The organism is Microcoleus sp. D2_18a_B4, assembly GCF_036702475.1.
GTDB lineage: Bacteria > Cyanobacteriota > Cyanobacteriia > Cyanobacteriales > Microcoleaceae > Microcoleus.
In genome coordinates this window covers 92727-143086 of record NZ_JAUBTL010000012.1, presented here as the reverse complement: position 1 = coordinate 143086, position 50360 = coordinate 92727, and the positions used below count along the sequence as shown (strand labels likewise).

The following is a 50360-nucleotide window of genomic DNA, read 5'->3' as shown; positions in this document are numbered from 1 at the left end:
TGACAACACGATAAAACTGTGGAACCTGCAAACCCAAAAACCGATTGCCACCCTCACCGGCCATAGCAGTTCGGTCATGAGTGTCGCCTTTAGCCCAGATGGCAAAACCTTGGCTTCTGCAAGCCTTGACAAGACGATCAAACTGTGGACTTGGGATGTCGATCGACTGATGGCATTCGGCTGCAACTGGATCAGCGATTATCTCAGAACAAACCCGAAAGTGACAGCCGAGGATAAACAGATGTGTTCTGATTACCTCAACCAAAAGTCAATCAAAAAGGAGTAGGCAAAAACAGCCCGCGAGCAAAATGCGCGCACTACATTTTTTCACCTCAGCACAAATTCCACCTTTTCCGTAGTCCATTCATTACTCGCTTTAGTTACAACCTCCGCCTTTCGCCCCTGTAAATCTTGGTCTAACGCTGGCAATTCCCACAAGTGATAATTTGACTGTGTTGTTGTTAGTCATGGGTTCGGGAATTGCTCTGGTTTTCTGGAGCTTTTACCTTATGTTTGCTTAAGGAGATTTCTTTTACTTAAACGGGTAAAGGTCTTTGTATTTCTATACGGTTCAGTCTTAGTATACCACCAAACTGGCAATAAAATCTTTGCTGCCCGTTAAGTAAGTTTACACGGTCACAGAATCTAAACCTATCATAACCAGTGGGATTGATTTGCTTGAGTTCTTCAACAAATTTAACTGTGTTTGGTTTATTTCCGGTTCGATAGTAACTTTCTGGCGATTTAAATGTTATAGCAATCCTTGCAGGAGTCGTAAATTTTTGACCCCACCCCAACCCTCCCCTTATCAAGGGGAGGGAGTAAGAAATTCACAATGATTTAGGATGGCTATAGGCCTGTTCCACAGTAATGTTCGCGATTTGCACAAACCTTTACAAAAATTAATTCACCTTGACAATCGGCTTTCCCAATCTCTCTGATTCACTACGCGCAGTTTTGGCACATATTCCGCAGATGTAACTCATCTTATTGCAATAGTCGGGACAGTTTTTAATTCGTAGTGTGAAACCCTGGATTTCCGGGAAAGTAAGTCGATATGTAAAGCTATCATCAAAAAAGCGATCGCTTCGTCAGGATTTACGCAAAAAGTGGTTTGACTCGCCGCGAATTATAGCGACTTCAGTCCTCGGATTTTATGAGGACTGAAGTCCGAACGATCGAACCAGTTCTCTGTTCTTAGCTAGACAATATAAGGAGAATCGATCGCCTTTGCCCGATTAGTGGCCACCAAAGTCTGATAAATTAAAGCTGAAATCTCAGCGCGGGTAATGTCCCGAAGTGGCGAAAGCCAATCGCGGGAAGGATAATTAACTACAATCTTCAAAGCAGTTGCTGTGCCGATCGCACTCAAAGCATAATTAGGAATTTGAGAGCGATCGCTGTAAACTTTCAAAGAATCAGGATTACCGCCCTTAAGTTCCAAACCGTTAACCAAAGACACGATCGCGTCAGCCTTAGTCAAGTTCTGATTCGGGCCGAACTTCAACCCCGGAAACCCCGCCAAAAACCCCCCCCGATTTGCTCGTTCGATCGCACTTCTCGCCCAAAAAGTAGCAGAAACATCAATAAAATTTGTAGCCGGCACCCTCGGAATCGGACTAAACGCACTCACCAACAGCGCCGCATATTGAGCACGGTTTAAACTGTCATCAGGCCTAAAAGAACCGTCAGGAAAACCGCTAATTATATTCGCCGCAGCCAAAGCTTCAATAAACTTCTGTGCCCAATGTCCAGAAATATCGCTGAACACTGCACCCCCGATATTCGGATTGCCGCCGCCCTTTCTCACCGCAGCTTGCACAGCTTTAAAAGCATTCACTTTCCCGTAACCAAACCAATCGCTGCGGCCGTTGTTAGGATCGTAATTTCCCATGCGATTGCCCAACTGGGGATCGGGATCGGGATCGACAATTTTCTCAGCAGTTTGTTCGAGAATTCCCCGCACTTCCCGCGCCGTCAAACGGGGGTTAGCCGAAAGTATCAACCCTGCAACCCCAGCGACTACTGGAGTGGCGCTGGAAGTGCCGCCAAAAGTATCAGTATAGTCCCCCATGTCGTAGCCCCGATCGCCCACTCGATCGGCAGTAAACACCCCCAAACCGGGCAAATACTGCGTCACCTCCGGCGGCGTGCTGATAAATCCGGTTTCTGGCAACCAAGTTCCCGGCGGCGCGTTGTTGCTGGGGGCGCAAACCGAGATGCTGGTACCCCAATTGCTGTAGGCTGCTTTTTTGTTGAGGGAAGTGGAAGCGCTGACGGCAATTACGTCTGGGTGGACGGCAAATCCGTTTAGCCATCTAGTTTGACCCTCCACGACGTTGTTGGGCCAGCCTTTCTCGTTAATTGTGCCGTTGACTGGACGGTTGGCATTCCCCGCTGCGAACAGAATAACGCAGCCTCTGCCGCCCCGCCCTTGGGTTGCTGCTTTGGTGATGACGGCACTCTGCCGCAGGGAAAGGGGATAGTAAACTGCAGCAGGCCCCCAACTGCAAGAAATGACGGCGGCACCTTTTTCGATCGCCCAATTAAATATTTTTTCGACAGAATTGTCATCGAGAAAACCACTGGTACGGATGGGCATCAGGGCGCATCCGGGGGCGACGCCGACAATGCCTTTGCCGTTTTCTTCAGCAACCGCGACGCCGGCACAACTTGTGCCGTGGTTGTCTGAGTCGGCGACTGGCATCGGGGAAGTGTCGCCCTCTTTGAAATCGATGGGTGAGACGATTTTGCCTTGGCCTTGAAAATCTGGGTGGGTGATGTCAACTGCATCGTCGGCGATCGCAATTACGATCGATCGAACTCCGCGAGTCATGTTCCAAGCTGGTTCTGCATAAATTTGAGCACCGCCGACAAGTTCGTTGCCGCCTTTATTGTTGAGATACCACTGTTTGGGATAAAGCGGATCGCGGGGCGTGTAATGCTGCTGCGTCTCTACTAAAATGTTGGGTTCTGCTACGAGAACTTCTGCATATCTTGTCAGGCGGTTGGCAATTTTGATCGGGTTTTCTGTTGCTTGTTTGGTGACGAAGCAGACGAAGGTGTTGGGAATTCCTTCTACTGGCCGGACTATTTGTAAAGCTGCTGCATTGGCGATCGCATTTCGCGATTGTTCGTCTACTTGTTCGCCAAATTGAATAGTAATTTCGTCTGTCAGGTAAAAGAATGTACTCGGATTGTTCGCGGGGCAATAGACGTGGCTGGCAAAAGCTACGGCATCGCTGGCGCGGGCTGCTTGCATTGCTGCTTCTAGGCGATCGGGTGAAACGAGATATTCTTCGAGATTGGTTTGGCCGACGCGACGGTTGAGTTTTGCCCCAGTTGTTGCAGCCCAATCGTTTGAGGCTGATGCTGTTGATGAGGGGCGAACTGTAAAGCGATCGTCCGCTTTTGACAGCAGCAATTCATCACCGCCACGCTGCAAAATCACTGGCAGACTTTCTTCTGGAACTCCAATTCCTTGATAATTTTGGAGAGTGTCGGAGGTCGGTTTGCTTGGTTGTACCATCAGAAATGTTCCTGTTTAATTTGGATGTAGATTTATCAAACATATTTATAAGCTGTCAGGGAGGTTTTTGCTATGAGGGGTTGGAAGCTGTAACTAACAGCGGTAGTTTTTCCATCAGTCCGCGTCGGACTTAGTTTGTGCGATCGCGTTGCTAGCGGTGTCAACCGCCGAGTCTTTTTCGATATCAGCGAGTTTTTCAGATAAACACGCTCAAATAAACACGCTAGGATTAATATTAAAAAATTCTCCCAGCGCCTTAGCTTGCGCCTTGCTAATCGCCCGTTTCCCATTAACCACCTCAGAGACTACTCCTTTGGAACCAATCACACCCACCAAATCGGCTTGTTTGAGTTCGCGAACTTCGATGAAATGCAATAGAACATCCCGGGGAGTCACTTCTGGATCTGGGTAATATTTTGATTCGTATTCTTCGATCAACAGCCCCCAGAGACTCAGTAAAGTTTCTTCTTCTACTGTTAATTCTTCTTTAGACATCAGAAAATCGACTTCTGCGAGGGCAAGATCATTATCTTCTTCGTTCAGGATTGGCTTAGGCTGAGATTTAGCCAGCAGTTGACCGTAAGCTGTTTTTTCAATTGTGATGTTCATTTCTCATTCCTTTGCTTGCTTACTTAGACATGGTTCTCAAGTAGAAGGTGGGTGTTTGTTTCTCGGTATCATGATTTTGAACTTTGGAGTAAATGTTTGTGATTGATTGAATACATCAGGGAATCAATCGGTAAGGATTCCCCGATATTTTTAGTCGGACTTAACCTATTTTATGTTTAACTTCATCTTCATCATTCCACTTGATTTTCTCATATTCGCTATGGGTTAAAAATTTTTTAAAATATATAATTTTGGCGGTATAGTTTATTTTTACAATTAATCTATACTGATTGCCTTTAATATTAAATATGGTATATCCACAGACTTGATCGACCGATTTGGAATATCCCTGTCGAATCTCTTCTAGTGATTCCCAATCGTTGTCTTTGATGGCCTTGCGCCAGACTGCGATCGCAGCCTTGGCATCGTCGGAGTAGGATTCGATCGCACTCTCCAGATTTTTCTTGGAAATTAGCCTCATTCCAGTACCGTTTTTTACACGACACCTCTATGTTCTCATACTGAGAACATTATGTCAAGTCTCTACTTGAATTTTTCCTCAAGAGCCTTTTGCCCGATCGCGCACCCTTTGACATTTCAACAAATTTGGTTTACACTTAGCCGGTTGCGATCGCCAATGGTAAGATCGGCTCAAGCTAAATATTTTTTTAAAGCGCACAGGCGCAAAGTAATTTCATGGTATACTCTGGAACTGTTTGTTGGCTTCGCTCCACTGCCCGGATTACGATCGGGGCGATCGCAGCTTTTACCCTGTTGCAACCGCTCCAAGTCCAAGCACAACAACCTTCTGGGCCAGAGAACCAACCGCAAGTCGAGCCCGCCGACGACCCCACAGACCCCAACAATCTTCGCCCTCTGACGCAAGACAGCAGTCTGCTGAGCGTCCCAGGAGGCCAGCGTTTGATGACAGAAGCCAGCAGTGCTATTTCCTCTCAGAATTACGCACTCGCTACTCAAAAGCTGCAAGAATCCCGCCAAATTTTCAATCAACTGTCCAACTTCTACCAACAACTGGGTAGCAGTTTTGCCGGAATTGACATCCGCTTGGCGGAAAGCCACCGCACCAAAGCTGTAGAAACGGCCCAAATGCGCGACGAAGCTACCTACCGGCTGGCGTTGGTACACCGGGCGCAAAATAAGCCCGAACTGGCTGTGCCCCTGCTGATTCAGATTATTCGATCGCAGCAGCCAACTCGCGACTTGGGCAAGAAAGCTTACCAGCAGTTACTGGAATTGGGTTTTGTGGATTCGCCCTTTCCCCGGCCTGCCAGCAGTCAACCGAGCTCATCGACAAAATAGTTCCACTAAAATCTAAATTACAGTCGTTTATCAGAGAAACCAATGGTTACACCGTCTCAAGTAGCAGAAATGATTAAGGCAGGGTTGCCCGACGCTAAAATACAAGTTGACGATTTGACCGGCGGCGGTGACCACTACCAGGCGAGAGTCGTCTCTGCAGCCTTTGAAGGAAAAAGCCGAGTACAGCAGCACCAAATGGTCTACGGCGCTCTCAAACAGGCAATGGCTAGTGAAGCTATCCACGCTTTGGGCTTGGAAACCTTAACTCCCGCAGAATGGGAAGCGAAAAGTCAAGTTGCTTAATTGTTGAGCGGCAATTGGGTATCACAAGTTTGTGCTTCTGTCAATAGTTGCTTGAAATACAACTGCTGCACTTACGCACAAAAACCAAAGAAACCGGGTTTTTTAACCGGAATCTATGGCTGTAACGAAAGATTTTCGTAAAAAACCCGATTTCTGCGTCAGTCAACGTTTAAAAATTTTCAAACAATATTAGGAGCTACCATGACTACAGCAGCACATGAAAGAATTGACGAGTTGGTTAAGCAAAACAAAATCATGGTGTTTATGAAGGGCAATAAGTTAATGCCCCAGTGTGGTTTTTCTAATACTGTGGTGCAAATTCTCAATACTTTGGGAGTGCCTTACGAAACTGTTGATGTTTTGGCAGACCAGGAAATTCGTCAAGGCGTTAAAGAGTATTCCAACTGGCCGACAATTCCTCAAGTTTATATCAACGGCGAATTTGTTGGTGGCTCGGATATTATGATCGAGATGTATCAAAAGGGCGAATTGCAAGAAGTTGTAGAAGTGGCTTTGGCTTCTTAAATTAGACAGAAAAAACATTTCCCCGACTTCTTAAAGAAGTCGGGGAAATAACAGCAATCGGGTTTTACGTTGAATTAAGTTAATTTACTTAATTACTTATGTCCAGGCAAAGCCTAGGAACGCAATGCAGTCGGCTAGGCATCGAATTTTTAGGCTCCCAAAGCGAGGCCGAGCCTGTGGACATCGGTTCCGAGGCATAGCCAGGGAACCCGTTAAAATTGCCAATTCCCAATTCCCAATTCCCAATTCCCAATTCCCAATTCCCAATTCCCACATCATCAAGGGTTTATCAAACCGAATTTGCTATTTAATAGTAGTCTGATTCAGCCTGTGTCTGTGTCTGTGGCATTGCAAAATTGGAGGGGTCGTGAATGTAACGCGCTGCTTCTTCCTCTAGTCTGTGAATCAGATAGGGTTCCAGACCGTTGGAATGCCGCAGGGCTGCTAAATAGCCGTCTAAGTAAAGCCGCAGGTCATCGAAGCGATAACCTCTATTCCACATTTCGACGAGGGCGTCGGTGAGTTTTTGGTAGTGCCGGATTGTTTGGGTGTCTTGTAGCATGGTATGAGCTTGAAATCCTTTGTGGTTTGTATAATGACGGCGGGATTTAGGAACGGCCTCGATTGATGCTGAGTGGCTCAGCTTGAGGCTATTTCTAAATAAAAGTTTTTACCCTGCTCAACAGGCTACCCTCCATAAAAAATTTCACTCGTTGCAATGCAGTTGCTCGACTTTTTGCGCGCACCTAGATAATTCGCTGTGCGTTTAATTAAGTCGGGATGTGGCTGAATTTGACGGTCAAAGTGGCTGAGTGTTCCGGCTACCGAGCGAACGGTTGGAGGAATTCTAGTTTCACTTGCGCGATTTGTCAACCTCCTGGGAGTCGGGGCTGGATCGGGGGGATCGCTTTTAGCAGGCGGTTGGGGCATGGGGTCGATCGGCTTTACACTGTCTTATTTTCATTGTAAGCTTACCGCCAGAATGATTTCACCTTTCTGCAGGCTGACCCTGCCAAATTAACCTAATCTTTAAAATTCGTACCCTAGATATGTCCGCTGCTTTAAACGCAGCTAATGCTTGAGTAGCGATGGTTACAAAAGCTTGACAAAAGCTCTGTTAACCTTGTAGCAATTAGTGATATGGGAAGCTCGCCTCTGTGGAATCTGCAAGTATTTCAATTGTTGAAGGGAATCCGCACCTGCGATCGCTCTTGGGCTGGCATCTACAGCAAGTCGGTCACTGGGTGCACCAGTCAGCGGATATCAGTCACGCTAGGGAAATATTTTTCAGCCGCCAGCCAACCCTAGTCATTCTGGATGCCCAATTGCCGGATGGGGACGGTTTGGAATTTTGCCACTGGCTGCAACAGCAGCAGCAGTCGCTGATTTTGATGCTGTCGGCGCGGAATTCGGAATCGGATATTGTTGAAGGTTTGAAGGCGGGGGCAGACGATTACCTGACTAAACCCTTTGGGATGCAAGAGTTTATGGCCAGGGTGGAAGCTCTGATGCGCCGCAACCGCACGATGCTACCGCCGGCGACGCTGGAGTGCGGGCTGCTGAAAATTGACTTGGTGCAACGCCGAGTGAGGTTGTACGACGAACATATTGAGCTGACTCCCCAGGAATTTAGCCTGCTGTACGTGCTAGCTCAAGCTGGAGGAGTGCCGCTGTCGCGCTCGGATTTGCTGCGTCGGGCCTGGCCTGATGCTATTGATAACCCCCGGACGATCGACACTCACGTACTCTCTCTGCGTAAAAAAATCGAAATCGACCCGCGACAGCCGAGCCTAATTCAAACTGTACGGAATGTCGGCTACCGACTGAATCTGGAGTTGTTGAATAGTGCCAATCAACATTCACCAGTGCCCAGGGCGGTGCTTTCTTAGACTACGATCGGTCTATAAGTCTGATTTTATTTTGGGAATTGATTGGCGATCGCATCGGTTTTCGCCGCCATAATAAAATCATTCCGGTGCAGTCCAGAAATCTCGTGAGTCCACCAAGTAACGGTAACTTTCCCCCACTCGGTTAACAGTGCGGGGTGATGTCCTTCAGTTTCTGCTGCTTCGCCGACGCTGTTTGTAAAGGCGATCGCACTTTTGAAATCCGGGAATTCGTAGGTGCGTTCTATTTTGGGAATGCCATTTTTTTCGATCAAATTCCAGTCGGGAATTTGAGGTTTTAGCTGGACAATTTCGTAAGCTGTGACGCGGGCAGAGTTTGGGCTGCAGGCGGCACAGCGTTCTGTTGCTAAAGGTTCCATAAATTGCTGTTTAGCGATCGGATTATCAAAGATATTATAGACATTTCTAATCTGAATTATTTTGAACGGCAACTGTCCTTTAGGATGGACATCTTGCACCATTTTCAATAAGCTTTTTATGGGCGGGTAGGATGCCCAACCCCTACTCCACACAAGAAATTCACTGGGAGCATCTCAATGAAAGCAGTCAAGCTAGAAATTGGAGTTAGGAGTCAGGAGTCAGGAGCCAGGAGAAAAGAGTCAGAAGGAAGAAGTCAGGAGCAAGAAGAAGTGTTTTTACAAATATGAAATGCTCCCAATTCACTCTTTGTGGAACAGGCATCTTGCCTGTTATTGAGAATGGTGCCAGGTAGACATTGCGATCGAAAGCGTTCATAAAACAGAGGAGCAATCATTTAAAATTTAGGGAAATAATCGTTCACCGTGGAATCGCTTAACCGATAATATCAGGAAGGGGCGGGTTGATTTGGCTATCTTGCTGATATTGTAAACGTTGGTGAACCCGCCCCTGCAAGTGCGATCGCTCAACCGATAATTTTCTTAATCAAATCCAACTTACCTAGATAGGGAGCGTACCGCCATTTTAAGTCAAGTAAAAATGACTTTTGCAGCACGCTTTTTTGATGAGAAAAAGTGTCAAAACTTGCTTTTCCGTGATAGGTGCCGATGCCGCTGTCGCCAACTCCGCCAAAAGGTAAACTTGTTACTCCGACTTGCATAACTGTGTCGTTTATGCAAACTCCGCCGGAAGAAGTTTCCCGCAAAACTCGCTCTTGTTTCTCTTTATCCTTCGAGAACAAATACAAAGCTAGGGGTTTGGGACGGGCGTTGATTTGGGCGATCGCCTCCCCGAAATCATCATACTCCAAAACTGGCAAAATCGGCCCGAAAATCTCATCCTTCATCACAGGCGCATCCCAGGAAACCTTGTCTAGAACCGTCGGTGCAATATATTTATCTTCGGGGTTTGTTTGACCGCCGACGACAACTTCTCCGTCTTTGATAAACTCTGCCAAACGTCCTAAATGATGCTGATTGATAATTCGGGAATAGTCGGGACTTTTCTGCGGATCGTCGCCGTAAAATCCGTGAATTGCTGTTTTAATTGCCTGCATCAAATCGGGTTTAACTTTTTTATCAACTAACAGGTAATCTGGAGCGATACAAGTTTGACCGGCATTGATGAATTTGCCCCACGCAATGCGTTTAGCAGTGTATTCAACTTGAATATCTGAGTCTACAATGCAAGGAGTTTTGCCGCCTAATTCTAATGTGACAGGTGTCAGGTGTTTGGCGGCGGCTTCCATGACTATTCTACCGATTTTTGTGCCACCTGTAAAGAAGATGTGATCGAATTTTTCTGCTAATAATTGTTGGCTGATTTCGACTCCTCCTTCGACGGCGGCTACGTAGGCGGGATCGAAGGTTTTGGTAATCATGTCGGCGACAACTGCCGACGTGTGCGAGGCGATTTCTGAAGGTTTGAGGATGGCGCAGTTGCCGGCGGCGATCGCCCCGACTAAGGGTGATATCATTAGCTGAAATGGGTAATTCCAAGGCCCGATGATTAAAACTACGCCCAAAGGTTCTGGGTAAATGCGGGCCGATGCTGGGAATTGATCGATCGAAGTAGGCACTTTTTTCGGCTTTGCCCACGATTTAACATTTTTGATGGCATAATTAACTTCTGCGATCGCAGCAATTTCAAAGTAAGCCTCGTACTCCGGCCTGTTCAAATCAGCCTTGACAGCATCCACAATCCGTGATTGATTGGAAACGATCGCACTTTTAAGTTTTTTCAGTTGTTCGATCCGAAAATCCACATCCTTAGTTTTCCCAGTCGCAAAAAATTGCCGCTGCTGCTGGATAATATCGCTGACGCTGATTACCATTTTTTGTCCTCCATGTCTATAAATAAATGTTACAACAGGAAAACGGAAGTTGGGTAAAGTGCGATCGGTGTTAGATCCTCGACTTATTGAACAAGTCGGGGGTATTGCCTTTACAAATCATTGAGAAATGCTATAAATTAGAAGCTAATAATTGTGGAAATGACAATGGAGTTCGCTTATGAAAATATCTAAGAACGATTTTTTTTTCTATTCCTGCTGGCTGCTTTGCTTGCTTGCAGTAGCAGGATGTACCTCTAAGCTCGAAAAGCAAGTTGTCATCTGCTCGAAAGACTTTACCGAACAAGCCATTCTCGCAGAAATTTTAGCACAGCACATCGAAGCTAAAACAGATATCAAAGTAGAACGAGAACTGAATCTCGGAGGTTCGCTTTGCCATCAATCCCTAACAGCAGGTAAAATCGATTTGTACGTCGAATACACGGGGACTGCTTACGCCAACCTGCTCAAACAGAAACCGATTTCTGACCCCAAAAAAGTCCTCGACTACCTCAAACAAGAATATCCCAAACAGTTTAAGGCAGAATGGACGGAACCGCTGGGATTTAATAACAGTTTTGCGATTATTGTGCGGGGAGACGATGCCAAAAAACTCAATTTACAAACTCTCTCGCAACTTGGGAAAGCTGCACCTAACCTCCGGGCTGGTTTCGGCCCAGAATTTAACGAGAGAGAAGATGGATTTCCCGGATTGGCTAAAACTTACGGGATTAAATTTCGAGAACAACCGAAGGAATTGCTGTTAGGATTGCTTTATCAAGCGTTGCAACAAAAAGAAGTAGATGTGATTGCTGGTAATACGACGGATGGTTTGATTCAAAGTTTAGGTTTAGTAGTTCTCAAAGATGACAAGAACTATTTCCCGCCCTACGAAGCAGTTCCGGTTGTGCGATCGCAAATTTTGGAAAAATACCCGGAATTGCGTCCAGTGCTCGCAGAATTGGGCGGGAAAATCTCCGAAGAAGATATGCGTAAACTAAACTATCAAGTTGACGGGAAACAGCAGGAAGCCGGACAAGTGGCGCGGGAGTTTTTGCAGCAAAAGTTGGGCGACTCAAAGCCAGTAACTCCGGCGAAATAAAGGGTTTCATTGTTCTGCCTGTTTGCGGAACCGTATTGTGGTTAGCTATACTATTAGTTAGACTCATATAAATAAATGAAGGTATAAAGCTATGACAACTGTCAAAACTGCTATCTCATTGCCAGCATCTTTATTTGAACAAGCCGAAACATTAGCTGGCGAAATGCAAATTTCGCATAGCTTTTTGATCGAAATAGCGCTTGAACAATTTATCCGCCGCCGCGAAAATCAACAACTGTTAGAAAAAATTAATGCTGCTTGCGAAGCACCTCTCTCTCAAGAAGAACAAGTTTTGCTTCGCAAGATGAGTCGCTCTCATCGCAGGCTGGTGGAAGGCGAATGGTAATCAATATTTTCCAAGCTGCAAAACAGGAGCTTTTATTGCTTCAATCTGGGACTCGGCCACTTCAACTGTAATTGCTTCGATATTGAAACCCTCTAAGCTATAACCATCTTCTTCACCTTCCGGCATCTGGTAGTGTTCAACGATAGTTGCTGTATCACCTTTTTTAAGGCCATACTTAGGAATATCTTCTCGCAATGCTACCTGTGAAAACAGTTCAAATTTCATGGGGTTTAACCTCTTGTCAATCAGGAACTAATGTAACAAATCTGGTTTCGGATGGAGTAACGATCCAAACGGTTTTAACTTGTAAAATCGTACCGTTTGGACCTGTTAAACTGCCTTTAATCATGTACTTTTGACCGTATCTGGTGTTTTCCATTTGCTCCGCTTCCAGAGGAAGTATCTGGCTTCTTAAATCTCGATCGAGCTGTTGCCAGTTTTCTATGCTGTAACCACCTCGATCGAGAAACTGAGATTTGTCGTCTTTAGGAAGCCGGATTAATAAATAGTTGGTCAGCTTTGCTGAAGGAATAACCGAGTTAAGGCTGAGTTTTGCCATAGGAAAAATTTCCTCTTAAGTCCCTTCACTCAGCCTCCGCAAATTCAAAATATCGCTCATCTTTTTAATTTGCATACAAGTGCGCTCGAACTGTTGTTTATCCTGGATATCCATGCACAAGTCAATTAATGCAGGCAATCCGGGATATGTTTTGACTTGAGCGCTGCGGACGTTTACTTGGTTGTCCTTCAAATGCGATAAAACATCGTTGAGAACTCCCACTCGATCGAGGGCTTCAATTTGAATGTTAACCGGATAAGTGTTGGGCCGAGATTCATTGCGGTTGCTGGAATTCCAACTCACAGGAACCAAGCGATCCCCAGGTACGTTCTCAACATTTGAACATCCTTGCCGGTGAATCGAAATTCCGCGGGTGCGAGTCACAACTCCAATAATTGATTCCCCAGGAATCGGACAACAACACCCGGATAAATGGTAGAGCAATCCCTCTACACCTGCGATCGGCGATTTGCTCGGAGACGAACTCGGTACTGGTTTCGGTGCCGTCGATGCAGGTATTAGCTGGGGCAATTCCTGCCCTCCTGTGGGAGCAGCTTCAATTTTTTGCTGCACTTTTACTAAATCTCGCAGTCGATTTACTACGAGATTTAGGGTAACTTCGCCGTACCCCAAACCGGCGATTAAATCTTCGACGCTGTGGTAGTTGCAGCGCTGAGCCACAGACTGCATGGGTTCAGATTTCAGCAAGGATTCTAAGCCGTTTTTACCTAATTCTTTTTCCAGCAATTCCCGCCCGCGAGCGAGATTTTCATCTCGGTGCGATCGCTTCAACCACTGGCGAATTCGGTTTTTTGCTCCGTTTGTCTTGACAAAATTCAGCCAGTCGGAACTCGGATGACCATTTTTTTGGGTCAAGATTTCTACAATATCGCCGTTCTTTAAAACCTTGTCTAGTGTTACCATTCGCCCGTTTACTCTGGCACCGGTGCAGTGATTGCCAATTTCTGTGTGAATGCGGTAAGCAAAATCTACGGGAGTTGATCCGCTATTGAGAGCAATCACGTCTCCGTTAGGAGTAAAAACGTAAATATCTTCGTCGAATAAGTTGTCCTTAATGCTTTGTAAATATTCGCGATCGTCTTTGAGGTCGCTTTGCCATTCTAGGAGTTGTCGCAGCCAAGTAAATTTTTCGTCGTCGCCGGTAACTGTTGTGTTAGAACCGCCAGTTTCTTTGTATTTCCAGTGCGCGGCAATGCCGTATTCTGCAATGTGGTGCATTGCTACGGTGCGAATTTGCACTTCGATGGGGCGGCCGCTGGTTCCGATTACTCCGGTGTGCAAAGATTGATAGCGGTTGGCTTTTGGTAAACCGATATAATCTTTAAAGCGTCCGGGAATCGGGCGGAAAGAATCGTGGACGATCGCCAAAGCCCGATAACAGTCATCATTGGTTTCTACTATGATCCGCACCGCCGCAATATCGTATACTTGCTTAAACCCTTTTTGGCGGCGCTGCATCTTCCCGTAAATTCCGTACAAATGTTTGGGACGGCCGCTAACTTCATAGCATTTAATGCCTAAATTGTCAAGCCTTTCTCGCAAACTATCTGTGACTTCTGCGAGTTGAGTTTCTCGATCGGCTCGCTTCTCGGCCACCAATTCCTGAATTTCGCGGTAAGCTTCGGGTTCCAGGTATTTAAACGCTAAATCTTCCAATTCCCACTTAAAGCGGCCAATACCCAAACGGTTTGCTAGGGGAGCAAAAATATCTCGGGTTTCTAGGGCAATACTGCGTTGCTTTTCTTCGGACAAATGCTCCAAAGTCCTCATGTTGTGCAGCCTGTCTGCCAGTTTGACGACAATGACGCGAATATCTTTAGCCATTGCTAGGAACATTCGGCGGAAATTTTCCGCAAGGCGCTCTGTTTTGCTGGAAAAATTAAACTTAGAAAGCTTGGTGACACCTTCAACCAACTGTCGCACTTCGGCGCCGAACCGCTGTTCTATTTCTTCGAGAGTAATATCTGTATCCTCAACAATGTCGTGGAGGAAGCCGGCGGCAATCATGACGTTGTTGCCGCCCATATACCGGAGTATTCCAGCGACAGCTACCGGATGGCAAATGTAAGGTTCTCCCGATTTGCGGTATTGTCCTTCGTGCAAGTCGCGGGCAAATTCAAAGGCCCGACAAATTAAGCTGTCGTCAGTCGAGCAATTCTGGTTAGGGCCCCCATCAGGCTCCGATCGAGCATTCAGGCATTCTTGCAGCCAATCGGGAACTACAGCAGGATCGATCGAAGGAGAGGGAGTCAGAGTGTTCGCGTTCATGGGGTACACCTTTAAAACTTAGAAATACAAATGGTTAAAAGCCAGTTTTTGGTTGAATTGCCGAAATTATGTGTTTAGCTATACTAAACTAATTGAATGCCACAATTTGCAATTCAAAAAAATAGTCGATTTTTCTGTTAACTCTACCTATCTAATTCCGAGTCGCCACCCCTCGGAGGTAGGAAAATATAGTGACACCACTGCCACCGCCGCAGTCTGTCGATCGGGGAAAATCGGGTAAAATAAGCATATTTTGGCGGTAGCCGTTGAGGTTGCGGGCGATCGGCATTTACCGGCAACGCTAAACTAAAAGCAGCAGCCAGAAGGGTAGAGTTAGGGCAGAAAATCAAAAAAAGTTCTCACAAAACAGGGAATAGCTCCAAAAACGCACAGCTTCCCTCCCTATGAGCAAACTTAAGTAAGTATCTACTTAGATTATAAATACAAATTTGTTTACAAAATCATGATATTGTCCGAAGACCGCCGCCAGTGCTACCAAGAATTACAGCAAGCGCTAGAACAACTACAAAGAACTGCTGCACAGGATAATCTGGATCGGGCCGCGCTGGCGATCGAATACAGAAAAGTGCAACAATTTTTCGGAAACCAAATTATGAGAGCCGAAAGCGATGACTTAGACGCCTCAGAAACACCCCCAGAGCAGTCCTACTTGACGGAAATTCACAAGCAACTGCGGTTATTGGGGACAGATGTCACGTTTTTGCAAGCGTCGCGCCAGCCAGCGACAGCAAAGGCGAGGCAAACTGGGGCGATCGCGCGGCTTAACACGCTAATTGGCTACTGTGGCGCGCTGCTGCAAAAAAATTCTGGTTCTTCAGGGCCCGCCCAGATACAGAATTAATAATTGAATTAACAGGGAATTAATAAGGCAAGGAGAAATAAAGCGGTGGAATGTCCAAAATGTAAACATCCCAATTTAGATGGCGGTACCTTAGCCGGTCGTATGTCCGTGCAGTGGTGTCCCAACTGTTACGGTATCTGGATTCCAGGCAGAGAATACGAAGCTTGGCAAAAAGAGCAAAGCCAGTGGTACAACAAATCCGAGAAGCCTGATGCGACAGGGACTCTGGGCATAGAATTCACCCCGTCTGTCTACGACAGCAAAGCAGCGCTGTGTCCCGAAGACGGTCACTATCTGTCGCGGGCGAAAGTTCCTTTCAGCAGAGTACCCTTTTACATAGAGCGCTGTATGTTGTGCGGGGGCATTTGGTGCGATAACGGCGAGTGGGACATTCTCGAAAGTCTGGGATTCCACACCGAGATTGACAAGATGTTTTCTGCGAATTGGCAAGCTAAGGCCCGCGTGCAAGAACTCGCATCTCGGGAACGTCAAGTGCTGACTGAGAAGCTGGGGCCGGATATCGCCGGATATGTGTTGGAACTCGCGGAAGTTTTAGCAGACCATCCTCACGCAGATTGTGCCGCTACTTACATACTGCGGAGAGCTGAGTTGAAGCGAAGGGAGATTTAGTCAGTTATTAGTTGTCAGTTGTCAGTTGTCAGTTGTTAGTTGTAAGTTGTCAGTTGTCAGTTATCAGTTGCTCGGTGAATGATGTACTAATAAAAGCTTTGTTTGTAGCTATTTTTATTTGTATTTACAAACAGCAGAGCAGTCTCTTGCCCATAACTAATAACTCTGAAACACTAAGAAGTAACAACTAACAGCCAGTATATTGACCATTAAATAACAAATAACAACTGACCACTGACCACTGACTACTGACAATCAAGCATCCAGGATACAAGCCCCCGAATTTATCTCGCGCAAGTTAATGCTTTAATTCTTTAATCTAAAATCCAAAATCTAAAATCTAAAATCGATTGACTAAGGACTAATGACTAATGACTAATGACTCTTCTCTATTTTCCGTTGACAATCTGCGAGTAGCTTATCCTCAGCGGCGGGGCCAATCCGGTTGGGCAGTAGACGGGGTTTCCCTGACGCTGAAACCGGGGGAAAAGCTCGGATTAGTTGGGGAGTCTGGGTGCGGTAAGTCAACTTTGGGAAGGGCGGCGATGCGGTTGCTGCCGGATTCAACGCTGATTGAGGGGCGAGTTAGTTTTGCTGGAGAGTCGGTGTTTGATATGAATGCTTCGCGGCTGAGACGGTTTCGGGGCGAAGCTGTAGCATTGATTTTTCAAGATCCGATGACTCGTCTCGATCCTTTGATGACTGTAGGAGAACATTGCATCGAGACTTTGCAAGCTCACAGACCCAATTTGGATCGCAAGCAAGCTAAGAAACGGGCGATCGAAACTCTGGAAGCTGTGAAAATTCCCGCGTCTCGTTGGTCGCAATTTCCCCACGAATTTAGCGGCGGAATGCGGCAAAGAGTAGCAATTGCTTTGGCTCTTTTGCTCGATCCCAAATTAATTGTGGCGGACGAACCGACTACAAGTTTGGACGTAACTGTAGCTGCTCAGATTTTGCAGGAATTAACCCGACTTTGTGAGGAACGGGGAACGGCTATTTTGTTGATTTCTCACGATTTGGCGATGGTGGCTGAGTATTGCGATCGCATTGCGGTGATGTACGGCGGTAAAGTCGTAGAAACAGGGCCGGTGCAAAACGTTTTTGAAAAGCCGCAGCACGAATATACTCGATCGCTCCTCAAAGCAGCTTTGCACATTCAAGCCGATTCTGGCAAAGGGTTAGCATTCGAGGAAATCAGGACTGAAGCCGTTACTGCAAACTCAACAAATGCGCCTCTTTTGACTGTAACGAATTTGCAGCAACACTACAGTTTAGAAAGCAATTTATTAGATCAGTTGTTTTCCAGGAATCGCCAGGTAATTAAAGCCGTAGACGGCGTTAGTTTAGAGCTACAACGGGGAGAAATCCTAGGGCTGGTGGGGGAGTCCGGCTGCGGCAAAAGTACCTTGTCACGCACGATTTTGCAGCTAATTACCGCGACAGGTGGCAAAGTGGAATTTCAAGGAATAGATATAACTGCCCTGAACCGCGATGCTGTGAGGAAGCACCGCCGCGAAATGCAAATGATCTTTCAAGACCCCCATGCTTGCCTGAATCCGATGATGACTGTCGGGCAAAGTATTGCTGACCCTTTGTTTATTCACAAATTAGCTAATGGCAGCGACGCTAAAAAACAAGTAATCCAAATGTTAGAGCGGGTGGGTTTAAGTCCAGGGGAGGATTTCTTTCGTCGCTATCCGGGGGAATTGTCAGGAGGACAACAGCAGCGAGTTTCGATCGCCCGCGCTTTGATTACTCGGCCGCAACTGATAATTTGCGACGAACCTGTGAGTATGCTGGATGCCAGCGTGCAGACTCAAGTTTTAGAGCTGATGTTGGAGTTGAAGCAGGAATTTAATTTGACTTATCTGTTTATTACGCACGATTTGTGGGTGGCGAGATTTTTTTGCGATCGTATTGCGGTAATGAATGCTGGCAAAATTGTTGAAATCGGTAAGACTAGGGATATTTTTACTAATCCGCAGCACCCTTATACTCAGCAATTATTGCAGGCAGCTCCTTTACTGGCTCGAACTAATTGATTTGGGATTTGGGATTTGGGATTTGGGATTTGGGATTTCGGAAATTTCCGGTTAAATTGGTTAAAGTTAAGGGATACTTTTCAAATCCTTCCACCGACACCAAGCACGATATGGCAGAATCTGACCTAGGCAGTTTTGCGGTGGCACCCGAAGCCTCATTCGCGATCGCAGAAGATGAAGACACCGAGATCGATCGTCCGACGGTAACTCGATCGTCAGCATACAACAACTGGTCGGCCGACGATCCAGTGGGAGCTTTGTTCAAGGAAATGGCTCGGTATCCTCTACTGACAGCAGCCGAAGAAGTAGAGTTGGCGCGCCGCGTTCAAGAATTGGTAGCCCTGGAGAAACTAGAACAGCGTTTGCAGCAGGAATTGGACAGAGTGCCGACAAAAGCTGAACTCGCAGCGGCTTTGGGGGTGAGCGAAACTCAACTGCAACAGCTTCGCCACAAGTGTCAGTCGGCGAAACGGAAAATGATCAGCTCGAATTTGCGCTTGGTGGTTTCGATTGCCAAACGCTATCTGAATCGGGGCGTGCCTTTTCTCGATTTAATTCAGGAAGGAGCTTTGGGTTTGAATCGGGCAGCCGAAAAGTTCGATCCGGAGAAGGGTTACAAGTTTTCTACTTATGCCTATTGGTGGATTCGCCAAGGAATTACCCGGACAATTGCCAATCAAGGGCGGACGATTCGCTTGCCTGTTCACATTGTCGAACAGTTAAATAAACTCAAAAAAGTTTATCGAGATTTGAAGCGTTCTCTTCAACGCAATCCAAGTGAAACTGAACTTGCTAAAGAAATGCAAGTTAGTTGCGAACAGCTTCGCTACCTCCAGCAAGTACGTCGGCAATCTTTGTCTCTCAACCATCGCATCGGCTCAGAAGAAAGTTCGGAACTTTTGGATGTTCTCGAAGATAACGCGACGCAATCTCCCGAAGCTCAGATGAATGAGATGATGATGCGCCAAGATATTTTGGAGGTGTTGGACAGTATTTTGACTGAGCGGGAAAAAGAGATTGTTGCTATGCGGTACGGTTTGCTGACCGGCGAACCTTACACTTTAGAAGAGGTCAGCAGTTTGTTCAATTTGTCCCGCGAACGAGTCCGTCAAATTCAAAATAAGGCAATGCGAAAGCTGCGCCGCCCTCAAGTGACGGAACGATTGAAGGGCTGGTTGAAATAAACTAAAAAACATTGAGTTGGCATTTTGAAAAATCTTAAAATTATTGTGGGGTGGCACTCCGAGGCCACCGTAAATATGCTTGTTCAAGGTGGAAAAAATTAATTAAAAATTACCAGTTAAAAATGTCTTGATGTGGTATTTTTAATTGTTGATTGTCGCGTACTACTTACTTATTTATGTCTTTTGAGGTAATTTTGCGCCCCGCTACCCGCGCCGACGTGCCGGTGCTGTTTGATTTGATTAAAGCTTTAGCTGAGTACGAAAAATTATCTCATGCCGTTACTGGCAATGCCGTTGATTTGGAGCATCATTTGTTTGGCGATCGACCTTTTGTTGAAGCGATTTTAGCCGAGTGCGAGGGTCGAGTTGTGGGCTGGGCGCTATTTTTTTACAATTATTCTACTTTTTTGACTCAGCCGGGAATTTATTTGGAAGATTTGTTTGTGGTGCCTGAGTTTCGAGGGCGGGGAATTGGCAAGTCTTTGATAGTTTATTTAGCGCAGTTGACAGTAGAAAGGGGCTGCGGGCGTTTGGAATGGAGCGTTTTGGATTGGAATGAATTGGCGATCGGATTTTACAAGGGTATCGGTGCTGATGTGATGCCCGACTGGCGGATTTGCCGGCTTGCGGGCGAGTCTTTGGCAAATTTGGCATCGAAGTAATTAAGGCGTGTGGAACAGGCATCTTGCCTGTGTGTGAAACAGGCATCTTGCCTGTGTGTGGAACAGGCATCTTGCCTGTGTGTGGAACAGGCATCTTGCCTGTGTGTGGAACAGGCATCTTGCCTGTATGTGGAACAGGCATCTTGCCTGTATGTGGAACAAGCATCTTGCCTGTATGTGGCACAGGCATCTTGCCTGTGTATGGAACAAGCATCTTGCCTGTATGTGGCACAGGCATCTTGCCTGTGTATGGAACAAGCATCTTGCCTGTGTGTGGAACAGGCATCTTGCCTGTTAAGCTAAAATGCCGCACTCAGGTTAATTAATACCTACCTACTTAATTGACAAAAATATAGGAAAATTTAGATAAGAGTTAAGTTAATTGGGAGAGTAGATCGTGATTATTTGGGTAAACGAGCAAATCGATCCGTCGGGCATTCTTTATTCTTGCATTGCTTGTTGCGATGAGACTCAAGCGAAGGATTGCCACGAATCTTTTGAGAAGAATTTGACGGCAGAGCAAAAACAGCAGGGCTGGGTTGCTACCTTGCGGACTGTTAGTTCTTGGGATGAGGTGCCTGTTAATGCTTTGAAATTGAATTAATGAGTGCAAGTCATCAGCAGCTTTAGTCTCACCCTGTTTCCGTTCGATCGAAACGGCAGGAAAACGTTGCACGTCTGTTCGTCCAAGGCAAAATAACTCGATCGCACATTGGTCAAATTAACAGAGGTTTTGTGAATCTGAAGGCAAAAAGCTGCAAGCATTTGGGGCAGCCAGTCTGATGATTGTGCCGTGGAAGGTGCGGGAATTTGGGCGGAAATTTTCGGGCGGGCACTGCTGCGAACACGCTAGGACGAAAAAGCGTGCAAGTGCGATCCCCTTCGAGGGCTCCGCTAACGACAATTCGCATTTCTTAAACGGATTTTAGCATTACTATTAATAGATAGAGGCATTTCCAATTGTCTAGTTAAATTTTTATGATTGAAACCTTATTTCACGCTTATACGCCCCTAGTTATCTGGACGGGCTTAGGACTGCTGCTGTTTCGGTACATCCCAGTTGATTTTCCCAAGCTGCTGAGCCACTTTCTTTTCTGGATTGGGATACCGCTGCAAATTCTAGTTTTAGCCCGTCAAAGCGATTTTTCGGGTGCTGTGGGATTCACGCCGGCGATCGCCATATTCGTGTTATTTCTGAGTACGAGTTGTGCTTGGCTGACTTGGGTATTATTGCGTAGGCTGAGTGCGGCCCACATCAAAAAGCCCTATTTTCAGGGCAAAAATTCTCTGGTTAATTTATTTTTATTAAATTTTAATTCCCTGAAGCGATCGAGCCAAGGGAGTTTTCTCCTAGCAGCGATGTTAGGGAATACGGGCTTTGTGGGATTAGCAATCACCCCGTCTATCATCAGCACCGATAACAACAACTGGGCTGTCTTGTACAGCGTCACTAACAATGTTATTGGAACTTATTGTTTCGGTGTATTTATTGCTAGCTATTTCGGGAACTCCGAGCAAAAAAAACACTGGTGGACTCAGCTCCGGGACGTGCTGACAGTTCCCGCCCTGTGGGCTTTTTTAATTGGTTTTTATACTAGAAACATCCCCCTGCCCGAAACAGTGGAATCGGGATTGCAGACTGCTGTTTGGGTGGTAATTGCCAGTGCTTTGCTGCTGGTTGGCATCCGGCTGAGGTCTATTAAGAAATGGGAAAGTTTTGAACTGGCGTTAATCCCGTCGCTGTTAAAAGTGGTAATTGTGCCGGTGCTAATCGGATTGGGTGCTAGTTATTTCGGATTGAGTGGCGATCCGAGGTTTGTGTTGGTGTTGATGTCGGGAACGCCCACAGCTCTTTCGGTGCTGATTTTAGCAGAAGTATACGAGCTCGATCGCGATTTGTTAGCTAGCAGCATCGCCATCACTTCTGTCGGTTTGTTGCTGATGCTTCCCTTGTGGTTAGCTGGGTTTAGTTGAAGTTGGAGGATAGCGTGGGAGTTAGAAACCGGGTTTCTTCACTAAATCGGGCGTGAGAATTCCAAGACGATCGCAGAAACCCGGTTTCTTGGATTTTGGGGCGCGTGGGAGTTAGAAACCGGGTTTCTTCTCAAAATCTCGGTAAGGATGCGTAAATTATCGCAGAAACCCGGTTTCTTGGAGTCTGTGGGGAGTCAGAAACCGGGTTTCTTTTCAAAATCTCGGTAAAGATGCGTAATTATCGCAGAAACCCGGTTTCTTGGATTTTGGATCGTGTTACTAAAACAGGAAACAAACCAAAAACTAATGATTGTTGCAAGGTTTTTGATAATTATTATAATATAGAAATAACTTCGAGGAGGTTATGGCATGACAAGCATATCCGACGAACAAACAGCTATCATCCGTACAGAAAGAGGACTGTCGATCGCAGGTACGCGCATCACCCTCTACGACATCATGGACTATGTAACGGCTCAATATCCGCCTAAGTTTATCAGGGGATTATTTGACCTTACAGAAGAACAAATTAACGCGGCTTTAGCTTATATTGAGGCAAATCGCGCCACCGTTGAATCTGAGTATCAAATGGTGCTTAAGGACGCTGAAGAATTGCGGCTTTACTACGAAGAAAAAAATCGCGATCTGATTGCCAGAATTGCCGCCCAGCCACCAAAACCTGGTGAAGAAGCTATTCGAGCAAAACTTCAAGCAGCCAAAGCCAAGTTTAAGTCTCAGCCATGAATTTTTTAGTCGATCATAATTTAAAAGGACACGCCATACTTCTTTCAGGTAGTATTTTAAATAGCGGCTGGCTAGATTGGGTGCCCATTCGATTTATCACCTTTGACGAAATGAGCCTGCCGATCGATAGTGACGATCGGGTAGTGTGGCGGTTGGCTCAATCAAACCAGATGATTTTATTGACGGCCAATCGGAGTATGAAGGGCGATAACTCTCTGGAACAAGTGATGCGCGAGGAAATTACTTCTACATCACTCCCCGTGATTACTATTGGCGATGCTGACCGCTTGTTGAATGACTCTGAATATCGGCAGCGTTGTGCAATTCGTCTGGTTGAAATTGTGCTTGATATTAATACTTATATGGGTGTAAGTCGGCTTTTCATCCCCTGATGTGCTGTCGAGATTGTTGAAGAAGTGCGATCGCACTTCTGGAAAGAAAGGGGGATCAATCTTAAAAATGAGCTGAATGTTGGGCGATCACTGCTTCGTAAAAATGTTGAGACAATCATTATTAAACTTCAATAGCAGTTGTATCAACAACTTTCTCATCATTATTTTTGCGACGCTTTTTGGCAAAGCGAGAGCCTTTCCCAGCTAACAACATAGTACCACCAAGTGCTAATCCAGCAATCGTACCTGGTTCTGGTACTGCGACAAACATTTCTGGAATTGGCACATCCTGTGGCGGTTTCAAAGAAGGGTCTTTTCCAGTCTGAGTGGGAATCATAGCGTTATACGAATTGCTAGAAGCAGCATAGCTGGAAAGGTCAGCTCCGCCACCCTCAGTGATCCAACCCATACTACCCATATCGGTGATGGTAGCTTTACTGGTAAAACTTATATAGGAATTGGCATTCATGTAACCTAGACCATCGGCCGAGCTATATCCAAAGATATAAGCTCCTAAATAAAGTGTTCCGTCGAAGAGGTTAGTTGTTGACCTAGATGTTTGCTCGTTCAACCACTTCGAGTCTGAATAGCCACCAAAGAAGTAGCTGACTGCTGAAGTTCCTTCCCATTTTGTACTGTATCCATCGTAAAGGTAGCTTATAGCCTTTGCTGTTCCCGAAGCAGCAGCATATGTACTTGCGGATACATAGCCTGACAGAGTTTGAGTAAGACTGTATCTTTTGCCTGGTTGTCCTCTCCAATCGTACATCTGATAAATACTTTGCCATTCCTGCTTTCCACTGTTAGTCCAATAAGCAAAAACAGTGGAATTGTAATTAATGGTACAATTTACCGTAATTGTAAGAGATGGTCTTCCGAAATTTGTTTCAGATTGGCTGTTATTGCAAGAAAGGTTATTTGTAATTGTTGTAATGTCATTAACAGCATTAAGTCCGTCACTCAGACCGAAAGCCAACGCTTTTGTAGACATAATGGGCATCAAAACGGCAGATGCAGTTAAACCCAAAATGGTCTTAGCTATGATTGTTGAAAGTTTAGCCATGCTTTTTATTACACCCCTATTGATTACTTTAGTTGTGTTTTATTAGAAATAGTTTTTCATAATGATTAAATTTTGTCAGTCGGAAAGTGTAGGATTTTGTAGGGAGTTTACAAAACCAATATCATAAAATGTGGGGCTAAGTCGGAAATTATAGGAAATTGTCGGATACAATAGCTAAAACCCCGACACTTACCAACTTGATGGACGTTGAAGAAATCTTAAAATTTGCCGACAACCTAGTTTTCACCAAGACTGGAAAACACCTCGACAACGTACAAGAGGCTATATTGCTGGGTGCTTGGCAAGCTCAAAAATACCCGAAAATCGCAGAGGAAGCTCATTGTAGTGAGGGTCATGCTAGGGATGTTGCCTCTGAATTATGGAAGATACTCTCAGATGTATTAGGTGAATCAGTTAATAAATCTAATTTTAAATCCACATTCAAAAGGTGGCACATCTCAATCGTTTCATCAACTGTTGAGAAAAACTCTGTACAAATTGGTAACGTCAATGTCTGTGGAAATACTTCACAATCTCCAGAAGTTCCAAAAGAGCGATCATCCTCCACCCCAGAAAACACGCAACCCCAAATACGCCAAGATTTAAGAGACGCACCAGATATCGCCTCATTATTTTACGATCGCACCTCTGAACTCTCCACCCTCAAACAATGGATTTTGCAAGCCCACACCCGCTTAATTACCGTCTACGGCTTAAGCGGAATTGGCAAAAGTGCGATCGCCCTCAAACTCATCGAACAAACTCAAACCGAATTTGATTATATTATTTGGTTAAGCCTCGCTGACACACCCACACTTTCAACCGTCCAAACCGAACTCAAGCAATTTTTTGGGCGATCGCCACAACCCCCATTACCCACAATCATCGATTATTTTCGATCTTCTCGCTGTTTAGTAATCCTTGATGACGTAGAAAATATTTTTAAAAGCAGTCAACTAGCAGGTCAATATTTAGCAGGCTATGAAGACTATGGCAAATTTTTTAAACAAATTGCCACATCCTCTCATCAGAGTTGTTTAATTATCCTCAGTTGGGAACAACCCAGAGAAATTACTGCTTTAGAAGCACTAAACCGACCTGCACGAACTTTACACCTCAAAGGTTTAGGGGAAGAATCGGCAGAAATACTCAGACAAAAAGGATTAGCAGATGAGCAAAAATGGTCAGATTTGATCGCCCTTTATCAAGGTCATCCTTCCTGGTTAAATATCATAGCTTCAACAATTTTAGAATTCTTTGACGGTAGCCCTTCCCGGTTTTTAACCAACAATAATGATATTTATTTAGGTGACTTAGAAACCATTTTAGAATCTCACTTAGAGCGTTTATCGGAGTCAGAAAAAAAGGTGAGCCATTGGTTAGCAAGTCAAGATGAAGCGGTAGATATTTCCCAAGCACCTGCGGATATTGAGTTATCTAAATCAGAATTTTGGCAAGCCATACAATCTTTAGCACGGCGCGGCTTACTGGAAAAAGTACAAATAGGAGCGGGAGCGCTATTTTTACTCAATCCTGTATTTCAACAATACATTCAATCCCAGTCAAATCCTAGCAGTATCAAACTGTAACATCGATCGATCTTCTCAACTTCTACATCGATCGCATAAAAGCATTCACCGCATCATATTGGTCGGCCATCCGCGAATAAAACTCGATCGATCGCAAATCCAACTCCGGCAAAAGTTCGCTCTTACTCACCAACTCATATCCCGTAGAACGCAAGCAATAAACCGAAATTACCCCATCCTCCCAAAACCAAACCTCCTGCACTCCCACACGACGATAGATTTCCAGCGTATCAATTCCACCACTCGTCACTCTCACCTCGATCGCCAAATCTGGAACCGACTTGCGCGTACCCAAACAATAAGACTCATCTGGTTCTTTCCGTGCACCCAACTCCTTCATCCCGATGGTTGTACTGCCGCGCCCGTAGAAACGAATGTCCTTCGTCCGCATATAAATCTCTAAAAGCTGATCTAAAGTGTTTCTAGATTCTTCATGTTCCTCAGAAAAAGGAGCCATAATTTCTAAACACCCATCCAAATAAGTTAAATGCGCCCCAGTTTATGCCAAATCTGCATCCAACTTTTCCCGAGTCTCCCATGTCACGTTTGACAGGAAAGCCGCACCTGTACCAAATCCTGCTTTAGAAATTGCGACAACCATCTGAGTTACCTTTTACGATCGCTTTTCCATATTAGCGAATATTAGCTAAAGTCTCAAATCAGAAGGATCTAAAATTTCGCAGTACAATGAACAATAACTGCACGGAAAAGGCTATGAATGAGACAATAACTGCTACAGGTTTGCCTCCTGCATTCCCCGACCACACGCAATTGCCAGACGAAGACGGTACATTTGTGAAAAATTTTCAGGAGCATCCCCAGAGCATCATTTTGACAGATTCTATCGGGCCGGTTGTAGAGCTGCTGCATCCAGACGGACAATATGCGATCGGGCAAGATTGCGGGATTTACTGGCGAGAAACTGACCCGCCAGAGCGAGGTGCAGAAGCACCGGATTGGTTTTACGTGCCGAATGTACCGGCAACACTTGACGGTTTTCGCCGTTCTTATGTACTTTGGCGGGAACACATGGCTCCGTTCATTGCTTTAGAATTTGCTAGCGGTAATGGAGAGGAAGAGCGCGATCGTACTCCCCTGACAGTCGCCCCTGACGGTACAACAACTAAACCCGGTAAGTTTTGGGTGTACGAGAGAATTATCCGCATTCCTTACTACGGCATTTATGAAATGAGAACTGGCAATTTAGAAGTCTATCACCTGATAGATTTTGTGTATCGAAGGATGGAGCCAAACGAACGCGGTCACTATCCCATTCCTGTACTAGATGTAGAATTGGGACTGTGGCAGGGAAGCTATCAAAATCAAGAACTGCTTTGGCTGCGGTGGTGGGATTCGCAGGGGAATTTGCTGTTAACTGGCTCCGAACAAGTTGAAATTGAGCGGGCTAGAACCGAACAAGAACGGGAAAGAGCCGAACAAGAACGGGAAAGAGCTGAGCAAGAACGGGAAAGAGCCGAACAAGCAGAGCGAAAAGCCGCCCAGTTAGCGGATAGACTGCGAGCAATGGGAATCGATCCCGATGCTGAGGATTGATATCAAAGTCCCAAAACTATCTCTGTAGCGCGAGCATCTCGCACCTAATCTTTTATAATCACAAAAAACCAAGCTGATGGAAACTAAACCACCTCTACCGCCCTTTACGTTGGAAACGGCTAAAGCCAAAGTTCAAGCTGCTGAAGATGCCTGGAATACCCGCGATCCTGAACGAGTAGCCTTAGCTTATACGGAAGATTCTCAGTGGCGAAACCGTGCCGAATTCTTCAGTGGCCGGGAAGAAATCAAGGCTTTTTTAAGACGAAAATGGGCAAAGGAACTAGATTACCGTTTAAAGAAAGAACTGTGGAGTTTTACAGACAATCGGATTTCTGTTCGATTTGAGTATGAGTGGCACGATGATTCTGGCTACTGGTATCGCGCCTATGGTAATGAACAGTGGGAATTTGCCGAAAATGGGTTAATGCGAAGACGTGAAGCTAGCATTAATGATGTTCCGATTCAAGAATCTGAACGGAAGTTTCGATAAGATTTATCGGTGAGTTGTTAGACGCATAAACCTGGTTTTTTAGGAAAATAGGCAAGTTTGTAGTCAGGACTTTAGTCATGATTGACTCAAGGCCAGAAAGAGGACTAAAGTCCTCACTACGAACGAAAGGTTTGTAGTAAGGACTTGAGTCATGATTAGAACTCTTGCAAAAATACAAAGCACCCCAACCCTCCCCTTGAATCAGGGGAGGAGGCAAGATTATTCTTGTTTCCACCCTTAATAAGGGGGACTTGCGGCGGGTGAATTTGACTTGTGCAAGAACTCTAGAGAAGTTTATAGAGCCTCTGCGATCGTGTAGAATCTGAAAAAACAGTTTTAATGGAGTTTTGTTGCAAATGAAAATTTTGGCGATCGCAACACTAATTGTTAGTTCTCTCCTTCTGTCAAACTCATCATTGTCATCTGCTCAAAGTAATCCACAAGGCTCTACAATTCTACCCACAGGAGCTTACTACGCTCAAGGAACAATGTTCAATAACTCCCGTAGAGAGATTGCACATCAAAACAATAGAATCTGCATCAAGATCGTTGATGGCCCTGCAAATCCCTACAAAGGAGTCGAATCAATCACAATTAGCAGCGTGTCTGTGGAAAAGGGGAAATACTATATTGATGCCACTGGCACAGAGCTAGTATTAAAAAACAATGGAAAAGCATTCTCTGGCGACATTCGCGGTACATGGGAGTATAGAGGTACCTCGCCCGATCGAAGGAGTCAACCCATACAAGCTAAAAAAATGGCAGAGTGTGTAGCGGCTCAAGGACGATATGTGGAGAAGATGGAAGGAATATCAATTTCAGGAATCGATTTTCCCAAGCATTAACCACGATCGAGATGGGTGGGGGCGCAACCAAAAGGCGATATGTTGGATGCAGTAATGGGTAATCGGAGTAAGGTGCGCGGCGCGCACCTTATACCAATTTTTTATGAGGTTGCATAGAATCCGATCCCCCCTAGCCAAGAGGGCGGGCACGGGGGCACCGCCCCTACTAAGGGGGGGACAAGATTCTTCTCAAAGTCAACCCCTACTCCCCAACAATCAGGGGGAGTAGGGGGTATGCGAGGGGGATCGAGATATGTGCAACTTCACATTAAATTGGTATTACATCATTAGGTTATTCGTCCCAGACTGTATCCTCAATCGGTAAGCAAACTCGGAGAAGTCAGCACAAAGACATCCCTGGTTCCCACCCCTTCAGATTCCGGTTTAATCGGCGTAGTAAAGTGGAAAAACTCATGGTCGTTAACTAACAGCAATTCTCCCGGATGCAGAATTTTATTAAAAACAGGCTTCTCTCTTTTAGCCAAGTACAAATGCGTTTCCCCGCCTACAATATTAGTTCTGTCCACCGAGAAAATCCCGATAAAGTCAGTACCGTCTTGGTGGATGCCTTCCGGTGCGGGGTTGCCAAAATTGTGCGGCGAACAAGTCGTCCTGATTTGATGGATGCCGATTTCAGCTTCCGGGTGAATTTTGCAGGAATCGAAAAAAGCAAAAATCATCTGTTTGAAATTATCGAGGGCAATTAGTCGATCGTCCAATTCGGCAAATTCCCGCCTGATATCACCCACTCGCGGATTGTATGTTTTGCTTTGATACAAATAGCCGTGAGGTAACTTAACTAACTCATTTCCGTTGACTGCAAACCGCGATAATCTTCTCGAACGATACTTACCTTTCACATACGGATCGACAGGCATATCGTCAAAAAATTCCTTGAAACCTTCTAGCTTAATCGAGTTTACTTTTTTGAAAGTAAACATGAAAGCATAATCCAAATGAATGGATTCTAATACGGTTTTCATAGATTTTACTCCCTGAAGCCTTGCTCCCCTCCCTAATTTAGCCTGGAGGAGGTGTATGCTTCTACTCTAGCGCAGGTTTTTTGTATGTGTCGTAAAAGACACTACAAAAATTGCAAAGATATCGTAAAGCTTGCAAGATGAATCCGGGGCTGGTTCTTCTTTTAATCCAAAATCCCAAATCTAAAATCTAAAATCTAAAATCTAAAATCGATTGACTGCTTTCACCAGCGACTGACAGGCCCGCAGGAAAACGGCAACATCGACCCCAAGTGCGACGTACTGAACGCCAGCATCAATCCACTGCTGGGCGATTTCGGGGTTTTCGGCAAAAGTACCTGCGGCTTTGCCTGCTTTGCGGATGGTTTGCACTGCCTCCTGCATCATGTCGATGACGCGGGGATCGCGGACTTGGCCGGGAATGCCGATCGACTGTGACAAATCGTAAGGCCCTAGAAAAATCACGTCCACCTGCGGCACAGTAACAATTTCCGCAAGGTTGTCGATGCCGCCTTTGCCTTCGACATGAATCACAACTAAGGATTCTTCGTTGAGTTTGTCGGTGATATTTGTACCTGCAGCGGTGTAAAGTCCGGCCCGCGTAGCAAAGGAAAGGCCTCGCGTGCCCAGAGGACTGTATTTAGCGCTTTTGACAGCGGTTTCGGCATCGATTTTGCTTTCAATTTGAGGTATTTGAACGCCTGCACTGCCGATGTCGAGAGCTCGTTGAATTTGTGGCCCATCGTTTTTGCGGACGCGAATAATCGGTGCAATTCCGGTGCAGTCGGCGGCGCGACACAAATCTTCAGCAGCAAGCGAGTGTAGGGGCCCGTGTTCCATGTCGATAACGGCGAAATCAAATCCAGCGTGACCGCATATTTCTATGAATGCGGGATAAGCGCAGTTCATAAATAAACCTAGGACTGTTTCGCCTTGTTTAATTTTTTGTTTGAGTTGGTTTGGACGCATGGGTAATCCCGGAAAATTGAGTTTTTTTAGCGCAGATGAAGCCAGATTCTTTTTAAGAATACAGCTAAAATATTGTCGTGATGAATTACTTTAGGTTAACAGAATAGACAAAAATTTGGTAGCTGCTTTTGCTTCTCTCTTAAAGGGAATCAAGCACAAAAGCCAGCCAACAATAAACATTCCTAAGATTGGTAAAAATATGGCTCCCACGGATGGTTCTACTAACCAAGCAAATAAAGCAAACATTCCAATACTGCCAGTTGTCCACAGCCAAAGAATCAGAAGTCCTATAACTGTTTTATGTAAACTCATCCTAATTTTGATGGAACAACCGAATTGTTGAGTATGTATATCTCCTTGTATAATTGGGAACAATAAATGTCTCCCGATGATGATGCGATTGATTTTGAAGGTTTTGCCAGAAATCGTTCCTTCATAGGGTTTCGCAGGTGGCGGGCCAAAGGGTATAATTATTCTAAAAACTTTGGGAGGAGTAACAACTTCGTCCAACCTGCGTAAAACTTCCGAATAAGTCAAACTGGTGGTAATTGTTAAACTCTCAAAAGGAATCAATGACCTAAAAATTTTGACGATTTTGAGCATAAGGTTCATCCGGCTGTTCAATAGTTGTTGCTGGTATTAATGCCTCTTTTCTAAAAAAGTTTTCCCTGACAACACCGCGAAATACCAGTATACTGCAAAATAAACATTTAGATGGGATGAGTGTTTTTCGCGCTATGTCACAATTAATTCCCCAATCTCCGATGAAACTTCGACAGTATCTATTTTTGGTCAAAGGTCGATCGATCCTTAGCCTCACCCTCGGCATAATTTCCGCGATTGGGAACATTTCGCCAGTATTTGCCGCACCTCCCCGTAATCCAGACAATGCAGAAACTTGCGACATTCTAGTAGCAGGCGGCGGGCTTGCAGGCGCTGCTACCGCTTACGAAGGTTTGCTGGCTGGGCGCACAGTTTGCCTCACTGAAATTACTGACTGGGTAGGCGGTCAAATTTCCTCCCAGGGAACTTCCGCACTCGATGAAAGAGATACTCAGCGATCGCTCTTATTTTACCCCCGTGGCTACCTAGAATTGCGGGAGCGGATCAAGGAACATTACGGCCGGCTAAATCCCGGAGGCTGTTGGGTTAGCTATTCGTGTTTCATGCCCTACGACGGTCACAAAATTCTATTTAACATCTTGCAGGATGCCGCTAGAAAAGGCAAAGGCACGCTGAAATGGTTTCCCAATACAGTTATTAAAGAACTAGCAATTACTCCTGCTGTGGCGGGGAATACGGTTGGGGGTCAACAAATTAAAAGTGCGATCGCCATTCAACACAAACCAGCCCCCAACACCCCACCAATCAACACCGAAACTCTTTCTCAGACTATCGAAGATGCCTATCGCTACGAAAATTCTCCGCGATTTAACAAAACTATTATTCAGTTTATTCCTAAAGCATCTGGAACCCCCTCTAACCCCAGAAGCGGAGGGAATTCCACAAGTTCCTCCCCTTCTGGCAGTAGGGGGGGTGCTGATTGGTACGTTGTAGATGCCACCGAAACAGGTGAATTGATCGGACTTGCCGATGTTCCCTACCGCCTCGGAATTGACCCGCGTTCCCCTCTCGAACCTTCCTCAGCCAGCCCCACCGGCGACGCTTACTGCACTCAAGGTTTTACCTACACCTTTGCAATGGAGGCAACGAAGGAACCGCAGCAGCATCAAGTCCCGTCTTTTTATCAACAATACGCTCCTTACTACAGTTACGAATTGCAGAGACTGGCGAGCTTTCCCTTAGTTTTTAGCTACCGCCAAATTAGGAGCATGAGACCGGATCAAAAGCGACCTTCAGACCCGAAGCAATACCCGATTTATCCGGGGGATATTTCGATGCAAAACTGGACTTGGGGCAATGACTATCGTCCCGGCAATTCTCAAGATAATTTAATTTACACTCGCGAGCAGTTGCAAGAGTCCGGTCAACTGCAACCGGGGGGATGGATGGGCGGTTTGCGAACGGAAACTTTGCGAAGAGGAGAGGAAAATGCCAAAGGATTTTTCTACTGGCTGGTAACAGGAACTACTGACTCGCAGCTAGGAGATGGAGTCAAAAAGCCTAATCCAAACAATCGTTTTTTGAGCGGTTTGGATTCGCCGATGGGGACGGTGCACGGACTTTCTAAATATCCTTATATGCGGGAGGGCCGGCGCATTATTGGGCGGCCGAGTTTCAATCAGGCTCAAGGTTTTACGGTGTGGGAAGTTGATATGTCTCGCACTGACTTTACGGCTGATTTTTACCGCCAGAATTTGTCGGAGGAAGAGTATCGGAAGTTGTGGTTAGCTGTGGGTGGTTTGAATGCGCCGGCTTTGGCTGTGGGAAGTCAATCTGTTGAGGATACAAAATCGCGATCGCGCGCTACGATTTATCCTGATTCTGTGGGTATCGGTCATTATGCGATCGACTTTCACCCCTGCATGACTAACAGTCCGCCGGAAGCACCGGGAAATACCGAACGGGAAGGCACTCGCAAAGGTCAAGGGCAAGCTTATCCCTTCCAAATTCCGCTGCGGGCAATGATTCCCCAGAAAATTGACAATATGTTAGTGGCAGGTAAAAGTATTGCTGTTAGCCACACAGCGGCCGCTGCTTATCGAGTGCATTCTTTTGAATGGTCTGCAGGTGTGGCGGCGGGAGTTACGGCTGCTTTTTCCCTAGAAAAGGGGATTCTCCCTTATGAATTAGTGGACGAATTGCCGTCCCGCGAGCCAAACTTGGAAGTGTTGCAGTTGCGGTTGCAACAAAATGCTAATCCGATCGCCTTTCCGGGTACTTCTATTTTCAATAGTTCGTGGCAAAATTGGAAATAATCGCAGTTGGTAATCTGTAGGGCGGACATCCTGCCCCCCCTACAATAAAATTCACTCTTTGTGGAACAGGGTGGAACAGGCTTTCGGGCCTGTTCCTGACACCCCACAATTAATTGCTTACCAAGAAGAGCCTGCTAACCAGTAGAAAATAACCAGTCACAAAATAGCTGATAAACCGCAATTTGTCATCTATCTTTCAATAGAAGCAATCAGACACTGCTTTAGTTGGATAATATCAATAATCTCAAAAATCTTCCCCCCTTCCCCTTCAAACTCGTCAAAGGTAACGGTCATGTCAACTGCACAGATAACAAGCCCCAATTCCAATAATGGTTATGCCAAACAGTTACTTAGAACCTTAGTGGCAGTCAAAAAAGGGGACTTTTCAGTTCGGATGCCCATAGACCAGACCGGTCTAGCGGGGAAAATTGCTGACGAACTTAACGAAATTATCGAACTCAATGAGAGAATGGCGGCCGAACTCGATCGCATCGGCACAGTTGTCGGTAAAGAAGGCAAAATCGCCCAGCGGGCCACCATCGGCAGCGCCGAGGGGTCATGGGCAGCTAGCGTCAACTCTGTCAATACCCTAATTACAGATTTAGTGCAACCAACCTCTGAAACCGCCAGAGTAATTCGCGCCGTAGCAAAAGGAGATTTATCGCAAACCATCGCCCTAGAAATAGAAGACAGACCCCTCAAAGGAGAATTCCTCCAAACAGCGCAAATTGTTAACACAATGGTAGACCAGTTGAGCTCCTTTGCGTCGGAAGTAACGCGGGTAGCTAGGGAAGTGGGAACCGAAGGGAAATTAGGCGTGCAAGCTGAAGTTAAAGGAGTTGCCGGAACCTGGAAAGATTTAACGGATTCAGTTAACTCGATGGCCGGGAATTTAACAGCCCAAGTCCGCAACATTGCTGACGTGACAACCGCTGTGGCAAATGGCGATTTATCCAAGAAAATTACAGTAGATGTTAAAGGGGAAATTCTCGAACTGAAAAACACGATTAACATCATGGTGGATCAGTTGAGTTCCTTCGCATCGGAAGTAACACGGGTGGCGAGGGAAGTAGGAACAGAAGGGAAATTAGGGGTGCAAGCTGAAGTGCGGGGAGTTGCAGGAACCTGGAAAGATTTAACGGATTCAGTTAACTCAATGGCCGGCAATCTTACCGCACAAGTACGGAACATTGCGGAAGTGACGACGGCTGTGGCAAATGGTGACTTATCTAAAAAAATTACAGTAGATGTTAAAGGTGAAATTCTGGAGTTAAAAAACACGATTAACATCATGGTGGATCAGTTAAATTCCTTCGCATCTGAAGTAACGCGGGTGGCGAGAGAAGTAGGTTCCGAAGGCAAACTCGGCGGTCAAGCAGAAGTTAAAGGAGTTGCCGGAACTTGGAAGGATTTAACGGATAGCGTTAACTTCATGGCAGGCAGTTTGACAGCACAAGTGCGGAACATCGCTGAAGTAACAACCGCTGTGGCAAAGGGCGATTTATCAAAGAAAATTACCGTAGATGTTAAAGGGGAAATTCTCGAACTCAAAAACACCGTCAACACGATGGTTGACCAGTTAAATTCCTTCGCATCTGAAGTAACCAGGGTGGCTAGGGAAGTGGGAACCGAAGGGAAATTAGGCGTACAAGCAGAAGTGCAGGAAGTTGCAGGAACTTGGAAAGATTTAACGGATTCAGTTAACTCAATGGCCGGCAATTTAACAGCACAAGTCCGCAACATTGCTGAGGTGACGACGGCTGTTGCTAACGGTGACTTATCTAAAAAAATTACGGTACAGGTTAAAGGCGAAATTTTAGAACTGAAAAACACCATTAACGTGATGGTGGATCAGCTTAATTCCTTCGCATCTGAAGTAACCAGGGTTGCGAGAGAAGTGGGTTCGGAAGGTAAACTGGGCGGTCAAGCAGATGTCCGAGGCGTAGCAGGAACTTGGAAGGATTTAACGGATTCAGTTAATTTTATGGCGGGTAGTTTGACCGAACAAGTAAGGAATATTGCTGCTGTTACAACGGCTGTGGCAAATGGCGACTTGTCGAAGAAAATTACTGTTGATGTTAAAGGTGAAATTCTGGAGTTAAAAAACACCGTCAACACGATGGTGGATCAATTAAATTCCTTCGCTTCGGAAGTAACCAGGGTTGCTAGGGAAGTGGGAACCGAAGGGAAATTAGGCGTGCAAGCTGAAGTTAAAGGAGTTGCCGGAACCTGGAAAGATTTAACGGATTCAGTTAACTCGATGGCGGGGAATTTAACAGCCCAAGTCCGTAACATTGCGGAAGTGACAACGGCTGTGGCAAATGGCGACTTGTCTAAAAAAATTACTGTAGATGTGAAAGGGGAAATTCTCGAACTGAAAAACACGATTAACATCATGGTGGATCAGTTGAGTTCCTTCGCATCGGAAGTAACCAGAGTTGCTAGGGAAGTGGGAACGGAAGGTAAATTAGGTGTGCAAGCTTATGTGCGGGGTGTAGGGGGAACTTGGAAAGATTTAACTGATAATGTTAACTTGATGGCGGGGAATTTGACGGCGCAGGTGCGGAATATTGCGGAAGTGACGAAAGCGGTGGCAAATGGCGATTTGTCTAAGAAAATTACCGTGGATGTCAAAGGCGAAATTCTTGAACTGAAAGACACTATTAACGTGATGGTGGATCAGCTTAATTCCTTCGCTTCTGAGGTGACGCGGGTGGCGCGGGAGGTGGGAACTGAGGGTAAATTGGGCGGTCAAGCTGACGTGAAAGGAGTTGCGGGAACTTGGAAAGATTTAACCGACAATGTAAACTCGATGGCGGGGAATTTAACAGCGCAAGTGCGGGGTATTGCTAAGGTTGTGACGGCGGTGGCGAATGGCGATTTGAAGCGCAAATTAATGCTGGAAGCTAAGGGAGAAATTGCGACTCTGGCAGATACGATTAACGAGATGATTGATACGCTGGCGACGTTTGCCGATCAAGTTACTACAGTGGCGCGGGAAGTGGGAATTGAAGGGAAATTGGGCGGCCAGGCCAAGGTTCCGGGTGCGGCGGGGACGTGGCGAGATTTGACGGATAATGTGAATGAATTGGCGGCGAATTTGACTACTCAACTGCGGGCGATCGCCGAAGTGGCAATTGCTGTTACCAGAGGCGATTTAACGAGGTCAATTTCCGTCGCCACTGAAGGAGAAGTTGCCATTGTTAAGGACAACATTAACCAGATGATTGCCAATCTCCGGGAGACCACGCAGAAGAATACTGAGCAAGATTGGCTGAAAACAAACCTTGCTAAGTTCACTCGAATGCTACAAGGTCAGCGGGATTTAGAAACTGTTTCTAAACTAATTCTCTCAGAATTGACGCCGCTGGTTTCTGCTCAGCATGGCGTATTCTTTATGATGGAAGCTGTGGAACACGATCCGTTTCTCAAACTGTTAAGTACCTACGCATACCGCGAACGCAAACAGTTAGGAAATAGATTCCATTTAGGCGAAGGTTTGGTAGGACAGTGCGCCCTGGAAAAGGAACGAATCCTGTTGACTGAGGTACCGGAAAACTACGTTAAAATTGGATCGGGACTGGGAGAATCTACGCCGTTGAATGTCGTGGTTTTACCCGTACTATTTGAGGGACAAGTGACGGCAGTAATCGAGTTAGCTTCGTTCCGCCGATTCAGCGAAATACACTTGACATTTCTCGACCAACTTACAGAAAGTATTGCCATTGTCTTAAATACAATTGCGGCGAGTATGCGGACGGAAGAGTTGCTGAAACAGTCGCAGTCTTTGGCAGAAGAGTTGCAAACTCAGCAAAAGGAACTAACGGAAACTAACAAGCGCCTCGAACAACAAGCGCAGTCGCTCCGCGCATCTGAGGAACTGTTGAAGAGTCAGCAGGAAGAGTTGCAACAAACGAATGAAGAATTAGAAGAACAAGCTGAATTGCTAGCGCTGCAAAATAAGGAAGTTGAGCGGAAAAACCGAGATATCGAACAGGCGAGGGGGTTGTTGGAAGAAAGAGCGGAACAGTTGGCTCTAACTTCTAAGTATAAGTCGGAGTTTCTGGCAAATATGTCTCACGAGTTGCGAACTCCGCTGAATTCGCTGTTGATTCTCGCTCGATTGCTTTCTGACAATACTGAAGGCAATTTGACTCTGAAGCAAGTTGAATACACGCGCACAATTTACTCGGCGGGCACAGATTTGTTAGGGCTGATTAATGACATCTTGGATCTCGCTAAGATTGAATCAGGCACGATGTCAGTGGAAATTGAGCAAGTGTTGTTTACGGACTTGCGAGATCATTTGGATCGAACTTTCCGCCAAATCGCCCAGGATAAGAAGTTGAGTTTTCAATTAGAGCTTGAGGCTGGGTTGCCAAAAGGTCTCTATACTGATGCTAAACGGCTGCAACAAGTTTTGAAGAATCTTCTCTCTAATGCGTTTAAGTTTACAGAACGGGGCGAGGTGAAATTGCGTGTCGAAGTAGCGCGGGCAGGGTGGAATTTAGAAATAGAAAGTTTAACGAGTTCCCCTACTGTTTTGGCTTTCTCGGTTAGCGATACGGGGATTGGGATTTCGGCTGAAAAACACAGGGTTATTTTTGAGGCTTTCCAACAAGCGGATGGTAGCACTAGCCGCAAATACGGGGGCACGGGTTTGGGTTTGTCAATTAGTAGAGAAATCGCTAATCTGTTAGGCGGAGAAATTAAATTGACAAGTCGCCCTGGTGAGGGTAGTAAGTTCACGCTTTATCTGCCGCAAACTTACCAAGAATCGCGAATAATGAAGGATACGGGATCGGGAATGGGCAAGCAAACGGCTCAATTGCCGCCTGCTATTTCTTCCGCAGTTCCTGCGCCGAATTTCCACTTGCCGATCGCCGCTTATCCATCACCTATTATCGCTGATGACCGAGAAAATATTGAGAGTGGCGATCGCGTGCTGTTGATTGTCGAGGATGATGTAAACTTCGCTCGAATTCTGTTGGATATGGCGCAGGAACAGGGTTTTAAAGGTTTGGTGGCTTTGCGGAGCGATATCGGTTTGGCGATGGCGCGAGAGTTCAAGCCAACTGCGATTATGCTGGATCTAAATTTGCCTGTGATGGATGGCTGGACAGTGCTCGATCGCTTGAAGCACGACCCAAGTACGCGCCACATTCCGGTTCACATTGTATCAGTTGAAGAAGGGCGGCAGCGCAGTTTGCAGTTAGGGGCGATCGCCTATTTGCAAAAACCTGTTAGCAGCGAAGCTTTGAGCAAAGCTTTGGCTGATATTAAGGGTTTTGTCGATCGGCGAGTCAAGAATCTGCTAGTCGTGGAAGACGACGAAACGCAGCGTCTGAGCATTGTGGATTTAATCGGCAATCACGATGTTTGTACCACGGCTGTGGGGAGTGGTGCAGAGGCGCTAGCAACTTTAAGATCGGGGCATTTTGACTGCGTTGTACTCGATTTGGGACTGCCAGATATGACTGGTTTTGAACTGATCGAGCAAATCAAGCAAGATGCAATTTTAAAAAGTCTGCCGATTATTATTTATACGGGCAAAGAGTTGACGAAAGCCGAAGAAACTCAACTCAAGCGCATGGCGGAAACAATCATTGTTAAAGATGTGCGATCGCCGGAACGTTTGTTAGATGAAACAGCTTTGTTTTTGCACCGAGTCCAAGCAAATTTGCCGGAACCGAAGCGCCAAATGCTAGAGCAATTGTATCAAACCGATTCGACGCTCTCGGGCAAAACAGTCTTGATTGTTGACGACGATATGCGGAATATTTTCGCCCTCACAAGTATGTTGGAGCGCCATAAAATGCAAATTGAGTATGCTGAGAATGGCAGAGAGGGCATTGCTAAATTGCAAAATACGCCTGACATAAATATTGTGTTGATGGACGTGATGATGCCAGAGATGGACGGTTACGAAACAATGCAAGCCATTCGTAAAATGCCTCAATTTGCTTCCTTGCCCATGATTGCTCTTACTGCGAAAGCTATGAAGGGCGATCGGGAAAAATGTATCGAAGCTGGTGCGTCTGACTATATTACCAAACCTGTTGATACGGAACAGTTGCTCTCGCTGCTGCGTGTCTGGCTTTATCGATAATGAAGTCAGTTGTCAGTTGGCAGTTGACTGTTGGCAGTTGTCAGTTGGCAGTTGTCAGTTGGCAGTTGGCAGTTGGCAGTTGTCAGTTGGCAGTTGTCAGTTGGCAGTTGGCAGTTGTCAGTTGGCAGTTGTCATTAGTCATTAGTCAACAGTCATTAGTCAGCAGTCAGCAGTTAACAGTGAACAGTCAACAGTCAACAGTGAACAGTGAACAGTTAACAGTCAACAGTCAACAGTGAACAGTCAACAGTGAACAGTCAACAATGCCCAATAACCAATTACCAATTACAAATGTCCGAAAGCCATGAACTTGAAACAATCGAAATTCAACTCTTACTAGAGGGAATGTTTCGCTATTACGGATTTGATTTTCGCAATTATGCTCTTGCCTCTCTCAAGCGCCGTATTTGGAACACTATTCGCTCGGAACGGCTCACCACTGTGTCTGCACTTCAGGAAAAGGTACTTCACAATCCTGCTTACCTAGACCGTTTACTGCTGGATATTTCTGTCAATGTAACGGCGATGTTTCGCGATCCCAGCTTTTACATTAGTTTCAGAAATAAAGTGGTGCCGCTGCTGCGTACTTATCCTTTTATTCGGATTTGGCACGCTGGATGTTCAACGGGAGAAGAAGTCTATTCTATGGCAATCTTGCTGCAAGAAGAAGGACTGTATGACCGTTGTCGGATTTACGCTACGGACATGAATGAATTAGTTTTGAAAACAGCCAAAACTGGGATATTCCCGCTGAAGCAAATGCAAGAATATACGCAACTCTACCACCAAGCGGGGGGCACGAAAGCGTTTTCTGAGTATTACACTGCTGCCTATGAAAATGCTATTTTTCGGTCTTCACTTAAAGATAATATTGTCTTTGCTCACCACAACCTAGCAACGGATAATTCTTTTAATGAATTTAATGTTATTTTATGCCGTAATGTGATGATTTATTTCAATTCACACCTCCAAGAGCGGGTACACAAGCTTTTTTATGAGAGCCTGGGAATGTTTGGGGTTTTAGGACTAGGACATCAGGAGTCTCTGACTTTTACACCTTATGAAAAATACTATGAACCAATTGAAAGTAGTGATAAAATCTACCGAAGAGTTAAATAAAAAAAATTTTGAAATAGTGGTTGTTGGCACGTCTTTGGGAGGGCTAGAGGCTCTGACTGTGCTGCTGGCAAATCTGCCACCAACCTTTCCTTTGCCTGTAGTTATTGTCCAACACCGCCATAAGAGTTCTCAGAATAGGCTTACTTATTTTTTACAAAAGCAAAGCTCTCTCCAAATCACAGAGGCAGAAGACAAAGAGCCGATCGCACCGGGACGGGTTTACTTGGCTCCTGCTGACTATCACTTGCTAATAGAATCGCCCTCTGAGGAGGAGTTTAGCCTGCATGAAAACGACTTTACAGAATGGGGGGGCGTGGCAGTGGAGTCAACCCATAATTCAAAATCCCCAATCCCCAATGGCGGAGCTCCTACATTTGCACTATCAACTGAGGGCCCTGTCTCCTACGCGCGGCCCTCAATCGATGTGCTGTTTGAGTCTGCTGCGGATGCCTTTGGGGAGAAAGCGATCGGCATAATTTTAACGGGAGCTAATTCGGATGGCAGTAAAGGGCTGGCAAAAATTAAAGCTGAGGGAGGATTGACATTTGTGGAGGAACCGGCTTCGGCCCTATGCGCGACCATGCCAGCGTCGGCGATCGCAAATGTTGAAGTAGACTGGATTTTACCCCTCTCTAAAATCGCTCCCTGTTTAGTCAACTTGCTAAGAATTAAAGATTAAAAAATTTATGAATCTGCAGTCCCCCCATCGAGTAAATGTCCTTTTAGTTGACGATCGCCCAGAAAATTTGGTAGCTCTAGAAGCTATCCTCAACAGCCCCTCTTATCATCTAGTACAAGCTAATTCGGGCGCGGAGGCTCTGAGATGTCTGCTTAATGAAGATTTTGCGGTAATTTTGCTTGATGTGCAGATGCCGGGAATGGATGGATTTGAGACAGCAACATTGATTCGCTCTAGAGATCGATCGCGATCGACTCCGATTATTTTTATCACAGCATTCAGCAGTAATGACACCCACGTGTTTAAAGGTTATTCTCTGGGTGCGGTGGATTACCTGTTCAAACCCTTAGAACCGGAAATATTGACCTCGAAGGTGCAGGTATTTGTGGAATTGTTCCAAAAAACAGTCGAGGTGAAACAGCAAGCAACACAGTTAGCTGCGGTTAATAGTGAACTAAGTAAAAGTGAAGAGCGGTTTCGCACTTTGTGTGCTTGTTCACCACTGGGAATTTACTTAGCTGACGTTGAAGGCCGCTGTACTTACACCAATCCCCGTTGTCAAGCGATTTGCGGGTTAACTTTGGAGGAAAGTTTGGTAGAGGTTTGGCAGCGGGAAGTTCATCCAGAAGATCGCGATCGCGTAGTAGCAGATTGGTTAGCTTGGATTAAAGAAAGCCAGGAATATTCTAACGAGTTTCGATTAGCTGGGAGCGAAAATGTGCGTTGGATTCACGTGCAGTCGTCGCCAATGTTTTCGGATTTGGGAAAACTGATCGGTCACGTGGGCACGGTTAGAGATGTCACAGACCGCAAGCAAGCAGAGGAAGAACGCGGCCGACTAATCCGCGAACAAGTGGCGCGGCAAGAAGCGGAAAGAGCTAACCAGATGAAGGATGAATTTCTCGCTATTCTCTCTCACGAGCTCCGTACTCCTTTAAATGCAATTCTCGGCTGGTCTAGGCTGCTTCGTACCAAAACATTTGACCACGACACTATTGAGAAAGCCCTAGAAACAATTGAGCGCAATGCTAAATCTCAAGCTCAACTCATCGAAGATATTTTAGATGTTTCGCGGATTCTGCGGGGGAAACTAAATTTAAATATGCATCCGATTCGGTTGGAATCTGCGATCAAGCTGGCAATAGATTCTTTGCAGCCGCTGACTGAGGAAAAATCAATAGTCATAGAATTAACGTGCAGTCCCAATGTAGGTGAAGTTATCGGCGATTTCGATCGCTTGCAGCAAATTGTGTGGAATTTGCTGTCAAATGCGATTAAGTTTAGTCCGCAAGATGGTAAAGTACAGGTGCGGTTAGAGTCAGTTGGCGATGAGGCTCAAATTCAGATAATTGATAGCGGCATTGGTATCGCTCCTGATTTTTTGCCTTATGTTTTCGATCGCTTCCGCCAAGCTGATAGCAGCACAACTAGGTCTTACGGGGGTTTGGGACTGGGATTGGCGATCGTCCGTCACTTGGTGGAACAGCACGGCGGTAAGGTGTATGCAGAGAATAATCCGGGCGAGGGTGCGAAATTTACGGTGGCTTTACCTGTTGTACAGAGGAAGACCCAAGGTGCAGGGGATGCTTGGTCGCCCCTCAATGACGCGACAGAGGTTCTCCCCACTCTGGCTAATTTGCAATTGCTGGTGGTGGATGATGACGATGACACGCGGGAGTTTTTGATTGCTTTACTCGAGGATCAGGGAGCTATTGTGCGATCGGCATCATCGGTGGCCGGGGCTCTAGCTGCACTGGAGAGTTATTGGCCGGATGTGCTGCTGAGCGACATTGGAATGCCGCAAGCAGACGGCTATGAGTTGATGGCGCGGGTGAGAGAAATGGAAGTGCTCAGGGGTGGAAAGATGCCTGCGATCGCTCTGACTGCCTACGCCAGAGAGGAAGAGCGCAAGCAAGCGCTGGAAGCTGGTTTCCAGATGCACTTATCTAAACCAGTTGACATAAATAAGTTAATTGCCGCAATTGCTAACCTCACAGGAATCCTCGGAAATCCCGATCCAACTCACATCTTGCACGATGCTCAAGAACAGGCAAGATGCCTGTTCCACAAAGATTAGATTTTATTGTGGGGAGTACGGGTTGGGCAGGAGAGCCCGTCCGTGAAGGCTGATTGACAATAGTGCTATTCGGTGATTTCCAAGGGAATCGGCGGTTAAAACCGCTTTGTTGACCCCCAATCCCGTGCTGATTACTGAGAAAAATATTAAGCTAGCTAAAAGGAAACGCGATCGACAGTTCGGAACAAGACACCCGTTTTTCCACAAAAAACTGGATATTTGCCGTTTTTTTGCTTCAACCTGCCGTCAAAGTACAAAATTACCCGCCAATCAATACATGAATATTTTTAGCAGTCTGCTTTCTAGCCCAACTCAAGCACCCCAAGTCAAAAAACAGCGTCGAGGCATTGAAATTAAGTCGGAACGCGAAATCGAAATTATGCGGCAAGCAGCAAAAATCGTTGCAACGGTACTCAAAGAAATTTCCCAAATGGTGAAACCGGGAATGACTACTGCTGATTTGGATGCTTATGCCGAAAAACGTATCCGTGCTATGGGGGCAACTCCGAGTTTTAAAGGCTATCACGGTTTTCCTGGATCGATTTGCTCTAGCATTAATAACGAAGTTGTTCACGGCATCCCCAGTCCCAAAAAAGTAATTCGGGCAGGAGATGTTCTCAAGGTAGATACTGGGGCATATTATCAAGGTTTTCACGGCGATTCTTGCATCACGATCGCAGTTGTGGAAGTGACTCCCGAATCGGCAAAATTAATCCGAGTCGCAGAAGAAGCTCTCTACAAAGGCATCGAACAAGTGAAGGCGGGAGCCTATTTGCTCGATCTGGCGGGTGCGATCGAAGATCATGTCAAAAGCAACGGTTTTAACATCGTTGAGGAGTTTACCGGCCACGGTGTCGGGCGAAATTTGCACGAGGAACCGTCTGTTTTCAATTTCCGCACGCGGGAAATGCCGAACGTGAAATTGCGAGCGGGCATGACATTGGCGATCGAACCAATTCTGAATGCCGGTTCTAAGTACACTCGGACGCTTTCTGACAAGTGGACTGCTGTAACGGTTGACAATGCTATGTCGGCTCAGTTTGAGCATACTGTGTTGGTGACAGAAACTGGCTATGAAATTTTGACCGATCGTTCAAAAGTTTAAGTGGAAGGGTTCAATAATAATTTTGAGTTTTGAGTTTTGAGTTTTGAATTAAAGATTTAACAACTTTTTAATCGTTAGCTCAAAACCTAACTCAAAACTCTTGAGTTAAACAACAATTTTTTAACTTCTTTCGAGGGATAGAGTGACAAGAAGAGTTAAATTCGGCTAAATTAAAAAATAGTGGTAAAGCGTAAGGGTAACAACTATGTCAGCACGATTATTATTGGTAGATGATGAACCGGGCTTGCGGGAAGCAGTACAAGCTTATTTGGAAGATAGCGATTTTGCGGTTGAGGTTGCCAGTAATGCTCGAGATGGGTGGGAACTCTTGCAGCAGACTAATCCCGATTTGGTGATTTCAGACATTATGATGCCCCAGGTGGACGGTTATCAATTTCTCAAGCAAGTGCGGGAAGATCCTCGCTATAAGGCTTTGCCTGTGGTGTTCTTGACGGCTAAGGGGATGACGAGCGATCGCATTCAAGGCTATCAAGCAGGCTGCGATGCTTATCTTTCTAAGCCCTTCGATCCCGACGAGTTAGTAGCAATAGTAACCAATTTGCTGGCCCGTCGCGCGGCTGCTAAGGAGACAAGCGAAAATCCTGAAAGTCCAGATATTGCTGCTTTGACAAGCCAAATGGCGAGAATTGAGTCTTTGCTGAGTGGGCGGAGTTCGATCGCCCAAAGTCCTTCGCCGATTAAAATTGATTTGACTCCGCGAGAACAAAGTGTTTTGGATTTGGTTGCTCAAGGTTTGATGAATAAAGAAATTGCCCGCCGCTTGGAAACTAGCGTGCGTAATGTGGAAAAGTACGTCAGCCGTTTGTTTAGCAAGACGGGTACTAACAGCCGTACTGAGTTGGTTCGCTTCGCTCTCGAACACGGCTTGACGAAATAGGGGCCCTCTCGACTTGGCTGGAGGCTCTCCCTCGGCCATCGGCGTTACCAGGTTCTTCCTGGTAACGATAATTATGCAAAAAATTAGAAATGTTAAGATATAAGTATTGACAGCTATCCGGTGGCTGTGGTATGTCACATCAGCTTGCTGGTGGCAGCGCGGGAGTGCGAAAACTGGTGTGCGAAAACTGGTGTGCGAAAACTGGTGTGCGATCGAACTTTTCACCCACTTTGCTTTGAGTCTGAGATGAACACTCGCAAAGGCTGGGGAATTACTTAACGGGAAAACCTGACTGTTTAAGAGTTTTCACGTAGTAAATACAAAGGCCAACACTTGACCGGATATGCTCCGTTAAGCAAACTTGCCACGAAAAGTCACAGATCAGGTTATATCCTATGGAAAAGCAAGCCACTATTAATTACAGTTCTGGATGCACTCCGACAAAGAAACCGGGTTTTTTACCGAATTTACGGTGTGTAACAAAGTATTTCGTAAAAAAACCCGGTTTCTGGGCCCCCATGCTAAAAGTTTACACCCTAGTTCAAGCTCTCAGATTCATCTGTGGAGTCAATCTAAAATCTAAAATCTAAAATCTAAAATCGACTCACAGCGCTCTAAAGTAGCCGCAGATGTTGAATGTATAGCAGCACCAAAGTTTAGTTTATACCAGGAGGATACCATGAGGAAAATCACGGCGCGACAAACAATAAGTGCCATAGTAGCACTGCCGATCGTACTAATAGCCAATACAAATCAAGCTTTGGCCGCTGATACCAGTCAGAAAATAGATCCAATTAAGAAAGTTTCGGATTTTGGCGATGAGCTAGATTTTGATATTGGGCCACCAACAACAATCAGCATTGAAGAAAGCGAGGATTGGGATGAACCTGATTTTACAGCTACTTTAGATATGGAGATTAGTAAATTTATGACAAATAATCTTCAAGCTGTAATTGATGAGCCGCCGCCGATAGTTTATCTCAGTGCGGCCAGGGGCCAGTCAACCCGGGAATGCCGGATTTCTGGGATATGCGAATAACTAAATCGGATTGGTGCGATTTGGGCGATGGCTGGGAGTCCCGCAAACAAAGACTCATTTGCTGGGTAGAATTTGAGCAATTATCAAGATTTCAGTAAAATTCGGTTGATTTTGCTGGGAATATGCGAATAACAGAGTATGTATTTTTTGGGGTATGCTTTAATTGCGATCGGCTAAAATAATAAGTATGCAGGCTGAAATAAACTTAACTTATTGATAGTTCCCAGTGATGGGAAATCGCCTAAAATGGCAAAATTAAAATTAATCATGTGATTGTTCGCTCTGATTTGCAAACGTAAAAACTGGTAAAAGTAAACTTAGAGAAACCGCCAAAACGGTTAGGAAGTTCTTAATTGCACTTTCCCCTGCAATCGATTCCTTCCATCCGTTACACCCGTTACATCCGTTACATCCGTTAAATAATCCGTTGCCGAACTTCCATCCGTTACATCCGTTACATCCGTTACATCCGTTAAATAATCCGTTGCCGAACTTCCATCCGTTACATCCGTTACATCCGTTACATCCGTTACATCCGTTACATCCGTTAAATAATCCGTTGCCGAACTTCCTTTTTTCGGCAGTTGACAGCATCTATCCTGAGAAACTTTTTCAAATATTAATTATGATTAATTCGCACTGCCAGCAAGACACCGCAGCACAGCAAAACAAAAGTTCGCTGCAAACTCTCTCCCGCGCTCTGAGAATGTCTCAGGGGCAATTTTCGCTGATTTTGGTACGGTGCAATTACAGCGCTATGAGAGAAAAAATTGTACGGCAATTGCGGGAGGAGTCTGATATCGAGATTAGAGAAATTGTCCTCCCGCCATCTGTTAAAACTCTTTACACGACGATAGAAACCAAACTTTCCTGCAGCCATCCGGCAGCTTTAATGGTGTTTGGCTTGGAATCGGTAAGTGCGATCGATCGACTGCTGACTTCTACCAACTACGTGAGGGAAGAATTTCGGAATAATTTTCCCTTTCCGGTGGTGCTGTGGGTGACAGACAAAATCTTAAAAAAACTGATTCGGTTAGTAACAGATATCGAGACTTGGACGACCACTGTTGAATTTGTGCTCGGCCCAGACGACTTGGTGGATTTCCTGGGTAAAAGTGCCGATCGCATTTTTTCCCACATTTTAGAAAGTGGCAATTGGCGTTTAACTAATTCTGCCATTCTCGGAGCCAATTCTTTGAGTGAACTAGAGTCGGCTAGCCAAGACTTGCAAACTTGCAACATGAGGTTAGAACCAGCTATTGAAGCGAGTTTGCAATTTATTCGCGGTAGGCACGAATATGCTTGTCACCGCATCCCAGCAGCTATTGAATTGTATCAAAAAAGTCTCAATTTTTGGAAGCATCAAGTAGCATTTATTGGGCCAAAAACACAATTTAGCGATTTGTTATTTACCGTTCACCCTGCACCGGTGTTAGAGGGAATTCTGCTATTCCACATCGGTCTTTGCTACCGCTTCCAAGCAGAAAAACACCGCAGTGGCAATCGTCCTTACTGGACGGAAGCTAAGAATTATTTTCAGGAATGTATTGATGTTTTAGAACGCGCGGGGCGGCCGGATGCCGTTGGTATATTCATCAATCAACTTGGCGAAGTATTGCAGCATTTAGAAGATTGGGATGCACTCTGGAATTTAGCTATCAAAGCTCGGAGGTTACATGAAAATATGGAAAATTCAGCAGTTAATTTGGCTCAAGATTACGGCTTTTTGGCTAGAGTAGCCTTAGAGCAAAAGAACTGGCAAGGGGCGAAAGAATGGGCTTTAGTGGCTCTAGAGGTTCTCAACTCAAATTTAGAAGTGACGGGACAGGGAACCCCTGTAAAGTCGCAGCATTTAGGCTTGTATCTGTTAATTTTAGCAGAGGCCCAGAGTCAGTTGGGTGAGGTGCAGGAGGCGATCGCGCATTTAGAGCTTGCTCGCTCGGAAACCGAAGCGTGCTACAATCCGCAACTGTATTTGCGGGTTTTAGAAATGCTGCGATCGCTCTATTTTCAGCGGGGAGAATATCTCGAAGCATTTCAAATTAAGCAAGATTATCGAGCGGTGGAACACACGTATCGGTTCCGAGCTTTTATTGGAGCCGGAAAGTTGCAGCCGCACAGAGAAGCGGTTAATTCCGTCGCCGAAACTGTTGCCGACGCTGCTACTATTGCTGACGAAATTACTGCTTCCGGCAGAGAACAAGACCTCAACCGCTTGATATATAGGATGAACAATACCCCAGACAAACTGACAGTAATTTACGGTCAGTCTGGAGTTGGCAAAAGTTCAATTGTCACCGGAGGATTAGTACCGGCTCTCAAACAAAAAAAAATAGAAAGGCGGACTGTTTTGCCGATTGTGCTGCAAGTTTACAACAACTGGCCGCGGGAATTGACCAGACAGTTATCTGCTGGGAAAGCTGAAATATTCGAGCCGGAACTTTCCGAAGCAGTACCGGAAACTGCTCCGGTAGATTTTCCAGTAGAAGCAGGCCCAGTTCAAGAAAATCTTATTTCGGGATTTAACGACGACTTGGCTGGGAATAATGAGGAGAGAAGGGAGCAGTCACAGCCAGTAGAATTAATTAGAGAACCACAGGCGAACGAATACGAAAAAATTATCAAGGAGCTGCAAATAAATTCAGAACATCTAGTGACGGTTCTGATATTTGACCAATTTGAAGAATTCTTTTTCGTGTGGAAAGAGCCAGCCCAAAGGCAGAGATTTTTTGATTTTTTGCGGGACTGCTTAAAAATCAAATATTTAAAAGTCGTCCTGTGTTTGCGGGAAGATTACCTGCACTATTTGCTGGACTTTTCCCGACCCAAAAACCAGACAGGATTCGTTAACAATGATATTTTAGAGGACATTCTCAGCAAAAACATTCTGTTTTATTTGGGCAATTTTTCGCTGGTCGATGCGCGATCGGTAATTCGCACTTTAACTGAGCGAGCGCAGTTTTACTTAGAACCGGAGCTGATCGAAGAATTAGTCAATGATTTAGCTGGAGAATTGGGAGAAGTTCGCCCGATCGAACTACAACTTGTCGGCGCTCAACTGCAACAAGAGGACATTAGAACTTTAGCTCAATATCAGGAACTTGGCAACAATCCGCAACAAAAATTAGTCGAAAGGTTTCTCGAAGAAGTCATCAAAGATTGCGGTCCAGAAAATGAAGTAGCGGCGCGCCGAGTTTTGTATTTGCTGACAGATGAAGATGAGATTCGTCCCCTAAAAACCCGCGCCGAATTAGCCTCTAATTTAGCGACATTTGCCGAAGCTGACAAATTAGATTTAGTCTTAGAACTGTTAGTAAACTCTGGTTTAGTTTTTCGGTGGACGGAACTGCCGGCCGAGCTTTACCAGCTCGTTCACGACTATTTAGTTACCTTCATCCGCCAGCAGCAGGCATTAGATAAAAAAGCCGAATTTGAGGAACTGCGAAAGCAAAACCAAATTAACCGAGATGAAATTGAACAAATTCGCAAAGACAGAGAGCAAGATGCTTTGCTGTCGGAAGCTAGAGAGAAACAGCACGAAGCGGAAGCTCAACTTTACCAATCTCGGAGATGGCAATTGCGGGCGGCGGTTCTAGGAGTGCTTGTACTCGCAGGTGTTTCGGGGATGGCATTCGAGCAAGCAAAATTAGCAGAAAGCGCGCGGCAAGAAGCAGAAAGAAGTCGGACTGACGCCCTAAATTCGGCCTCGGAATCTTTAGTGATTTCTAATGAAAA

General features: G+C 45.6%; 47 protein-coding genes and 1 pseudogene (1 of these 48 only partly in view). 32 read left to right on the top strand and 16 right to left on the bottom strand.

Going from position 1 to position 50360, the window contains the following annotated elements; genetic code table 11:
- Window positions 1-286, top strand: a 286-nt coding sequence (locus QUB04_RS10035) for a hypothetical protein (protein WP_333283806.1), incomplete at its 5' end; no start/stop codon positions are given.
- Window positions 287-1201: 915 nt separating this feature from the next.
- Here QUB04_RS10035 and QUB04_RS10030 read toward each other — a convergent pair.
- The 3 genes from QUB04_RS10030 to QUB04_RS10020 form a co-directional block, all read right to left on the bottom strand.
- A complete protein-coding gene (locus tag QUB04_RS10030) occupies window positions 1202-3529 on the bottom strand; it encodes a S8 family serine peptidase (protein WP_333283804.1) in 2328 nt (775 codons plus the stop codon).
- A gap of 210 nt (window positions 3530-3739) precedes the next feature.
- Window positions 3740-4138, bottom strand: coding sequence for a transcriptional regulator (locus QUB04_RS10025; RefSeq protein ID WP_333283802.1), 399 nt, complete (start codon window positions 4136-4138; stop codon window positions 3740-3742).
- A 160-nt stretch (window positions 4139-4298) separates the two neighbouring features.
- The gene (locus QUB04_RS10020; protein WP_333283799.1) at window positions 4299-4619 is read right to left on the bottom strand and encodes a type II toxin-antitoxin system HigB family toxin; all 321 of its coding nucleotides are present in this window, start codon (window positions 4617-4619) and stop codon (window positions 4299-4301) included.
- Window positions 4620-4834: 215 nt separating this feature from the next.
- Between QUB04_RS10020 and QUB04_RS10015 the strand changes: the two genes are divergently transcribed.
- The 3 genes from QUB04_RS10015 to grxD all read left to right on the top strand — a co-directional run bounded on the left by QUB04_RS10015 (window position 4835) and on the right by grxD (window position 6286).
- Window positions 4835-5458, top strand: a complete 624-nt coding sequence (locus QUB04_RS10015; protein WP_333283797.1) for a hypothetical protein — start codon at window positions 4835-4837, stop codon at window positions 5456-5458.
- A gap of 42 nt (window positions 5459-5500) precedes the next feature.
- Window positions 5501-5761: a BolA family transcriptional regulator gene (locus tag QUB04_RS10010; RefSeq protein ID WP_333042760.1), complete on the top strand. Its 261-nt coding sequence runs from the start codon at window positions 5501-5503 to the stop codon at window positions 5759-5761.
- Between the two features lie 201 nt (window positions 5762-5962).
- Complete coding sequence (gene grxD / locus QUB04_RS10005; protein ID WP_333277517.1) at window positions 5963-6286, top strand: Grx4 family monothiol glutaredoxin; 324 nt, start codon at window positions 5963-5965, stop codon at window positions 6284-6286.
- Between the two features lie 307 nt (window positions 6287-6593).
- Here the strand turns inward: grxD and QUB04_RS10000 are convergent, their stop codons facing one another.
- Together QUB04_RS10000 and QUB04_RS09995 are read right to left on the bottom strand one after the other, a co-directional pair.
- On the bottom strand, window positions 6594-6848 hold the full coding sequence (locus QUB04_RS10000; RefSeq protein ID WP_333146016.1) for a DUF6761 family protein: 255 nt from the start codon (window positions 6846-6848) through the stop codon (window positions 6594-6596).
- Between the two features lie 125 nt (window positions 6849-6973).
- On the bottom strand, window positions 6974-7216 hold the full coding sequence (locus QUB04_RS09995) for a hypothetical protein (protein WP_333283794.1): 243 nt from the start codon (window positions 7214-7216) through the stop codon (window positions 6974-6976).
- Window positions 7217-7443: 227 nt separating this feature from the next.
- Here QUB04_RS09995 and QUB04_RS09990 point away from each other — a divergent pair, with 227 nt between their 5' ends.
- On the top strand, window positions 7444-8175 hold the full coding sequence (locus tag QUB04_RS09990; protein WP_333283792.1) for a response regulator transcription factor: 732 nt from the start codon (window positions 7444-7446) through the stop codon (window positions 8173-8175).
- 26 nt (window positions 8176-8201) lie between these two features.
- Here QUB04_RS09990 and QUB04_RS09985 read toward each other — a convergent pair whose 3' ends face one another.
- Complete coding sequence (locus tag QUB04_RS09985) at window positions 8202-8654, bottom strand: 4a-hydroxytetrahydrobiopterin dehydratase (protein ID WP_333283790.1); 453 nt, start codon at window positions 8652-8654, stop codon at window positions 8202-8204.
- A gap of 422 nt (window positions 8655-9076) precedes the next feature.
- On the bottom strand, window positions 9077-10444 hold the full coding sequence (locus QUB04_RS09980; protein WP_333283789.1) for an aldehyde dehydrogenase: 1368 nt from the start codon (window positions 10442-10444) through the stop codon (window positions 9077-9079).
- Window positions 10445-10622: 178 nt separating this feature from the next.
- Here QUB04_RS09980 and QUB04_RS09975 point away from each other — a divergent pair, with 178 nt between their 5' ends.
- Both QUB04_RS09975 and QUB04_RS09970 read left to right on the top strand, forming a co-directional pair.
- Entirely contained in the window at window positions 10623-11543 is a 921-nt protein-coding gene (locus tag QUB04_RS09975; protein ID WP_333283786.1) for a glycine betaine ABC transporter substrate-binding protein, read from the top strand.
- 91 nt (window positions 11544-11634) lie between these two features.
- On the top strand, window positions 11635-11889 hold the full coding sequence (locus QUB04_RS09970; protein WP_333283785.1) for a hypothetical protein: 255 nt from the start codon (window positions 11635-11637) through the stop codon (window positions 11887-11889).
- Here QUB04_RS09970 and QUB04_RS09965 read toward each other — a convergent pair whose 3' ends face one another.
- From QUB04_RS09965 to QUB04_RS09950, 4 genes are all read right to left on the bottom strand, one after another.
- The gene (locus QUB04_RS09965) at window positions 11890-12114 is read right to left on the bottom strand and encodes a DUF4926 domain-containing protein (RefSeq protein WP_242719868.1); all 225 of its coding nucleotides are present in this window, start codon (window positions 12112-12114) and stop codon (window positions 11890-11892) included. It lies immediately after the preceding gene.
- Between the two features lie 16 nt (window positions 12115-12130).
- The gene (locus QUB04_RS09960) at window positions 12131-12448 is read right to left on the bottom strand and encodes a DUF6883 domain-containing protein (RefSeq protein WP_333101993.1); all 318 of its coding nucleotides are present in this window, start codon (window positions 12446-12448) and stop codon (window positions 12131-12133) included.
- Between the two features lie 15 nt (window positions 12449-12463).
- Window positions 12464-14737 (bottom strand): bifunctional (p)ppGpp synthetase/guanosine-3',5'-bis(diphosphate) 3'-pyrophosphohydrolase, encoded by a 2274-nt coding sequence (locus tag QUB04_RS09955; RefSeq protein ID WP_333283783.1) that lies wholly within the window; start codon window positions 14735-14737, stop codon window positions 12464-12466.
- Between the two features lie 143 nt (window positions 14738-14880).
- Window positions 14881-15087, bottom strand: coding sequence for a hypothetical protein (locus tag QUB04_RS09950; protein WP_333283781.1), 207 nt, complete (start codon window positions 15085-15087; stop codon window positions 14881-14883).
- A 113-nt stretch (window positions 15088-15200) separates the two neighbouring features.
- Here QUB04_RS09950 and patD point away from each other — a divergent pair, with 113 nt between their 5' ends.
- The 10 genes from patD to QUB04_RS09900 all read left to right on the top strand — a co-directional run bounded on the left by patD (window position 15201) and on the right by QUB04_RS09900 (window position 23230).
- Window positions 15201-15599, top strand: a complete 399-nt coding sequence (gene patD / locus QUB04_RS09945; RefSeq protein WP_333140213.1) for a heterocyst frequency control protein PatD — start codon at window positions 15201-15203, stop codon at window positions 15597-15599.
- Window positions 15600-15644: 45 nt separating this feature from the next.
- On the top strand, window positions 15645-16229 hold the full coding sequence (locus QUB04_RS09940; protein ID WP_333283779.1) for a zf-TFIIB domain-containing protein: 585 nt from the start codon (window positions 15645-15647) through the stop codon (window positions 16227-16229).
- 371 nt (window positions 16230-16600) lie between these two features.
- Window positions 16601-18274: an ABC transporter ATP-binding protein gene (locus QUB04_RS09935; protein WP_333283777.1), complete on the top strand. Its 1674-nt coding sequence runs from the start codon at window positions 16601-16603 to the stop codon at window positions 18272-18274.
- Window positions 18275-18384: 110 nt separating this feature from the next.
- Window positions 18385-19458, top strand: a complete 1074-nt coding sequence (locus QUB04_RS09930; RefSeq protein WP_333283776.1) for an RNA polymerase sigma factor, RpoD/SigA family — start codon at window positions 18385-18387, stop codon at window positions 19456-19458.
- 176 nt (window positions 19459-19634) lie between these two features.
- Complete coding sequence (locus QUB04_RS09925) at window positions 19635-20120, top strand: GNAT family N-acetyltransferase (RefSeq protein WP_333283774.1); 486 nt, start codon at window positions 19635-19637, stop codon at window positions 20118-20120.
- Between the two features lie 23 nt (window positions 20121-20143).
- On the top strand, window positions 20144-20446 hold the full coding sequence (locus tag QUB04_RS09920) for a hypothetical protein (RefSeq protein ID WP_333283772.1): 303 nt from the start codon (window positions 20144-20146) through the stop codon (window positions 20444-20446).
- 71 nt (window positions 20447-20517) lie between these two features.
- A complete protein-coding gene (locus tag QUB04_RS09915; RefSeq protein ID WP_333038077.1) occupies window positions 20518-20724 on the top strand; it encodes a glycogen debranching protein in 207 nt (68 codons plus the stop codon).
- Between the two features lie 374 nt (window positions 20725-21098).
- Window positions 21099-22094: an AEC family transporter gene (locus QUB04_RS09910; protein ID WP_333283770.1), complete on the top strand. Its 996-nt coding sequence runs from the start codon at window positions 21099-21101 to the stop codon at window positions 22092-22094.
- A gap of 369 nt (window positions 22095-22463) precedes the next feature.
- A complete protein-coding gene (locus QUB04_RS09905) occupies window positions 22464-22838 on the top strand; it encodes a DUF433 domain-containing protein (RefSeq protein ID WP_333283768.1) in 375 nt (124 codons plus the stop codon).
- Window positions 22835-23230, top strand: a complete 396-nt coding sequence (locus tag QUB04_RS09900; RefSeq protein ID WP_333283766.1) for an ACP S-malonyltransferase — start codon at window positions 22835-22837, stop codon at window positions 23228-23230. The genes QUB04_RS09905 and QUB04_RS09900 overlap by 4 nt, the downstream gene beginning before the upstream one ends.
- A 121-nt stretch (window positions 23231-23351) precedes the next feature.
- Here the strand turns inward: QUB04_RS09900 and QUB04_RS09895 are convergent, their stop codons facing one another.
- Window positions 23352-24293, bottom strand: a complete 942-nt coding sequence (locus QUB04_RS09895) for a PEP-CTERM sorting domain-containing protein (RefSeq protein ID WP_333283764.1) — start codon at window positions 24291-24293, stop codon at window positions 23352-23354.
- A 158-nt stretch (window positions 24294-24451) separates the two neighbouring features.
- Here QUB04_RS09895 and QUB04_RS09890 point away from each other — a divergent pair, with 158 nt between their 5' ends.
- The gene (locus tag QUB04_RS09890; protein WP_333283761.1) at window positions 24452-25882 is read left to right on the top strand and encodes an NB-ARC domain-containing protein; all 1431 of its coding nucleotides are present in this window, start codon (window positions 24452-24454) and stop codon (window positions 25880-25882) included.
- Window positions 25883-25904: 22 nt separating this feature from the next.
- Here QUB04_RS09890 and QUB04_RS09885 read toward each other — a convergent pair.
- Window positions 25905-26363 (bottom strand): annotated as a pseudogene (locus QUB04_RS09885) (Uma2 family endonuclease); the annotation flags it as partial.
- A gap of 233 nt (window positions 26364-26596) precedes the next feature.
- Between QUB04_RS09885 and QUB04_RS09880 the strand changes: the two are divergent.
- From QUB04_RS09880 to QUB04_RS09870, 3 genes are all read left to right on the top strand, one after another.
- Window positions 26597-27436: a Uma2 family endonuclease gene (locus tag QUB04_RS09880; protein ID WP_333283759.1), complete on the top strand. Its 840-nt coding sequence runs from the start codon at window positions 26597-26599 to the stop codon at window positions 27434-27436.
- Between the two features lie 76 nt (window positions 27437-27512).
- Window positions 27513-27926 carry a nuclear transport factor 2 family protein gene (locus QUB04_RS09875; RefSeq protein ID WP_190657739.1) on the top strand — a complete coding sequence of 138 codons (414 nt, stop codon included), beginning with the start codon at window positions 27513-27515 and terminating at the stop codon, window positions 27924-27926.
- A gap of 416 nt (window positions 27927-28342) precedes the next feature.
- On the top strand, window positions 28343-28771 hold the full coding sequence (locus tag QUB04_RS09870; protein WP_333283757.1) for a hypothetical protein: 429 nt from the start codon (window positions 28343-28345) through the stop codon (window positions 28769-28771).
- 314 nt (window positions 28772-29085) lie between these two features.
- Here QUB04_RS09870 and QUB04_RS09865 read toward each other — a convergent pair whose 3' ends face one another.
- The 3 genes from QUB04_RS09865 to QUB04_RS09855 all read right to left on the bottom strand — a co-directional run bounded on the left by QUB04_RS09865 (window position 29086) and on the right by QUB04_RS09855 (window position 31323).
- Window positions 29086-29754 carry a 2OG-Fe dioxygenase family protein gene (locus QUB04_RS09865; protein ID WP_333283755.1) on the bottom strand — a complete coding sequence of 223 codons (669 nt, stop codon included), beginning with the start codon at window positions 29752-29754 and terminating at the stop codon, window positions 29086-29088.
- A gap of 201 nt (window positions 29755-29955) precedes the next feature.
- A complete protein-coding gene (locus QUB04_RS09860; RefSeq protein WP_333283753.1) occupies window positions 29956-30720 on the bottom strand; it encodes an aldolase/citrate lyase family protein in 765 nt (254 codons plus the stop codon).
- Window positions 30721-30810: 90 nt separating this feature from the next.
- On the bottom strand, window positions 30811-31323 hold the full coding sequence (locus tag QUB04_RS09855) for a hypothetical protein (RefSeq protein ID WP_333283751.1): 513 nt from the start codon (window positions 31321-31323) through the stop codon (window positions 30811-30813).
- Window positions 31324-31484: 161 nt separating this feature from the next.
- Here QUB04_RS09855 and QUB04_RS09850 point away from each other — a divergent pair, with 161 nt between their 5' ends.
- The 11 genes from QUB04_RS09850 to QUB04_RS09800 all read left to right on the top strand — a co-directional run.
- Window positions 31485-33599 carry an FAD-dependent oxidoreductase gene (locus tag QUB04_RS09850; RefSeq protein ID WP_333283812.1) on the top strand — a complete coding sequence of 705 codons (2115 nt, stop codon included), beginning with the start codon at window positions 31485-31487 and terminating at the stop codon, window positions 33597-33599.
- Window positions 33600-33891: 292 nt separating this feature from the next.
- Window positions 33892-39708, top strand: coding sequence for a HAMP domain-containing protein (locus QUB04_RS09845; protein WP_333283749.1), 5817 nt, complete (start codon window positions 33892-33894; stop codon window positions 39706-39708).
- Window positions 39708-39947 carry a hypothetical protein gene (locus QUB04_RS09840; protein WP_333283747.1) on the top strand — a complete coding sequence of 80 codons (240 nt, stop codon included), beginning with the start codon at window positions 39708-39710 and terminating at the stop codon, window positions 39945-39947. The genes QUB04_RS09845 and QUB04_RS09840 overlap by 1 nt, the downstream gene beginning before the upstream one ends.
- Before the next feature lie 52 nt (window positions 39948-39999).
- The gene (locus tag QUB04_RS09835; RefSeq protein WP_333283746.1) at window positions 40000-40827 is read left to right on the top strand and encodes a protein-glutamate O-methyltransferase CheR; all 828 of its coding nucleotides are present in this window, start codon (window positions 40000-40002) and stop codon (window positions 40825-40827) included.
- Window positions 40781-41506: a chemotaxis protein CheB gene (locus QUB04_RS09830; protein WP_333283744.1), complete on the top strand. Its 726-nt coding sequence runs from the start codon at window positions 40781-40783 to the stop codon at window positions 41504-41506. Before QUB04_RS09835 ends, QUB04_RS09830 begins: the two co-directional genes overlap by 47 nt.
- A gap of 7 nt (window positions 41507-41513) precedes the next feature.
- Window positions 41514-43583: a response regulator gene (locus tag QUB04_RS09825; protein WP_333283743.1), complete on the top strand. Its 2070-nt coding sequence runs from the start codon at window positions 41514-41516 to the stop codon at window positions 43581-43583.
- Between the two features lie 277 nt (window positions 43584-43860).
- Window positions 43861-44688 carry a type I methionyl aminopeptidase gene (map, locus tag QUB04_RS09820; protein WP_333052584.1) on the top strand — a complete coding sequence of 276 codons (828 nt, stop codon included), beginning with the start codon at window positions 43861-43863 and terminating at the stop codon, window positions 44686-44688.
- A gap of 205 nt (window positions 44689-44893) precedes the next feature.
- The gene (locus QUB04_RS09815) at window positions 44894-45586 is read left to right on the top strand and encodes a response regulator transcription factor (protein ID WP_333052586.1); all 693 of its coding nucleotides are present in this window, start codon (window positions 44894-44896) and stop codon (window positions 45584-45586) included.
- 106 nt (window positions 45587-45692) lie between these two features.
- A complete protein-coding gene (locus QUB04_RS09810) occupies window positions 45693-45836 on the top strand; it encodes a hypothetical protein (protein ID WP_333283740.1) in 144 nt (47 codons plus the stop codon).
- Between the two features lie 429 nt (window positions 45837-46265).
- A complete protein-coding gene (locus QUB04_RS09805; protein WP_333283737.1) occupies window positions 46266-46625 on the top strand; it encodes a hypothetical protein in 360 nt (119 codons plus the stop codon).
- Window positions 46626-47250: 625 nt separating this feature from the next.
- On the top strand, window positions 47251-50360 hold the 5' portion of the coding sequence (locus tag QUB04_RS09800; RefSeq protein WP_333283735.1) for an nSTAND1 domain-containing NTPase. Its footprint extends 2077 nt past the window's final position; only the first 3110 of its 5187 coding nucleotides appear in the window; it begins with the start codon at window positions 47251-47253; the stop codon falls past the right edge of the window.

Excerpts from the sequence above, each read along its gene's own strand:
- QUB04_RS09855 (WP_333283751.1), bottom strand. The coding sequence starts at position 31,323 with ATGCTCAAAATCGTCAAAATTTTTAGGTCATTGATTCCTTTTGAGAGT.
- QUB04_RS09905 (WP_333283768.1), top strand. The coding sequence starts at position 22,464 with ATGACAAGCATATCCGACGAACAAACAGCTATCATCCGTACAGAAAGA.
- QUB04_RS10030 (WP_333283804.1), bottom strand. The coding sequence starts at position 3,529 with ATGGTACAACCAAGCAAACCGACCTCCGACACTCTCCAAAATTATCAA.
- QUB04_RS09815 (WP_333052586.1), top strand. The coding sequence starts at position 44,894 with ATGTCAGCACGATTATTATTGGTAGATGATGAACCGGGCTTGCGGGAA.
- QUB04_RS10010 (WP_333042760.1), top strand. The coding sequence starts at position 5,501 with ATGGTTACACCGTCTCAAGTAGCAGAAATGATTAAGGCAGGGTTGCCC.
- QUB04_RS09925 (WP_333283774.1), top strand. The coding sequence starts at position 19,635 with ATGTCTTTTGAGGTAATTTTGCGCCCCGCTACCCGCGCCGACGTGCCG.
- QUB04_RS09965 (WP_242719868.1), bottom strand. The coding sequence starts at position 12,114 with ATGAAATTTGAACTGTTTTCACAGGTAGCATTGCGAGAAGATATTCCT.
- map (WP_333052584.1), top strand. The coding sequence starts at position 43,861 with ATGAATATTTTTAGCAGTCTGCTTTCTAGCCCAACTCAAGCACCCCAA.
- QUB04_RS09935 (WP_333283777.1), top strand. The coding sequence starts at position 16,601 with ATGACTAATGACTCTTCTCTATTTTCCGTTGACAATCTGCGAGTAGCT.
- QUB04_RS10015 (WP_333283797.1), top strand. The coding sequence starts at position 4,835 with ATGGTATACTCTGGAACTGTTTGTTGGCTTCGCTCCACTGCCCGGATT.
- QUB04_RS10020 (WP_333283799.1), bottom strand. The coding sequence starts at position 4,619 with ATGAGGCTAATTTCCAAGAAAAATCTGGAGAGTGCGATCGAATCCTAC.
- QUB04_RS09995 (WP_333283794.1), bottom strand. The coding sequence starts at position 7,216 with ATGCCCCAACCGCCTGCTAAAAGCGATCCCCCCGATCCAGCCCCGACT.
- QUB04_RS09850 (WP_333283812.1), top strand. The coding sequence starts at position 31,485 with ATGAAACTTCGACAGTATCTATTTTTGGTCAAAGGTCGATCGATCCTT.
- QUB04_RS09835 (WP_333283746.1), top strand. The coding sequence starts at position 40,000 with ATGTCCGAAAGCCATGAACTTGAAACAATCGAAATTCAACTCTTACTA.
- QUB04_RS09975 (WP_333283786.1), top strand. The coding sequence starts at position 10,623 with ATGAAAATATCTAAGAACGATTTTTTTTTCTATTCCTGCTGGCTGCTT.
- QUB04_RS09985 (WP_333283790.1), bottom strand. The coding sequence starts at position 8,654 with ATGGTGCAAGATGTCCATCCTAAAGGACAGTTGCCGTTCAAAATAATT.
- QUB04_RS09830 (WP_333283744.1), top strand. The coding sequence starts at position 40,781 with ATGAACCAATTGAAAGTAGTGATAAAATCTACCGAAGAGTTAAATAAA.
- QUB04_RS09980 (WP_333283789.1), bottom strand. The coding sequence starts at position 10,444 with ATGGTAATCAGCGTCAGCGATATTATCCAGCAGCAGCGGCAATTTTTT.
- QUB04_RS09865 (WP_333283755.1), bottom strand. The coding sequence starts at position 29,754 with ATGAAAACCGTATTAGAATCCATTCATTTGGATTATGCTTTCATGTTT.
- QUB04_RS09895 (WP_333283764.1), bottom strand. The coding sequence starts at position 24,293 with ATGGCTAAACTTTCAACAATCATAGCTAAGACCATTTTGGGTTTAACT.
- QUB04_RS09930 (WP_333283776.1), top strand. The coding sequence starts at position 18,385 with ATGGCAGAATCTGACCTAGGCAGTTTTGCGGTGGCACCCGAAGCCTCA.
- QUB04_RS09845 (WP_333283749.1), top strand. The coding sequence starts at position 33,892 with ATGTCAACTGCACAGATAACAAGCCCCAATTCCAATAATGGTTATGCC.
- QUB04_RS09880 (WP_333283759.1), top strand. The coding sequence starts at position 26,597 with ATGAATGAGACAATAACTGCTACAGGTTTGCCTCCTGCATTCCCCGAC.
- patD (WP_333140213.1), top strand. The coding sequence starts at position 15,201 with ATGATATTGTCCGAAGACCGCCGCCAGTGCTACCAAGAATTACAGCAA.
- QUB04_RS09825 (WP_333283743.1), top strand. The coding sequence starts at position 41,514 with ATGAATCTGCAGTCCCCCCATCGAGTAAATGTCCTTTTAGTTGACGAT.
- QUB04_RS09970 (WP_333283785.1), top strand. The coding sequence starts at position 11,635 with ATGACAACTGTCAAAACTGCTATCTCATTGCCAGCATCTTTATTTGAA.
- QUB04_RS10000 (WP_333146016.1), bottom strand. The coding sequence starts at position 6,848 with ATGCTACAAGACACCCAAACAATCCGGCACTACCAAAAACTCACCGAC.
- QUB04_RS09910 (WP_333283770.1), top strand. The coding sequence starts at position 21,099 with ATGATTGAAACCTTATTTCACGCTTATACGCCCCTAGTTATCTGGACG.
- QUB04_RS09875 (WP_190657739.1), top strand. The coding sequence starts at position 27,513 with ATGGAAACTAAACCACCTCTACCGCCCTTTACGTTGGAAACGGCTAAA.
- QUB04_RS10025 (WP_333283802.1), bottom strand. The coding sequence starts at position 4,138 with ATGAACATCACAATTGAAAAAACAGCTTACGGTCAACTGCTGGCTAAA.
- QUB04_RS09805 (WP_333283737.1), top strand. The coding sequence starts at position 46,266 with ATGAGGAAAATCACGGCGCGACAAACAATAAGTGCCATAGTAGCACTG.
- QUB04_RS09860 (WP_333283753.1), bottom strand. The coding sequence starts at position 30,720 with ATGCGTCCAAACCAACTCAAACAAAAAATTAAACAAGGCGAAACAGTC.
- QUB04_RS09960 (WP_333101993.1), bottom strand. The coding sequence starts at position 12,448 with ATGGCAAAACTCAGCCTTAACTCGGTTATTCCTTCAGCAAAGCTGACC.
- QUB04_RS09840 (WP_333283747.1), top strand. The coding sequence starts at position 39,708 with ATGAAGTCAGTTGTCAGTTGGCAGTTGACTGTTGGCAGTTGTCAGTTG.
- QUB04_RS09955 (WP_333283783.1), bottom strand. The coding sequence starts at position 14,737 with ATGAACGCGAACACTCTGACTCCCTCTCCTTCGATCGATCCTGCTGTA.
- grxD (WP_333277517.1), top strand. The coding sequence starts at position 5,963 with ATGACTACAGCAGCACATGAAAGAATTGACGAGTTGGTTAAGCAAAAC.
- QUB04_RS09900 (WP_333283766.1), top strand. The coding sequence starts at position 22,835 with ATGAATTTTTTAGTCGATCATAATTTAAAAGGACACGCCATACTTCTT.